Origin of the sequence: Pseudomonas sp. 32_A, from assembly GCF_017490905.1 — a bacterium.
In the GTDB taxonomy this organism is placed as follows: domain Bacteria; phylum Pseudomonadota; class Gammaproteobacteria; order Pseudomonadales; family Pseudomonadaceae; genus Aquipseudomonas; species Aquipseudomonas inefficax.
The window spans coordinates 1-56,179 of record NZ_JAFGYI010000025.1; the positions used below are offsets into that span (position 1 = coordinate 1).

Consider the following 56,179-nt stretch of genomic DNA (forward strand, 5'->3'; position numbering starts at 1 on the left):
CAAGCGTTTATTTTGAAGTTTTTTGCGAGAAACTCGTTTAGCTTCAAACACTTGACTCGCTGCGATCTCTCGTAGCGGGAGGCGAATCATACAGCGTTTAAAAGCGCTGTCAACCATCATCTCAACCACTGCGATCTAGCGACCGAAGCACTTCCAATACTACCTGAACCGCCTAACCAATTGATTTTCAAGAAGTTTTGCGCTTCGACCACGTCGGAAGTGGGGCGCATTATAAGGGGATTCGAAACCGCGTCAACCCTTAATTTCGAGAAACCCCGATATCGCTGAAAAGCAAAACGGGGAGGCCTGACGGCCTCCCCGCTTTTCATCAAGGCCAAACGCCCTTAAAGCACACCAGTACTGCGCAGCCGCTGCACCTCACCTGCATCCAGCCCCAATACGCCCTCCAGCACAGCCTCGGTATGCTCACCCAGCAGCGGTGGCGCGCGACGGTACTCAACCGGCGTCTCCGACAGCCGTATCGGGCTCGCCACCTGCGGCACACTCCCCGCCAACGGATGCGGAATACTTACCGCCAATCCGCGCGCCAGCACCTGCGGGTCCTGGAACATCTGCGCCAGGTCATTGATAGGGCCGCACGGCACCCCTGCTGCCTCCAGTTGGCTCACCCACTCCGCCGTGGTCTTGAAGACCGTGGCCTGGCGAATCAAAGGAATCAGCTCGGCCCGGTTGGCCACCCGCATCTTGTTGGTAACGAAACGCGGGTCGTCCGCCCATTGCGGCTGCCCGGCCACCTCGGCGAACTTGCGAAACTGGCTGTCGTTGCCCACGGTAAGGATGAAGTCGCCATCCGCGGTCGGAAAATCCTGATAAGGCACGATATTGGGGTGCGCATTACCCAGGCGACGAGGAGGGTTGCCCGTGGTCAGATAATTCATCGCCTGGTTCGCAAGGCAGGCCACCTGCACATCCAGCAACGCCATGTCGACATGCTGGCCCACCCCAGTCTGCTCGCGATGGGCGAGGGCAGCGAGGATTGCCACAGTTGAATACAACCCGGTAAGGATATCAGTCAGCGCCACCCCGACCTTGACCGGCCCCGCACCCTCTTCACCCTCCGGGCGGCCGGTCAGGCTCATCAGCCCGCCCAGCCCCTGGATCATGAAGTCATAACCCGCGCGCTTGGCATAAGGCCCGGTCTGGCCAAACCCCGTAATGGAACAATAGATAAGCCGCGGGTTGATCGCCTTCAGGCTCTGGTAGTCCAGGCCATAGGCAGCCAATCCGCCTACCTTGAAGTTCTCGATGACGATATCGGACTTCGCCGCCAGTTCACGCACCAGGCGCTGCCCCTCGGCCTGGGTGAAGTCGATGGTCACCGAGCGCTTGTTGCGGTTGGCCGACAGGTAATAGGCCGCCTCACTGGTGTTCTCACCCTCGGCATCCTTGAGGAAGGGCGGCCCCCACGAACGGGTATCGTCTCCACTGCCAGGGCGCTCGACCTTTATCACATCGGCGCCAAGGTCAGCGAGAATCTGGCCAGACCATGGGCCGGCCAACACGCGAGAAAGGTCCAGCACCCGCAGATGTGATAGCGCGCCCATGGGCTGGCTCCTTATCAATAGAAGGCCTGGATACCAGTCTGCGCACGCCCCAGGATCAGCGCATGCACATCGTGGGTACCTTCATAGGTGTTGACCACTTCCAGGTTGACCAGGTGGCGGGCCACGCCGAACTCATCGGAAATACCATTGCCACCCAGCATGTCACGCGCCATACGGGCAATATCTAGCGCCTTGCCGCAGGAGTTGCGCTTCATGATCGATGTGATCTCCACCGCAGCCGTGCCTTCGTCCTTCATCCGCCCCAGACGCAGGCAGCCCTGCAGCGCCAGGGTAATCTCGGTCTGCATGTCGGCCAGTTTCTTCTGGATCAGCTGGTTGGCAGCCAATGGACGGCCGAACTGCTGACGGTCCAGGGTGTATTGACGCGCGGTGTGCCAGCAGGCTTCCGCGGCGCCCAGCGCCCCCCACGAGATGCCATAGCGGGCGGAGTTCAGGCAGGTGAACGGGCCTTTGAGGCCGCGTACATCCGGGAAGATGTTTTCCTCTGGCACGAAGACGTTGTCCATGACGATTTCGCCAGTGATCGAGGCGCGCAGGCCGACCTTGCCGTGGATCGCCGGCGCACTGAGGCCCTCCCAACCCTTTTCCAGGACAAAGCCGCGGATATCACCCGCATCGTCCTTGGCCCATACCACGAATACATCGGCGATCGGGCTGTTGGTGATCCACATCTTGCTGCCGGTCAGGCGGTAGCCGCCCTCGACCTTCCGGGCACGAGTGATCATCGAACCCGGGTCGGAGCCGTGGTTAGGCTCGGTCAGGCCGAAGCAACCGATCCATTCACCGCTAGCCAGTTTGGGCAGGTACTTCTGCTTTTGTGCCTCGGTACCGAACTCGTTGATTGGCACCATCACCAGCGACGACTGCACGCTCATCATCGAACGGTAGCCGGAGTCGATACGCTCTACCTCGCGAGCAATCAGGCCATAGCACACGTAGTTCAGGCCACTGCCACCGTATTGCTCGGGAATGGTGGCGCCCAGCAACCCGACCTCGCCCATTTCACGGAAGATCGCCGGGTCGGTCTGCTCATGACGGAAGGCCTCGAGCACGCGCGGGGCCAGCTTGTCCTGGGCGAACTGATAAGCGCTGTCACGCACCATGCGCTCTTCTTCAGTGAGCTGCTGATCTAGCAGCAGCGGGTCGATCCAGTTGAAGCTTGCTTTACCGGCCATGAGCGAAATCCTCGAAATAGTGGGCAGTTTCTTGTGCCTTTGAGCCTAGGCCTGATCGTCCGCCGGGACAAACGAGGATTGCGCACCAATTAGTGATAATTTGTCACTTCGTAAATCGGCAAAACGCCATATTGACAGCCTGACGAGTGAGGTTGACGTACATGCGTCGCAAGATACCCAGCACCGCCGCCCTGGTATGCTTCGAGGCAGCGGCGCGCAACGAGAGCTTTACCAAAGCCGCCCAGGAACTTGCCCTGACCCAAGGCGCCGTCTGTCGGCAGATAGGTGGCCTGGAAGCTTTCCTTAATGTGGAACTGTTCCGTCGCTCGCGCCGCGGCGTGAAGCTGACCGAAGCCGGCCTGTCCTATAGCCGGCAGGTGGCCGCCCAACTGGACGCGGTAGAGCGCGATACCTTGTCGGTAATGCGCCAGCAGGGCGCCAACGTGATCGAGCTGGCCGTCGTGCCCACCTTCGGTACCCAATGGCTGCTACCGCGCCTCAAGGACTTCCAGCAGCGCCACCCGGAGGTCACCGTCAACCTCACCAACCGCACCCGGCCATTCCTGTTTGCTGACACCACCTTCGATGCCGCTATCTATTTCGGCGATGCCGACTGGTCCGGCACGCAGTCGCACCGGCTGATGGGGGAAAACCCGGTACCGGTGTGCAGCCCAGCGCTGCTGGCCGGGCAGGGCGAACTCGACGCGCTGCGCATTGCCCAATTGCCACTGCTGCAGCAGAGCACGCGCCCCTATGCCTGGCGGCAATGGTTCGGCAGCGTCGGCATGAATGTGGAACGCGACATGACAGGCCCGCGCTATGAACTATTCTCGATGCTCGCCCAGGCGGCCATGCATGAGATGGGCATCGCCCTGATTCCGCCGTTCCTGATACAGCGCGAGTTGGAGGAGGGTAGGTTGGTGGTCGCTAACAGGCATGCCCTGAGTAGTGACAAGGCCTACTATCTGATGATTCCGGAGCGCAAGGTTGAGTCGGCTTCGCTGCGCGCCTTCCGCGACTGGCTGGTAAGCCAGGCGCAGGCGTACACGGCCAAGACATGACAGAGCACGACAAAGCTGACCTCGTAGTCAATTATTTTTAACACCTACAGATATATGTATTTGTCGCATCCACATAAACTGTTATGCAGATGCAAAAATCCCCTTTAACCCTGCTTACGGCGCGGCTTTGCCGGTTATTTTGCGACATTCACAAAGCCATAAGCGAATTGACCGCAAATTTTTTGTTTTTTTCTCCTAATCTGCCAATAGCCCATGTTTGACGGGCCGCAGCCCGACTGTTGCGACATACGGTCACAGGGTGACTTGTAGTTTTAACTTCGTTTCGCTTCAGAACTGGTTGAAGGCCCCTGGCTTCGTCTGCAAAATGCTTCGCCCGCCCGGGATTCGGCGGGTCGGCGCTCCACAGCCGCCCCAGCGCACCATCCGAAGTGTGCTGGCTTTTACAAAGACAAAAGGTCACCGCAGGAGAAATAGTCGTGCACATTGGTGTTCCTCTCGAGACGCAGACCGGTGAGACAAGGGTCGCTGCGACCCCGGAAACCATCAAGAAACTGATTGGCCAGGGCCATCAGGTCACCGTCCAACGGGGGGCAGGGCTCAACGCCAGCATTCCGGACAGTGCCTATGAGGCCGTGGGCGCTTCCCTGGGGAGTGCAGCCGATGCCTACGGTGCCCAATTGGTGCTTAAAGTGGTCGCCCCCAGCGACCAGGAACTGGCCCTGATCAACAGTGGCAGCCTCCTGGTGGGCATGCTCAACCCCTTTAACAGTGAGCTGATCGGCAAGATGGCCGAGCGCGGCATTACCGCATTCGCCCTGGAAGCCGCGCCGCGCACCTCGCGGGCGCAGAGCCTGGACGTGCTGTCGTCGCAGGCCAATATCGCCGGCTACAAGGCGGTGTTGCTGGCTGCTCATCACTACCCACGATTCATGCCCATGCTGATGACCGCCGCCGGCACCGTAAAAGCCGCGCGCGTGCTGATCCTGGGCGCGGGCGTTGCCGGCCTGCAGGCCATTGCCACGGCCAAGCGCCTGGGCGCGGTGATCGAGGCGTCCGACGTACGCCCGGCCGTGAAGGAGCAGATCGAATCGCTGGGTGCCAAGTTCATCGACGTACCCTACGAAACCGATGAAGAGCGCGAGTGCGCCGAAGGTGTCGGCGGTTACGCCCGGCCGATGCCGGCAAGCTGGATGCAGCGCCAGGCCCAGGCCGTGCACGAGCGCGCCAAGCAGGCGGATATCGTCATTACCACTGCTCTGATCCCGGGGCGCAAGGCACCGACCTTGCTCAGCGCCGAAACCGTAGCGCAGATGAAGCCTGGCTCGGTGGTCATCGACCTCGCAGCAGCCCAAGGCGGCAACTGTCCACTGACTGTCGCCGACCAGGTGGTACAGGAGAACGGCGTGATCATCGTCGGCCCGACCAACCTGCCGGCCCAGGTGGGCGCCGATGCCTCGGCGCTGTATGCACGCAACCTGCTGGACTTCATGAAGCTGCTGTTCGACAAGGACGGCGCGCTGGTCATCAACCTCGAAGACGATATCGTCGCGGCCTGCCTGATGTGCCGTGATGGTCAGGTCGTCCGTAAGAACGGCTAAGGAGCACGACAATGGAAGACATGCTGATATCCCATGGCATCTACAACCTGATCATCTTCGTGCTGGCCATTTATGTGGGCTACCACGTGGTGTGGAACGTTACCCCGGCGCTGCACACGCCGCTCATGGCCGTGACCAACGCCATCTCCGCGATCGTCATCGTCGGCGCCATGCTGGCCGCCGCCCTGACGGTGACACCGGCCGGCAAGCTCATGGGCACCCTCGCAGTGGCGCTGGCCGCGGTCAACGTGTTCGGTGGCTTCCTGGTCACCCGTCGCATGCTCGAGATGTTCAAGAAGAAAACCAAGAACGAGGCGCAGAAGTAAGCATGAGCATGAATCTGGTAACGCTCCTCTACCTCGTCGCCTCGGTGTGCTTCATCCAGGCGCTCAAGGGCCTGTCGCACCCGACTACCTCGCGGCGCGGCAACCTGTTCGGCATGATCGGCATGGGTATTGCCATCGTCACTACGGTCGGCCTCATTTACAAGCTTGGGGCCGAGCTTGCTACCGCCGGTATCGGCTACGTTCTCGTGGGCCTGCTGGTCGGCGGCACCGCCGGATCGATCATGGCCAAGCGGGTCGAGATGACCAAGATGCCGGAACTGGTCGCCTTCATGCACAGCATGATCGGCCTGGCTGCGGTGTTCATCGCCATAGCCGCGGTGCTGGAGCCGCAATCGATGGGCATCGTTGCCGCCATGAGCGACCCGATCCCCACCGGCAACCGCCTGGAACTGTTCCTCGGCGCAGCCATCGGTGCCATTACCTTCTCCGGCTCGGTCATCGCCTTCGGCAAGCTGTCGGGCAAGTACAAGTTCCGACTGTTCCAGGGCGCACCGGTACAGTTCGCCGGCCAGCACAAGCTGAACCTGATCCTCGGCCTTACCACTATCGCCCTGGGCCTGCTGTTCACCTTTACCGGCCACTACAGCGCCTTCACCCTGATGCTGGTTTTGGCCTTCATCATGGGCGTGCTGATCATTATTCCGATCGGGGGCGCCGACATGCCGGTGGTGGTGTCAATGCTCAACAGCTATTCGGGCTGGGCAGCAGCCGGTATCGGCTTCTCGCTGAACAACTCGATGCTGATCATCGCAGGCTCCCTGGTCGGATCGTCCGGTGCCATCCTTTCGTACATCATGTGCAAGGCGATGAACCGTTCGTTCTTCAACGTCATCCTCGGTGGCTTCGGTGGTGATACCGATGCTGGCGCGGCGCAGGGCTCCAAAGAACAGCGCCCGGTGAAGTCCGGCTCGGCCGACGATGCCACCTTCCTGCTCAGCAACGCCGACAGCGTGATCATCGTCCCAGGCTATGGCCTGGCGGTGGCTCGCGCCCAGCATGCGCTCAAGGAACTGACCGAGAAGCTGAGCCACAACGGCGTGACCGTGAAGTACGCGATCCACCCGGTGGCGGGCCGCATGCCCGGGCACATGAACGTGCTGCTGGCGGAGGCAGAAGTGCCATACGACCAGGTGTTCGAGATGGAAGACATCAACGCCGAGTTCGGCCAGGCCGATGTGGTGCTGGTACTGGGCGCCAACGACGTGGTCAACCCGGCGGCAAAGAACGATCCGAAGTCGCCGATCGCAGGCATGCCGATCCTCGAAGCGTTCAAGGCCAAGACCATCATCGTCAACAAACGCTCGATGGCCAGCGGCTATGCCGGCCTGGACAACGAACTGTTCTACCTCGACAAGACCATGATGGTGTTCGGCGACGCCAAGAAGGTCATCGAAGACATGGTGAAGGCGGTGGAGTGACAACGGCCGCTGCAAACCAGCAGATATGAAGGAAGCCCCGGTCAGAATCTGCCGGGGCTTTTCTTTTATTGATCCGGATCAACGGCTCTATTCCAAGGCTCCTCATACGACCATGGTCGTGGGACGGCAGGGGGCGAAGTCTCTAGACTGCGCTGCAGTAGTTTCAGTAGCCCGAGATAACAATCCATGTACCGTGATCGTATCCGCTTGTCCTCCCTGCACAGCAAGGTAATGAGTGCGGCTGATGCCGCTGGTCTGATCGAGGACGGCATGACCGTCGGCATGAGCGGTTTCACCCGCGCCGGCGAAGCCAAGGCCGTACCACATGCACTGGCCGAACGTGCCAAGCAGTCGCCACTGAAAATCAGCCTGATGACCGGCGCCAGCCTGGGCAACGACCTGGACAAGCAACTGACCGAGGCTGGCGTACTGGCTCGCCGCATGCCGTTCCAGGTCGACAGCACCCTGCGCAAGGCCATCAACGACGGCCAGGTGATGTTCATCGACCAGCACCTGTCGGAAACCGTCGAGCAGCTGCGCAACCAGCAGCTGAAGCTGCCGGACATCGCGGTCATCGAAGCCGTGGCCATCACCGAGCAGGGCCACATCGTGCCAACCACCTCGGTGGGCAACTCGGCCAGCTTCGCGATCTTCGCCAAGCAGGTAATTGTCGAGATCAACCTCTCGCACAACACCAACCTCGAAGGCCTGCACGACATCTATATCCCGACTTACCGCCCGACCCGCACGCCAATCCCGCTGGTCAAGGTCGACGACCGTATCGGCAGCACCGCCATCCCGATCGACCCGGCCAAGATCGTCGGCATCGTCATCAGCGACCAGCCAGATTCGCCGTCCACCGTATTGCCGCCGGATGACGAAACCCAGGGCATTGCCGACCACCTGATCAACTTCCTCAAGAAAGAAGTCGAAGCTGGCCGCATGACCAACAAGCTTGGCCCGCTGCAGGCCGGTATCGGCAGCATCGCCAACGCAGTGATGTGCGGCCTGATCGAGTCGCCGTTCGAAGACCTGACCATGTACTCCGAAGTACTGCAGGACTCCACCTTCGACCTGATCGATGCCGGCAAACTGAGCTTCGCCTCGGGCAGCTCGATCACCTTGTCGACCCGCCGCAACGCCGACGTGTTCGGCAACCTGGAACGTTACAAGGACAAGCTGGTACTGCGCCCGCAAGAAATTTCCAACCATCCGGAAGTGGTCCGTCGCCTGGGCATCATCGGTATCAACACCGCGCTGGAGTTCGATATCTACGGCAACGTCAACTCCACCCATGTCTGCGGCACCAGGATGATGAACGGCATCGGCGGCTCGGGTGACTTCGCCCGTAACGCACACCTGGCTGTGTTCGTCACCAAGTCGATTGCCAAGGGTGGCGCGATTTCCAGCGTGGTGCCGATGGTCAGCCATGTCGACCATACCGAGCACGACGTTGACATCCTGGTCACCGAGCAAGGCCTGGCCGACCTGCGTGGCCTGGCGCCACGTGAGCGCGCCCGGGCGATCATCGACAACTGTGTGCACCCGGACTATCGCGCAGCGCTGAATGACTACTTCGATCGCGCCTGCCAGCGTGGCGGCCATACCCCGCACATCCTGCGTGAAGCCCTGAGCTGGCACGAGAATCTGGAAGAAACCGGGCGCATGCTGGCTAGCTGATCCAGTTGTGGTACGGAACGGCGGCCCTGCTTCCGCTGTTCCGGTCTTTATCCTTGTGATCCTGGGGCCGCTTTGCGGCCCTTTCGCGACGCAAGGCCGCTCCTACAGGCCAGCATTACAGTGTTTTGTAAAAAACTGTACTACTGTACTGGTTGCTTTTAGCTCTTCCGCCCGAAAAATCTCTTCACCGAAGCCATAACGCACCAAACAAGTGCGGACCAGTACAGTTGCGCCTATTTCGAGTGCAACAGTAGGGTTACACAGTTAACTGGACCATCGTCTTTCAACCGAACTGTATCTACTGTTATGGACGACAGAGGAGGATCATTGGCATCAGTTAAATCACTACCTAATCCCGCCATAAGCGGAAGGATGAAGCATCATGGAACGTACCCTCAGTTCCGGTCTGGTTTTCGAAAGCAACGCCCAGCAGTCCAACACTTCGCTGCCGCTGCGCGCCCTGTCTACCCTGCTGCTGTGGCAGCGCCGTATGGCCAGCCGCCGTCAACTGGCTCGCCTGGACGCCCGCCTGCTGGCTGACGCTGGTATCAGCGAGTCGCAGCGTTACGAAGAGCTGAGCAAGCCTTTCTGGCGCTAAGCTCCGGCTTGCCGGCTTCGGCCGGCACCGCGAATTCCCAAAACCCGTTGCAGGTGACTGCGACGGGTTTTTTGTTTGCAGACGGCACGCCAGAGCCTTTCGCAGGTACACGTGTACAGTTTCTAAAATCTAAAAAACGGCCAGAACAGTTTATTAGCGCGCTGTTCATTAACATCCAGAAACACCGGCGCGTGATACGCTTGGCGTAACAGTCTGGTAGAACGCACTGTTGAAAAGTACCGCGACGAGCTGTGCGAGCGTCCGATAAAGCAGAACCACCCGACCCTAGTCCAGGAGTCCACGATCATGTCCCGTAAATACCTGATTGGCGCCGCCCTGTTGCTGAGCCTGGCCGGCACCGCAAACGCCACCAGCTTCGTTGTCACCACCGACGCCGTCGTTGGCGCGGTAGCCGCGTCCACCGATGCAACATCCGATATTTCCTCCTCGTTCCGTGACGACAAGATCGTCCAGGCCGCCCGTGACGACGCCGCCAGCTTCGTTGGCAGCCAGGGCGACATCCGTGGTGCCAAGCTGGAAAGTGCTTTCCTGCACATCCGCTCGCAGATGCCAGCCCTGCAGGCCAGCGACGCACAACTGGCCCAGGCCATCCTGGCGCTTTGACACTGGCTGAGCAGTTCGGCTGTGCTGGCCACCAGCACAGCCTTATCCACCTTTGCCACTCACGCTTACAGCTGTTGTAGAGCCCATGCGTTATCTGTTGCCGTTGCTGTTCTCCGTTGTTGGCATGGCCAGCGCCCATGCCATGGATACCACTACGCAAAGCCTGGTCATCACAGGCTATGTCACCAGCCAGGTCACCACCGCACCGTTCGACCGCAAACTGGTCCGCCAGGCCCAGGACGATGCCGCGGCCTTCGTCGCCAGCGACGGCCAGATCCGCGGTGCGCGGCTGGAGGCGGCGCTGGAATCATTACGCCACAATTACGCTCGGCATACCGTCGGCGATCTGGAACTGGCGCAGGCAATTCTCGTCCAATAACTACATCTGACTCCCTGTATTTTTTCGGAGATGCTCCATGCGTAAACCGCTGATTGCCGCTACCCTCGGCATGTTGCTGCTGGCCGACCTGGCCCAGGCACAGACCCTGGTGGCCACCAGCAATATCATCGTGCGGGCCTTTGGCCGTTCGATCGATTTCACCTCTGACACCACCACCTCGATCCGCGATTCCAAAGTGGTGCGCGAGGCCCATGACGACGCCGCCAGCTTCGTCGCCAGCAACGGCGATATCCGCGGCGCTCAGCTCGAGGCCGCCTTCAACACCCTGCGCGAGCGCGTGCCGCAAGCGCGCGATGCCAGCGACCAGGTACTGGCCGAAGCCATCCTCGCGCTGTGAACCGCGTGCGCGCCTGGCTGCTCGGCTGCGCCCTGACGCTGCTCGGCACGCCCGCCTTGGCCGACCTGCAGCTCGAGCTGCAGGCGTCCGGCCTTGACTCGCAGCAGGCCCAAGCCACTCAGGCTCTGCTCGACGAAGCCATGGGCAAGCTGCCCCCTGGCTTCAAGCAACAGCTGAATCGCCGCGTGCGGGTCAGCTGGAACGACAACATGCCGGCCGACGCCTATGGCCAGGCATCGCTGGTATCTACCCTCGAACTCAATCGCCGCCTGCTGCCCAGCCTCACCGATGGCAGTGCTGCCACCAAGCGCACCAACCGCCCACATGGCACGGTTCGAGAAGAACTGCTGGCCACCGTGCTGCACGAACTCACCCATATCTACGACCGTGCCCGGCTGTGGCCCAGCGCCGAGAACGCGCTGATCGCCCGCTGCAAGCGCCAGCAAGGTACGTTGGGCAAAGTCGGCCTGCCAGAAGCCTGCCGTGGCCAGGCCGAACGCCGCTTCACCCTCAGCGACGACCCGCGGCTGCTCGACCTGGCCGGCTGGCAGCAGTACGTGGGCCGACGCGGCGAGCGCGAGCAGCACAACGGCCAGTTCGTGCGCAGCCCCGACAGCTATGAACTGAGCAGCCCCAAGGAGTACATCGCGGTCAACATGGAGTACTTCCTCCTCGACCCGAGCTACGGCTGCCGCCGTCCGGCGCTGAACCAGTACCTGCGCGAACACTTCGGCTGGGCACCGCAACAGGACACTTGCGCCAAGGGCCTGCCGTTCATCAATGCCGGCAGCGACTTCGCCCGCCAGCCTCTGGGCGAAATCGACCCCGAGCGGGTCTATGAGGTGGACTACCTGCTGGCCGAAGCCAACCAGAACCTGGTCAGCCGCTGGGGCCACAGCATGCTGCGCCTGGTGATCTGCAAGCCGGGCCGCCCACGCGGGCCGGACTGCCGTCTGGACCTCGACCAGAGCCTGGTGCTGTCGTACCGAGCCTTTGTCAACGATGTGCAGCTTTCCAGCTGGGACGGCCTGGTCGGCGCCTATCCCTCGCGCCTGTTCGTGCTGCCGCTGGGCCAGGTGATCGACGAATACACCAAGACCGAATTGCGCAGCCTGGCGTCGGTGCCCTTGCGGCTCAACCGCGAGGAGATCGAGAACCTGGTGCGGCAGGCCGCCGAAATGCACTGGAGCTACGACGGCAACTACTGGTTCCTGTCCAACAACTGCGCAGTAGAGTCGTTGAAGCTGCTGCGCAGCGGCACCGCCAACCCACGCCTGAACGACCTCGACAGCATCATGCCCAATGGCCTGCTGGCCGTGCTCAAGGGCAGGGGCCTGGCCGACACCAGCGTGCTCGACGACCCCCGCGAGGCGCTGCGCCTGGGTTATCGCTTCGATTCTTACCGCGACCGTTACCAGGCCATGTTCGAGGTATTGAAGAAGCAGTTGCCAATCAAGCAGGCCAAGGTCGAAGACTGGCTGGCCCTGGATGCCGAACAACGGCGGGGCTGGTTCGCCCGGGCCGACCTGCGCACCAGCGCCGCCTTGCTGCTGCTTGAGCAGGCCAGCTTGCGCCGGCAACTGCTGCTGGCCCAGGACGAGGTCAAGCAGCGCTACCTGAACGCCGCTGCGCTGAACGATGGCAGCGTCAGCAAGGCCGATGCGACCCTCAGGCAGATGCTTGCCAACAGTGGCTTCCTCAGCCGCCCGGCAGAGTTGCTCGACAGCAAGGGCTACGGGCTGCCTCAGCCGCAGGAGCGCAAGCACCTGGAGCAGGTCAGCAGCGAGCGGCAAGCGCAGTTGCTGCGCTTGAGCACCAGCCTGGACAAAGAGGTGAGGGCACTGCTGGAGCCGTCGCGGGCCAGGGAGATTGCAGCGGTGGAAGCCAATGTGAAGCAGGTGGGCGAGCATCTGCGGGCATTGCACAAGGCTGCAGGAGGCCTGCAGTTGTAAGTACGGCTGTACCGGCCCTATCGCCGGCAAGCCAGCTCCCACAAGACCACCACAGGTCTGAAGGTGGTGGGACACCTGTGGGAGCTGGCTTGCCGGCGATAGGGCCAGCAGCACCAACACAATCTCTTACAGGTTCTCCTCCGCCTCCGAAGGCAAATCCTCGTCCAGATGCAACCAAGGCAACCGGCTACCCACCCAGATATGCCGGTTGGCCCTGACCCGTTCCGGGTGGTCCAGGGTCGCCACCGTCACATCCACTGTCTCCGGGCTATGTGTAGTCACCAACGCCACATGCGCCCCGCAATGCCCACAGAAGTACCGGCTGCAACTGGCCGGTGCCACATAGCAGTTCGGCTCGCCCGCCAGCCACTGGAACCCCGAGCGGGGCAGGGTGAGCCAGGTCACCACCAGCCCGCCGCTGACCCGCCGGCAGATCGAACAATGGCAATGGGCAATGTCCGTCAGGTCGCCCTCCAACCGATAACGCAAGGCGCCACAATGGCAGCCACCCTCGGTCACATCCTGCATCACCTACCTCTCGTCGCCTTTGCTTCGGCGAAAGCTGGCTGAAAGCTTGCCCTCATAGGATAGCCCCCACTACCGGCACAAGACCGGTCAGCCAGGGCACCCGGTAACCACCGCGCCCGGCCCAATCAACAACAACAATGGTGATTCTGATGTATTCCTGTGCCCGATTTTCCGTAGCCTCCCTCCGCATGCTCCACGCACAGCGCCAAACGCGCTGATCCGCCCGAATCGACTTTCCTTTCGCCGCGCCACGCCTGGAGTATTGCCATGCTGACCTTCCTCGGCTTTGCCATGGTCATCACCTTCATGTACCTGATCATGACCAAGCGCCTGTCGGCCTTGATCGCGCTGATCCTGGTACCGATCCTGTTCGCCCTGTTCGGCGGTTTTTCCGCCAAGATCGGCCCGATGATGCTCGAGGGCATCAGCAAGCTCGCACCTACCGGCGTGATGCTGATGTTCGCCATCCTCTACTTCGCCCTGATGATCGACTCCGGCCTGTTCGACCCGGCCGTGCGCAAGATCCTCAAGCTGGTCAAGGGTGACCCGCTGAAAGTCTCGGTCGGTACCGCAGTACTGGCCCTGGTGGTCTCGCTCGACGGTGACGGCGCCACCACCTACATGATCTGCTGCGCCGCCATGCTGCCGATGTACAGCCGCCTGGGCATGAGCCCGCGGATCATGGCCGGCCTGATCATTCTCGCCGGCGGGGTGATGAACATGACCCCCTGGGGTGGCCCGACCGCCCGCGCCGCCAGCGCACTGCACGTGGACCCGTCGGACATCTTCGTGCCGATGATCCCGGCCATGCTGTTCGGCGTGCTGGCGATCCTGGCCATCGCCTACATGTACGGAAAGCGCGAACGTGCCCGCCTGGGCGAACTGCACCTGCCCACCGACGACATCGACCACAGCGAAATCACCGTTTCGCAGTACCCGGACGCACGCCGGCCAAAGCTGCTGTACTTCAACGGTGCCCTGACCGCAGCCCTGATGGTCGCGCTGATCGCCGGCGTGCTGCCGTTGCCGGTGCTGTTCATGATCGCCTTCAGCATCGCCATGATCGTCAACTACCCGTGCCTGCAGCAGCAGAAAGACCGCATCGCCGCCCACGCAGGCAGCGTGCTGGCGGTCACCGGGCTGATCTTCGCCGCTGGCATCTTCACCGGCATCCTGTCGGGCACCGGCATGGTCGACGCCATGTCCAAGAGCCTGCTGTCGGTCATCCCCGAGGCGCTGGGCCCATACCTGGCGGTGATCACCGCGATCGTGAGCATGCCGTTCACCTTCTTCATGTCCAACGACGCCTTCTACTACGGCGTGCTGCCGGTGCTGGCCGAAGCTGCCAGCCACTACGGCATCAGCCCGGTGGAAATGGCCCGTGCGTCGATCGTCGGGCAGCCGGTACACCTGCTCAGCCCCCTGGTACCCTCCACCTACCTGCTGGTGGCCCTGGCCGGCATCGAGTTCGGCGATCATCAGCGCTTCACCTTGAAGTGGGCAGTGCTGGTGTGCCTGTGCATAATGCTCGCCGCGCTGCTGATGGGCATTTTTCCGCTGTTCAGTAGTCTTTAATAAACGCGTATTTCCCTAACGCAACGCGCCCTGATACGGGCGCGTCGCCTTTACCGTTCGAAGGAAAACAAATGGAATGGCTGACCAGCCCGGAAATCTGGGTTGCCTTTTTTACCCTTACCGCGCTTGAGATCGTCCTCGGTATCGACAACATCATCATGATCTCGATTCTGGTCAGCCGCATGCCCAAGCACATGCAGCCGCGCACCCGGATCTTCGGCCTGGCCCTGGCCATGGTCACCCGTATCATGCTGCTGCTCTCGATCACCTGGGTCATGCGCCTTACCGCCGACCTGTTCGTGGTCCTTGGCCAGGGCATCTCCGGGCGTGACCTGATCCTGTTCTTTGGTGGCCTTTTCCTGCTGTGGAAAAGCTCGCAAGAGATCTACCACGGCCTGGAAGGCGAGGACGAGAACGCGGAAGAACCCAAAGGCGCAGGTGGCAAGTTCTTCTATACCATCATCCAGATCGCCATCATCGACATCGTGTTCTCGCTGGACTCGGTGATCACTGCAGTGGGCATGGTGTCCCACGTACCGGTAATGATCGCCGCGATCATCGTCGCCGTGCTGGTGATGATGCTGTGCGCAGGCGCCATCAGTGACTTCATCGACAAGCACCCGTCGCTGAAGATGCTCGCACTTTCTTTCCTGATCGTGGTCGGTACCGTGCTGATCGCCGAAGCTTTCGACGTGCATGTGCCGAAAGGCTACGTCTACTTCGCCATGGCGTTCTCGCTGGCAGTGGAAGCCATCAACATTCGCATGCGCACTGCCTTGGCCCGCAAGAACGGCAAAGAGCATGACCCAGTGAAACTGCGCAAGGACATTCCGGGTCAATAAGATCAGGAAGTGCAGGATATAAAGGGCCCTTCGCAGGGCCCTTTTCATTTTTGGATGACTGGAATGCAGCTTTTCTGTGCCGACCTCTTCGCGGGTAAACCCGCTCCCACAGGCCGCACAGAAATCATTCATTTCCCGTGTGTTTCAAATAAATGGCAGCCATGCGAAGCTGGCGACAGCTGCGCAAAACAACTAAAGCTTTGAGTGAGCACTGAAAATTCTTCAAACGCTCACGCTTCGTCTCTTGGCCCTCTGGGCCAATGCATCAGGGGGCCGTCGCCATGCTGACCCTGCTCAACCTGCTCTCGGCCGTTACGCTTCTGGTCTGGGGCACCCACATCGTGCGTACCGGCATCCTTCGGGTATTCGGCTCGAGTCTGCGGCGCATCATCAGCCAGAACATGAGCAAACGCCCGCTGGCGTTCATCGCCGGCATTCTGGTCACTGCCATGGTGCAAAGCAGCAATGCCACAGCCATGTTGGTCACCTCATTCGTCGGCCAGGGGCTGATGGCCATGACTCCGGCCTTGGCGATCATGCTCGGCGCCGATGTGGGTACCGCCCTGATGGCCCGGGTGCTGACCTTGGACCTGTCCTGGCTGTCGCCTCTGCTGATCTTCCTGGGTGTGATCTTCTTCCTCTCGCGCAAACAGACGCGGGCCGGCCAGCTGGGCAGGGTAGGCATCGGGCTTGGCCTGATCATCCTGGCGTTGGAGCTGATCGTGCAAGCAGCTACGCCGATTACCCACGCCCAGGGCGTGAAGGTGCTGTTCGCTTCGCTGACCGGCGACATCATGCTCGACGCCCTGGTCGGCGCACTGTTCGCCATGATTTCCTATTCCAGCCTGGCCGCCGTGCTGCTCACCGCGACGTTGGCCGGTGCCGAAGTGATCAGCCTGCCGGTGGCCATCGGCCTGGTGGTTGGCGCCAACATCGGCAGCGGGCTGCTGGCCTTCATCAGCACCAGCATGCAAAACGCCGCCGGGCGCCGCGTGGCACTGGGCAGCTTGCTGTACAAGCTGATCGGCCTGCTGCTGATCATCCCCGTGCTGCACCCGCTGGTGGGCTGGATGGACTCACTGAGCTTCAGCGCACAGGAGCTGGTCATCGGCTTCCATCTGCTCTACAACACGCTGCGTTGCCTGATCATGCTGCCCACGGTCAAACCCATGGGCCGGCTGTGCAACAGCCTGCTGCCCGAACGGGAAAACGGCAACGGCCAGATCCGCCCGCGCCATCTCGACACCTCGGCGCTGGAAACCCCCAGCCTGGCCTTGGCCAACGCCTCCCGCGAAACCCTGCGCCTTGGAGATATCGTCGACAGCCTGCTCGAAGCCATGCTCGCGGCCCTGCGCGGCACCCAGGCCGCCCTGCCGCAACAGGTGCGCGCCTTGGGCGAGGATGCCGAAGCCCTGTATAGCGCGATCAAGCTTTACCTGGCGCAGATGACGCGTGAAGACCTTAGCGAGCAGGACAACCGCCGCTGGGCAGAAATTATCGAACTGGCGATCAACCTCAAGCTGGCCTGCGACCTGATCGAGCGCATGCTGCGCAAGGTGCAGCAGCAGAAAACCAGCCAGCGCCGGGAGTTTTCCCAGGTGGGCCTGGAAGAGCTGACCGGCTTGCAGGAACAGCTGCTGGCCAACCTGCGCCTGGGCTTGTCGGTGTTCCTCAGTGCCGACCCGGAAAGCGCCCGCCTGCTGCTGCGGGAAAAACGCCGTTTTCGCGCCCAGGAACGGCGCCTTGCCCACGCCCATGTCAGCCGCCTGCAGCGCAAGGTAGTGCAAAGTATCGAGACCAGTTCGCTACACTTGGAGCTGATCGCCGACATGAAACGGTTGAACTCTTTGTTCTGTAGCAGTGCCTATGTGGTACTGGGCGGCTCGGACACGGGCGGGCTGATGCTCGACAGCGTGCCGGACGAAGCCCGTTTGCCGTGATTTCGCCTACCTGAGGACCCAAGCTCGCCCATGCGTTGCCTGATGTTCGTTTGCCTGCTGATCTGCAGCCTGCCCTCGTTCGCCCTCGACCGCTCGCGGGTTGAAGGCTACCTGTTGCCCAATGGCCTTCAGGTCATCCTGAAAAACGGCTATGAACGTGACCATGTGGCGATTCGCCTGGTGGTCGGCGTCGGCCTGGATGACTTCAATTGCGAGCAGAAAGAGCTGCCGCACCTGCTCGAACACCTGCTGTTCAGCGGCATCGACGCAACCGGCGAGGGGGGCCTGGAAGAGCGCCTGCAATCGTTGGGCGGCGAGTGGAACGCCTATACCAGCAGCGCCGACACCACCTTCGTCATCGAAGCCCCGGCGCGCAACCAGCGCAAGGTTCTCGACCTGCTGCTGGCAGTGATCCATGACACCCGCATCGATGCCAAGGCCCTGGCCACTGCCAAGCGCATCATCGAGCGTGAGGATGGCGGCCACTATGGCCATCTGCAGCGCTGGCTCGACCGCCAGGACATCGGCCACCCCGCCAGTGACCAGCTGGCCACCGAACTGGGCCTGAAATGCCCGGAGCGCTCCAACCTCGACGACATGACCCTGGAGCAGGTGAACACCTTGCGTGACCGCTGGTACGCGGCCAACAACATGACCCTGATCGTAGTCGGCGGACTCGACCGCCTGCTGCCGGCCTATCTGGAACGCACCTTTGGCGAACTGCCCGCCACCGAGCCGGAGGAACGCCGCACCCTGGAAAGCATCGGCCAGCAAGCTGAACAGCGCCGCGACCTGACCCGCGGCTGGTTAGGTGACAGCGTCAAGCTGCACTGGTTGTTCGTCGAGCCAGTGCTGGACAACGACCACCAGGCCACCCTCGACCTGCTGTCGCACTACCTGGACTGGGCGCTATACGACCAACTGCGCCTGCGCAACGGGTTGTCCTACGGCCCCTCGGCAAAACGCGAGAGCTTTGGCGACACCGGCCTGCTGAGCCTCAATGCCGACCTGGAGCGCGAGGACATCGACCAGGCGGTCGAGGTGATGCAGAAGTTGTTCGACCACCTGCGCAAGGAAGGACTCGACCCGGACATCTTCGAGCGCATCAAGTACGCCAGCGTCGCCAAGGAAAGCTGGAGCACCCAGGGCAACAGTGCCTTGGCCGACTACTACTGGGGCGCGTTGAACGACTATAGCGACGGGCGCTTCGCCAACCCGGTGCGCAAGTTGCGCCAGGTAAGCCTGGCGCAGGCCAACGAGGCGCTCAAGGAACTGCTCAAGGAAGATGGCTATGTGCGTATCGAAAAACCGTTCCTTGGCTATGATGAGCTCTACGGGCTGGTTGCCTTGCTGTTGGGGCTGATTCTGGCGGCGGGGCTGTTGCGCTGGCGGCGGCATGGTCCGGAAAAGCCGGGCGGTGCTACACGCTAGCGGTGAATCGGCGGTATCCTTTTGCCAGTACCGGCCCCTTCGCGGGTAAACCCGCTCCCACAGGGTTAGTGCAATTCCTGAAAGCTGCACTAACCCTGTGGGAGCGGGTTTACCCGCGAAGAGGCCGGCACAGCCACCCATCCTTTCTGTTGTAGCCCCCAATGCCCCAAATCCCCCACATCGTCCAGCGCATCATCGAACTGCTCAAACGCTACCCCGGCATCATCGCGCTCGGCGGTTTCCTATCCGGCATCGGCAGCTTCATCCTGGTCGACCGCCAGGCTGGCCTGGCCAGCTGGATAGCCGTGCTCATGCTGGTCAGCTGGCTCTGGCTGATGCTGGAAAACACCCTCACCGGCCTGTTCGCGCGCACCTTCAACCGCGAAATACCACAGCCATTGCTGCGCTACGCGACGCAGATGATCCACCAGGAATCACTGTTCTTCGTACTGCCGTTTTTCTTCATCACCACCACCTGGAACAGCGGCCAGCTGGTGTTCACCGGCCTGCTCGGTGCCGCCGGGCTGATTTCGATCATCGACCCGCTGTACTACAAATGGCTGGCACCGAGGCGCTGGCTGTTCCTGGCGCTGCATACCCTGACCCTGTTCGCCGCCCTGCTGACTGCACTGCCAATCATCCTGCACCTGACCACTGCGCAAAGCTTCAAGCTGGCCCTTATCGCAGCCATGGCCCTGTCGTTCCCCAGCCTTGTCAGCAGTTTCCCGATCAACAACTGGCGCCGCGCCGTGGCCCTGGTGGTGGTCACCCTGTCGGTCGGCGGCGGGGGCTGGCTGCTGCGCTCCTGGGTGCCACCAGCGACCTTGTGGATGACCGAAGTGGCGGTCAGCACCGAAGTACTGAACCGCCAGCCGGGCGACTCGCTGGACGAGATTGCCGCCAGCCGCATCCGTAGCAGCGGCCTGTACGCCTACACCGCGATCAACGCACCACGCGGCCTGAATGAGCGGATCTATCACGTGTGGCAAAAGGACGGCCAGGAAGTCGACCGTATTGCCCTGGACATCCACGGCGGGCGCAAGGAAGGCTACCGGGCCTGGACCCACAAGCAGAACTTCCCGCCGAACCCGGTGGGCAAGTGGCAGGTGAGGGTGCTGACCGAGGATGGCCAGGTCATCGGCGTGCTGCGCTTCAAGGTGGTCGACGAAGCGCCCGCGGGGTGAGTGAAAGGGGGCCGCTTTGCGGCCCCCAAGGTCCGTGAAGACAGCACATAATCACCAAACAGCCCATGCCCGCTGCGCTATGATCAGCCCCTAAGCCTTAGCGCCGAGTCAGTAGCATGGAGCCGATGACCACCCCCAGCGCCACCCTGGACACCAGTAGCCAACCGGCCTGCCTGCGCATTACCGGTGACTGGACCTTGGCGCATTACACCAGCCTCAAGCGTGAGAGCGAGCGCCTGCGCGCGCAATACGCTGCCGATACCGTCGCCGACCTCAGCCAACTGGGCCGCCTGGATACCGCCGGCGCCTCGCTGCTGGCCGAACTGCTCGGCTCCGAGCGCCTGTCTCGCTGCACCCACGAACTGCCCGAAGCCAGCCGCGCGCTACTAAAGAACGTCTACTGCTCTGTGCAGGACTACTGCATCCCGGTCAAGGAACCCGAGCGCAACGTGCTGCTGTTGCTGCTGGAACGCATCGGCTGCGCCGTCGGTACCCTGTGGCAAGACACCATGCAGGTACTCGGCTTCGTTGGCCTGATCCTCGAAACCCTGCTGCGCCGGGCCCTGCAACCCCATCGCTGGCGCTTCACCCCGGTCGTGGCGCACATCGAACAGACCGGCCTGGACGCCGCGCCAATCGTCGCCCTGCTGACCTTTCTGGTGGGCGCAGTGGTGGCCTTCCTCGGCGCCACGGTACTGGCCGATTTCGGCGCGACCATTTTCACCGTCGACCTGGTGGCATTCTCGTTCCTGCGCGAGTTCGCCGTGCTGCTGACCGCCATTCTCATGGCCGGCCGCACTGCCAGCGCGTTCACCGCGCAGATCGGCTCGATGAAAGCCAACGAGGAAATCGACGCCATACGCACCCTGGGCCTGAACCCCATGGAGCTGCTGGTGGTGCCGCGAGTACTGGCGCTGTTGATTTCGCTACCCTTGCTGACCTTCATCGCGATGATCTGCGGCATCGTTGGCGGCGCGGTGGTATGCGCGCTGACACTGGACATCTCGCCAGCCATGTTCCTGTCGCTGCTGCAAAGCGACATCGGCGTGCAGCATTTCCTGGTCGGCCTGGCCAAGGCACCGTTCTTCGCCTTCCTGATCGCCGCCATTGGCTGCCTGGAGGGCTTCAAGGTCAGCGGCAGCGCCGAATCGGTGGGCGCGCACACCACCTCGGCGGTGGTGCAGTCGATATTCGTGGTCATCGTGCTGGATGCGGTGGCTGCACTGTTCTTCATGGAGATGGGCTGGTGAATGGCCAGGAACGCGTGATCGAGGCCCGCGGCATCTGCAACCGCTTCGGCCGCCAGAGCGTGCACGAAAACCTCGACCTCGACCTGTATCGCGGCGAGATCCTCGCCGTGGTCGGTGGCTCGGGCAGCGGCAAGTCGGTGCTGCTGCGCAGCATCATTGGCCTGCGGCGGCCCGACGAAGGGCAGATCAAGGTGTTCGGCCAGGACTTGGCCGGCCTGCGCGAAGAGCAGCGTTCGCTGGTCGAACGGCGCTTCGGCGTACTGTTCCAGAAAGGCGCGCTGTTCTCTTCGCTTACCGTCACCGAAAACGTGGCATTGCCGCTGATCGAGCACGCCGGTCTGTCCCGTGCCGATGCCGAGCACCTGGCCGGAGTGAAGCTGGCCCTGGCCGGGCTGCCGATCTCGGCCGCCGACAAGTACCCGGCTTCGCTGTCTGGGGGCATGATCAAGCGCGCCGCGCTGGCCCGTGCCCTGGCGCTGGACCCGGACATCCTGTTCCTCGACGAACCCACCGCCGGCCTGGACCCGATCGGCGCCGCCGCCTTCGACCAGTTGATCCTGACCCTGCGTGACGCCTTGGGCCTGTCGGTGTTCCTCATCACCCACGACCTCGACACGCTGTACACCATTACCGACCGCATCGCCGTGCTGTCGCAGAAGAAGGTCCTGGTGGCCGGTCCGCTGGCAGAGGTCGAGCAGACCAACGACGCCTGGATTCAAGAATACTTTCATGGCCCACGCGGGCGCGCAGCCGAGCAGGCCGCCACCCGTGCCGGGCAGGAGCGCTGAGCAATGGAAACCCGAGCCCATCACGTTCTTATCGGCCTGGTCACCGTCCTGGTGGTGGCCGGCGCCATGCTGTTCGGCCTGTGGCTGGCCAAGTCGAGTGTCGACGACGCCTTCAAGGACTACGAAGTGGTGTTCAACGAAGCCGTCTCCGGTCTGTCCCGCGGCAGCCCGGTGCAGTACAACGGCATCAAGGTGGGTGATGTGTCCACCCTGCGCCTGGACCCGAAAGACCCGCGCCGGGTATTGGCCCGGGTGCGCCTGAGCGCCGACACCCCGGTGAAGGAAGACACCCAGGCCAAGTTGACCCTGGCCGGCGTGACCGGCAACTCGTTCATCCAGCTCAGCGGCGGCACCCCGCAAAGCCCTGAGCTGAAAGGCAAGGATGGCAAGCTGCCGGTGATCATCGCCTCGCCCTCGCCAATTTCGCGTCTGCTCAATGACAGCAGCGACCTGGTGACCAACATCAACCTGCTGCTGCACAACGCCAACCAGATGTTTTCCGAAGACAACATCGGCCACCTCAGCAACACCCTGTCCAACCTCGACAAGACCACTGGCGCCTTCGCTGGCCAGCACCGCAGCATCACCCAGGCCATCGAGCAACTGGTGCAGGTGGGCAAGCAGGCCAGCGCCACCCTGGCCGAAACCCAGGCACTGATGCGCAATGCCAACGGCCTGCTCGGCAGCGAAGGCAAGCAGGCAATCGGCAGCGCCGAGCAAGCCATGCAGTCACTTGCCGAGAGCACCGCCACCATCAACCGCCTGCTCGAGGACAACCGCGAAGCCATCGGCGACGGCGCACAGGGCCTGAACCAGCTGACCCCGGCGATTCGCGAGCTGCGCGAAACCCTCAACGCACTCAAAGGTATTTCCCGGCAACTGGAGGCCGACCCTAGCGGCTACCTGCTCGGCCGCGACAACAACAAGGAGTTCCAACCATGAAACCGTCGCTGCGCCTGCTGGCCCTGGCGGCCGCATTGAGCCTGGCCAGTGCCTGCTCGATCCTGCCACAGAGCGAGCCCGTCGACCTGTACCGCCTGCCGGTGAACCAGCCCGGCCGGACGGCGCCGGCGCTGGATTGGTCATTGCGCCTGAACAAGCCGCTGGCCAGCGAAGTGCTGGCCGGGCCACGGATTGCCGTGATTCCCCAGGGCGATGTGGTCAGCAGTTACAAAGGCGCGCGCTGGAGCGACGCAGTGCCGGTGCTGCTGCGCAACCGACTGCTTGACGGTTTCCAGCGTGACGGCCAGGTGCAGCGCCTGAGCGCCGATGACAGCAACCTGCAGGCCGACTACGAGCTGGCTGGCGAGCTGCAGGCATTCCAGACCGAGTACCGCACGGACGGGGCGGCGGAGGTGGTGATCCGCTATGACGCACGCCTGGTGCAGGGCCGCACTCAACGGATCCTGGCCAGCAAGCGCTTCGAAATCCGCCAGCCATTGGCCGATAAGCAGGTGTCAGCGGTGGTTGCCGGCTTTGGCAAGGCCTGTGACCAACTGACCGGGCAGGTGGTCAGTTGGACCATTGCGCAAGCAGCCAGCGTTCCTGCTCACTGAGGCCTGCCTGCTTTTTGTGGGGGCGTCAGGCAAAGAACCAGTAGCAGACGAAGATCGCTGCGACGACACCGGAGAATTCGGCCAGCAGCGCACACCCCACCGCATGCCGTACGCGCTGGATCCCCACCGCACCGAAGTAAACCGCCAGCACGTAGAAGGTAGTTTCGGTACTCCCCTGAATCGTCGCAGCGACCAGCGCCGGGAAGCTGTCCACGCCTTGGCTCTGCATGGTCTCGATCAGCATCGCCCGCGCCGCGCTGCCGGAGAACGGCTTGACCAGCGCAGTGGGCAGGCCCTCCACGAAGCGGGTGTCCAGGCCCATCCAGTTCACCGCATGGCGAATACCGTCCAGGGCCAGCTCCAGCGCGCCTGAAGCACGCAGCACTCCCACTGCCACCAGCATCGCCACCAGATAGGGCAACAGGTTCTTGGCCACATCGAAGCCTTCCTTGGCGCCTTCGACAAAGGCTTCATAAACCTTCACCCGCTTCAAGGCACCAATCACCAGGAAAAGGATGATCACGCCAAACAGCGTGAGGTTACCCAGAATCGACGACAGGCTGGCCAGCGCCGCTGCCGACAAGGTGCCAAGAAAAGCCATGAAGCCACCCAGCAGCAAGGCGCCGGGGATGAAGTAGGCGAGCACAACCGGGTCCCACAGGCGCAGGCGCTGCATCACCGCCACCGACAGCAGGCCGACCAGGGTCGAGACACTGGTGGCCAGCAGGATGGGCAGAAACACCATGGTCGGGTCCGCCGCGCCTTGCTGGGCCCGGTACATGAAGATGGTTACAGGCAGCAGCGTCAGCGACGAGGCGTTGAGCACCAGGAACAGGATCTGCGCGTTGCTCGCCGTGGTGCTGCTGGGGTTAAGCTCCTGCAGCGCGCGCATGGCCTTCAGGCCGATCGGCGTGGCGGCGTTGTCCAGGCCCAGCCCGTTGGCGGCAAAGTTCATGGTGATAAGGCCCAGCGCCGGGTGACCGGGTGGAACTTCCGGCATCAACCGGGCGAACAACGGGCCGAGCACCTTGGCCAGCCACTCGACGATGCCAGCCTTCTCGGCGATCTTGAGAAAGCCCAGCCACAGGGTCAGCGTGCCGAACAGCAGCACCATCACCTCGACCGACAGCTTGGCCATGGCGAATATGCTCTCGACCATCGCCGCGAAGATGCCGGCGTTGCCGCCTACCAGCCATTGGGCCAGGGCGGACACTGCCGCCACCAGGAAAAAGCCAAGCCAAAGGCCGTTGAGCATCCGAGTGTTCCCCCTGAAAAATGCCCGAATGATAGCGTATCGGGGCTCAAGGCTGGAGACCGCAGCCCGTACACAGGCCCCTGTGGGAGCGGGTTCACCCGCGAACACCGGCAAAGCCGGTGCCATACACCGTGTTGCCTGATTCGCGGGTGAACCCGCTCCCACAATGGCCACTGCTCGGCCCCAGGATCTCACAGGCAACAAAAAGCCCCGACAGGTCGGGGCTTCTTGTTCAGCTCATCAGGCTCAGCGCTTGGCAGCTTCGCCAACCATGGCCGCTTCCTGCTTGCCGGCCATCAGCGAGGCGTAGTACTTCTCGCCCTTGGCGGCGTCGTACATGCCTTCCCAGCGCGCGATGACCAAGGCTGCCAGAGCGTTGCCCACAACGTTCAAGGCAGTACGGGCCATGTCCATGATGCGGTCGACACCGGCGATGAAGGCCAGGCCTTCCAGCGGGATGCCAACGCTGCCCAGAGTGGCCAGCAGCACCACGAAGGAAACACCCGGTACGCCAGCGATACCCTTGGAAGTGACCATCAGGGTCAGCACCAGCAGCAGCTGCTGGCTCCAGGACAGGTCGATACCGTACAGCTGGGCAATGAAGATTGCCGCGATGCTCTGGTACAGGGTCGAACCGTCGAGGTTGAACGAGTAGCCGGTCGGTACCACGAACGAACAGATCGACTTCGGTGCACCGTACTTCTCCATCTTCTCGATCACGCGCGGCAGCACGGTTTCGGAGCTGGAGGTGGAGTAGGCGAGAATCAGCTCATCTTTCATGATGCGCATGATCTTGATCACCGAGAAGCCGAACAGGCGGGCGACCAGGCCCAGCACCATGAAGGCGAAGAAGGCGATGGCGAAGTACACCAGCAGCACCAGCTTGGCCAGCGGCAGCAGCGAGCTGAAACCGAAGTTGGCGACGGTCACGGCGATCAGGGCGAACACGCCGATAGGGGCGTAGTTCATGATCATGTGGGTGACCTTGAACATGGTCTCGGAAACCGCCTGGAAGGTACGTACCAGCGGGTCGCGCAGCTCTGCCTGCAGGCTCGACAGGCCCAGGCCGAACATTACCGAGAAGAAGATGATCGGCAACATTTCGCCACGCATCAGCGCTGCGAAGATGTTCGACGGGATCAGGTTCAGCAGGGTTTCGATGAACGCGTGCTCATGCTGCACTTCGGCCGCGGTGGCTTGGTACTTGGAGATGTCCACGGTCCCCAGGGTGCTCATGTCGATGCCGGCGCCCGGGTGGAACAGGTTGGCCAACACCAGGCCGACGACGATGGCGATGGTGGTCACCACCTCGAAGTAGATGATGGTCTTCAGGCCGATGCTGCCCAGTTTCTTCGCGTCGCCAACCCCGGCGATACCCACGATCAGCGACGAAATCACGATCGGGACGACGATCATCTTGATCAGGCGAATGAAGATGTCACCAGCAGGCTGGAGAACATTGCTGATCCACCATGCCTTTTCTGCACTGAAATGATTCAGTAGCGCGCCGATTGCAACACCCAGGACCAGACCGATGACGATCTGCCAGGCGAGGCTCAGTTTTGCCTTCTTCATGTCTTTACCCTTTGTTCTAGTGGTCATGGGCACCCAACGGAAAGGCCCGTAACAGAGCCGTTGGCTAGGTCACGAGCAATAGCTGCTTCCGTCCGGCGACTTCATGTAAGGACACCGCAGGCGAGCGACAGGGCGCCCGGCCGGCGAAAAAGGCGGCAACTATTGCGATGGCAAAGGGGGAAATCTAATGCCGGAAGCGCATGACCCATGCCGTTTACGCATAACGTTTCTGACCGAAACTGGGGGTTCGCAAGTGCTTGATTTACAACGTTCGGAATCCCGAACAAGACCAAACCGCCATATTTAGGCAGATTTGGCAGGATAGAAAGGACGGGGAAGATGGCCTGTTCGACAATCCGAATGGCTGAAATGCCGCTTGAACAAGCGTCGGGGTGATCGAAAAAAAATGATGTGCGGTCGAGACAAAATGTGTCTCGAAGAGAAAATCGTGCAGGGAAGAGACGTTTCCTACATGGCTCCTCGGAAGCCAGGTCTGGTCAAGTGCCCCTATGACACCGCCGACCTGAAACTTCCGATTCCGCCTTTCCTGACCCGGCCCATTGCTGGAGGTACTCCCTGTACCCCTAGGCCACTCCGATCCTGCAACAATCAGAACGGCCCGGCCCCTTGGTCATGTGCAGCCCCTCCTCGGGGCGGCGCATCATAGAAGGCTGAAATATAGAAAGGTTCAGCTTCTATTATGTGACAGTGCATGACCTTTCATCCGTACCGGGTACAAACGCTCAGTACCAGTTCGGGTCACGCTTGAGCTGCTCCTGCAGCATCGCCTTCATGCCGTCGTCCGGTTCACCCAGCCAGCGGTACTGCGCATGGCGGGTGGGCGACTTGTCGTTCGGCAAACCTTCGGGTACCTCCACGAGCATCCCGTAGGCATCGTCCTTGTCCCAGCTGAACGCCACGATCAGGCGTTTGTAGGTGCAGTTGTCCGGGCCTTCGCATAATGGGCCGACCAGATACTTGTCGCCGTCTTCGGTAACGGCAGACATCTGCTGCTGGGCATTGCCGGTCAGATTGACCACCCAATCAGGCAGGCGTTCCTCGCCTTTGATCGTGTCCTGCCAGGTTTCCCGGTACTCAGGGTCCGAGCCGAGCAACTGGTCGACCCGGATCTGGCCGTCATTGGCCGCCATCGCCGCCGCACTGCCGCCCAGTAACAGGGCGGCAGCCAGGGATGTCCAACGCTTCCTGCCCATCTTCAACCTCGTCCACGTCCAAAGAAGAAGGAGGCTACGAACAGCACCAGGAAGACAATGAACAGAATCTTCGCGATACCGGTGGCAGCGCCCGCGATACCACCGAAGCCCAGTACGGCGGCGACAATGGCGATGATGAGGAAAGTGATAGCCCAACTCAGCATGGTGGTTCTCCTTTCTTTTTCAGAATCGGTCTGGTCGGCGGTCAGAACACCCAGCGGTCCTGGGGTACGACATTTTCCAGCGTGGCCGGTGAAGTAGTGGCCTGGCCGGTTGGCAGCGGGTCGACGGCCTTGACCAGGGTGTTGGCACGGGTTGCCTGAATCTGCGTCAACAGGGCGGTCTGCGCCGCCACTTGCTCGGCCAGGCGCGCGGTCTGCCAGCTGTAATAGAAGAGGCCAGCGGCCAAGGTCAGCAGCAACGCCAAGCCGAGTGACAGCATCTGGCGCAGGGGCAGTGCGGCGCTCTGCAAACGGTTGACGGATTGGCGGTTCATGCCGGCTCCTCCTGCTGTAATTCTTGTTCAAACCTGAACAGGTAATTGCAGCCTGCATGCCAGCCTTTTGATTCAGATAAAATTCAATTAAATCAATTAGTTATCCTAATCTACCGAAAACGGCAAGGACGTATCCTGCACGATGCGGTCCGTGCGGCCGTGCGAATTGCACGATCAGCCCTCGACCTTGGTCGCCACCTTGAGCAGGTCGGCATCCACCCCGCGCACGCCGATGATCTGCCGGGCGATCTCCACGGCGATGGTTTTCTGCTCGCTGCTGACCACTTCGCCCGAAAGCCGAACCAGCCCCTCTTCGCTGGCCACCTTCAGGTTCAGACCATCAAGGTTGCGGCTGAAGCGGTAGCTGTTCTGGATCTTGTCGATGATCCAGCTGTCGCTCGGCTGCGGGCCGGTCGGCACCCCCACCGGAGTTTCCCGGGCCTTGGCCATGGCGGCACTATCGAGGCTGACCAGGTTGTTGACCAGGTGCACGCCCTCGGTGGTACGCGCCACCACGCCAGCCAGCTCCTTGGCCTCGGCACTGTCGACCTTGCCGCGCAGGGTCACCACGCCTTCGCTGCTCTGCACATCTATAGGCGCCTTCTCGGTGGTACGGCTCCATAACAGCCGCGCACGGATCACCGCAGCCAGGGTGGCATCCTCCAGGCGCTGGGCGTAGGCACGCAACTCCAGCGGGCGCTCCACGAGCTGGGCATTGACCTGCAGCTGGTTGTCTACTTGCTCGATGCCACGGGTAGCCAGGGCCACATGCTCGGCCAGCTGGCGCTCGACGTCGTTCTCCACCTCCCCGGAAAGCCGCGCCTGCTTGCCGTCCACCTCGACCTGGATACGGAACGGGTCGAGCATGCGGTTCAGCGACAGGGCGGTTTGCAGCGCCCCCTCCAGGCGGGCGTCCTGTACCGGATCGGCGAATACCGGCGTGAACCCTGGTAGCAGGGTGGCTGCCAACATGGCGGCGCGGATGGAAAAGCGCATGACAGTGCCTCCTCTTGTAGGCAAAAACTGAAAATCCTCGCAACCAATGTGCCACCGTGACCCTCTAAGAAAATCATCTGAAAAGCGCGGCCTCCAAGCGCTGATTGGCCAGTGGCTAGCATGCAAAGGACAGGTTCCTTCACAATGGACCATGCAACTTGCCCGATTTTTCCCACACTAAATGAAGATCTTTCCTAAAGGAGCGCAGCACATGGAGTCAGCCCAGGACAACCAAGGCCGCATTCTGCTGGTGGATGACGAGTCCGCGATCCTGCGCACCTTCCGCTATTGCCTGGAAGACGAGGGCTACAATGTGGCAACGGCCAACAGCGCCGCCCAGGCCGAAGCCTTGTTGCAGCGCCAGGTCTTCGACCTTTGCTTCCTCGATTTGCGCCTGGGCGAGGACAACGGCCTCGATGTGCTGGCGCAGATGCGTATCCAGGCCCCTTGGATGCGGGTGGTGATCGTCACCGCGCACTCGGCGATCGATACGGCGGTAGACGCGATCCAGGCCGGTGCCGCCGATTACCTGGTCAAACCGTGCAGCCCCGACCAGCTGCGCCTGGCTACGTCCAAGCAGTTGGAGGTGCGTCAGCTTTCCGCTCGGCTGGAGGCCCTGGAAGGTGAAATACGCAAACCCAAGGACGGCCTCGACTCGCACAGTCCAGCGATGATGGCAGTGCTGGAAACCGCCCGCCAGGTCGCTACCACCGATGCCAACATCCTCATCCTTGGCGAGTCGGGCACAGGTAAAGGTGAGCTGGCCCGGGCCATCCATGGCTGGAGCAAGCGCGCGCGCAAATCCTGCGTGACCATCAACTGCCCGTCACTGAACGCCGAGTTGATGGAAAGCGAGTTGTTCGGCCATACCCGCGGCGCCTTCACCGGCGCCAGCGAAAGCACCCTGGGGCGTGTCAGCCAGGCAGATGGGGGCACGCTGTTTCTCGACGAGATCGGCGATTTCCCACTGACCTTGCAGCCCAAACTGCTGCGTTTCATCCAGGACAAGGAATACGAGCGCGTCGGCGACCCAGTCACCCGTCGCGCCGATGTGCGTATCCTCGCCGCCACCAACCTCAACCTCGAAGAGATGGTGCGAGAGAGCCGCTTCCGCGAAGACCTGCTGTATCGCCTGAACGTCATCACCCTGCACCTGCCGCCGCTGCGCGAGCGCAGTGAAGACATCCTGACCTTGGCCGACCGCTTTCTCGCCCGCTTCGTCAAGGAATACTCCCGGCCTGCCCGCGGTTTCAGTGACGAAGCCCGCACAGCCCTGCTCAATTACCGCTGGCCCGGCAACATTCGCGAACTGCGCAACGTGGTAGAGCGGGCCAGCATCATCTGCCCGCAGGAACGTGTGGAAATCAGCCACCTGGGCATGGGCGAGCAGCCTGCAGGCAATGCTCCGCGCGTCGGCGCCGCACTGAGCCTCGATGAGCTGGAACGCGCCCATATCGGCGCGGTGCTGGCCGCCAGCGACACCCTTGACCAGGCGGCCAAGACCTTGGGGATCGATGCCTCCACCCTGTACCGCAAGCGCAAGCAGTACAACCTGTGAGGTGGCGTCCCATGAAGCTGCGCACGCGGCTTTTCCTCAGCATTTCGGCATTGGTCACCGTGGCCCTGCTCGGGCTGCTGCTGGGCCTGGTCAGCGTGCTGCAGATGGCCACGGTGCAGCAGAGACTGGTGCGCGATACCACCCACACCCTGGAAACAGGACTGAAGTTGCGCCAGAACCTTGGCGAACAGTTGACCCTGATCCTTGATGAAGACACCGCCCCGGAGAACCTGCGGCTGCTGCAGGAAAACTTCCAGAAACTGCTCGAGCAAGGGCTGGACCAAGGCGGCGAGCGCACCGGCTTCAGCAAGGCCAGCAGCAATTACCAGGCCTTCCTCCAGGCCTACCGCGATAGCCCGGCGCCCTCCCGCAGCATGGGGGTTGAGCAACCACTGGGGGCCGCGTTCAACCAGGTCCGCACCGACCTGATCGATTCCCACAAGCAGGCCCTGGAGTACATCACCCGCAGCGAGGAGCACACCCGCGACCACGCCCTGCTGGTCAGCGGTGTACTTGGCCTGATGGGCCTGGTGGTACTGGTACTGGGCTTCATCACCGCCCACAATATTGCCCGGCGCTTCGGCCAGCCGATCGAAGCCTTGGCCAAAGCAGCCGACCAACTCGGCAAGGGCGATTTCGACGTTACCCTGCCGGTCACACAAGCCACGGAACTGAACCAACTGACCCGACGCTTCGGCCTGATGGCCGATGCCTTGCGCAAGCACCAGGCCACCAACGTCGATGAACTGCTGGCCGGCCAGCAACGCTTGCAGGCCGTACTGGATAGCATTGACGATGGCCTGCTGATCATCGACCGCCAAGGCCGCCTGGAGCACCTCAACCCGGTGGCGCAGCGCCAGCTGGGCTGGACCGATAGCCGCGCTGGCAGCAGCCTGGCCGAAGCCCTGCAGCGCCCGGAGCTGGAACAGCAGCTACGCCAGGTACTGCGCGGCGGCAACCTCGACCGTCAGCCGGACGACCTGAACATGGACGTCGATGACGAAACGCGCCTGCTCGCCTACAGCCTGACCCCGGTCAGCCACCCGCAAGGACCGATACTTGGCGCAGTGATGGTGTTGCACGATGTAACCGAGCAGCGAGCCTTCGAACGCGTGCGCAGCGAATTCGTGCTGCGCGCTTCCCATGAGCTGCGTACGCCGGTAACCGGCATGCACATGGCCTTCGGCCTGTTGCGCGAGCGGCTCAAGTTCCCGCCCGAGTCGCGCGAGCATGACCTGCTGGAGACCATCGGCGAGGAAATGCAGCGCCTGACCCAGTTGATCAACGACCTGCTCAACTTCAGCCGCTACCAGAGTGGGATGCAGAAGCTCGATCTGGCTCCCTGCGCCATCGACGAACTGCTGGAGCGTGCACAACAGCGCTTTGCCGAACCGGCGGCGCACAAGCAGATCGAGCTGATCACGGAACTGGAGCCGCCGCTACCGCGTATCCAGGCAGACGTCACCCAACTTGACCGGGTGCTGGACAACCTGTTGCACAATGCCATCCGCCATACCGCCAGCGGCGGGCGTATCCGCCTGCACGCACGACGGCATGCGGAGCGGGTGATCATCAGTGTCGAAGATAACGGCGAAGGCATTGCCTATGGGCAACAAGGGCGCATCTTCGAGCCCTTCGTACAGGTAGGGCGCAAGAAAGGCGGCGCGGGGCTGGGGCTGGCGTTGTGCAAAGAGATCGTGCAGCTGCATGGCGGGCGCATGGGCGTGTTTTCCCGACCGGGGCAGGGGACCCAGTTCTACATGGCGCTGCCGGTCTGAATGTTGCCTGTCACGGCCCCATCGCCGGTGCAGGATCACTCAATGCTCAACCCGCCGCGGCAACCGTCCGCGGGTCACCAGTTCGGCAAACTGCTGGGCATTCAGTGGCCGGGCAAAAAGCCAGCCCTGGCCATAATTGACCCCTTCGCTGTTCAGCAGTACCGCTTGGTCTTCACACTCGATGCCTTCGGCAATCACCCGCAGGTGCAGGTCGTGGGCCATGCGGATGATATGCGGCGCAACACCGCTGCTGGCGGCGTCGTGCCCCAGGGCATCGATAAAAGCCTTGTCGATCTTCAAGCAGTCCACCGGCAGGGTTTGCAGGTAGGCCAGGCTGCAATAACCCGTACCAAAATCGTCGATCAGCACCTGATGCCCCACCGCGCGCAGCGCCTGCAGGTTGTCGCGCGCTACCACCACATCGATCAGGCCGCGCTCGGTCACCTCGAAGGCAATCTGGCTGGCCGCTACCCGGTGCATGGCCAGCAAGCGTGCCGCCACCCGTCCAATGCGCGGCACCATCACATCGCAAGCCGCCAGGTTCACCGATATGTACAAGTTGGGGTGCGAGCGCAGCAGTTGCCCTAACTGTTCCAGCACACGCTGCAGGACAAAGTCGGTGATCTGGCGGATCTGCCCGGTGTTTTCCGCCAACGGGATGAACAGGTCCGGGCTGGTCAGGGTGCCGTCCGGGCGACGCCAGCGCACCAGGGCCTCCGCCCCGACACAGCGCCGGCTGTCGAGCTCGAAGATCGGCTGGTAGAGCACCTGCAGTTCGCCGCGACGCAGGGCATTCTGCAATTCCGAGCTCATCGACCGCCGCTGCAGGATCAGTTGCAACACCAGCCAGCCGATGCAGCAGGCCGCCAGCACACTGCCGGGGAACAGAAGCCAGAGCATGCCGTTCATTCTCAACGGCAGGCTCGCCCTCGGGGCAATCAACACCAACTGGTAGTCCGGTGACTTGGTCGGCATTCGGTAGATCAGGCGATCGCTGAGTTCGAGCAGCGACTTGTGGCTGGTCGACCAGGCCGAGGGTGGCGGCCATACCTGCGGGGGGCCCAGCACGGGGATAGCCCGGGTGCCGTTGTCCAGCACCACGACCAGGCTACCGCCCGGGGGCAGGTCGACCACATCGGTCAGGTGCCCACGAGAGGTGGACACCACGAACTTGCCCCTCCCCAGCATCAATGCGGCCAGGTTCTCGTTCGGCTCGGTCGTGGTGTTCAGCCAGTAGCTGTAAGTCGGCCCCTGGATGTCGGGGATGCGCAAGGGTTCGAACGCCCGCTCATCACCGCGGTTCGAACAGGCGATATCACCATCCACGTATGCCGCTTCATATATGAAGCGTGAGCTCAGGCCTACCTGCTGCAATGCCGTCAGCATCGCCGGGCTGCAGCCGCGCAAGGGCTGCGCCTGCAACAGGTCGACCCCTTCGCGCAACTGGCCGAACACCTGCTCAAGGCGCTCGAGAAAGCGTTCGCCTTGGGCGTTCATCTGTGCACTCTCGCTTTGCTTCATCTGTTGCAGGGCAATGCCGATACTGGCAGAAAGCAACAGAGCCGCGCTGGCCAGTGCTGCCAATGTGGCCAGCATCCAGGGACGGTAAAAAATTTGGCGCAGCAAGGCGATGAAGGCTGACATCGAAGGCATCCAGTTGATAACTAAGGTATAGCAACTGGATCAGGAATCACCTTTGCCGTTTGGCGCTTCGTTTGCTTGTTGGGAGATGGCCATCTCCCAAGGTTGCGCTGTCGCGCAGAGAACTCGATTTGCAGGCGCTACGCGGACTCTGTGGGAGCGGGCGTGCCCGCGAAGAAGCAAACGCGGTGGCTGGCACCGCGTTGGATTCTTCGCGGCTAAAGCCGCTCCCACAGGGCACGAGGATCGCTTGCGAATTCAGTTATCTGTGCGACAGCGCAGCCCAAAGGGCTGGGCAATCTCCCACAGAACCTCGCTGGCGGCTCAACGCATCCGGTTAAGCACCTGCAGCATCGCCGCCGTCTGCGCATCCGGCATGCCATCGAAGCGCTGCGGGCGGAAACGCATCTGGAACGCGGCGATCACATGGCGGGTGGCAACATCCAGTACCCCGGTTTGCTCGATCGCATAGCCAAACCGGGCCAGCTCCTGCTGATACCAGCCAACGCTCGGCGGGTTGACGCTGAAATAGGCTTGCTGCCGTGCCACGGCATTGGCATCCGGCCAGACACCCAATCCGGCGTCGGCCAGGCGCTTCCACGGGAATAGCGGCCCCGGGTCAAGCTTGCGCAGCGGTGCGATATCGCTGTGGCCAATGATGTGCCGTGGTTCGATATTGTTACGTTTGACGATGTCCTTGAGCAGCGCGATCAGCGATTGGACCTGCGCTTCGCTGTAAGGATGCCAGACCCGGCCATTCGGCGTGTCGGTAAAACCCGGGTTGACGATTTCGATACCGATGGAGGAGGAGTTCAGCCAGGTCCGGCCCTGCCACTGGCTATCACCAGCATGCCAGGCGCGGCGGCTTTCATCCACCAGCTGGTACACCGTCGCCGGGCCGTCACCAATCAGGTAATGGCTGCTCACTTCGCCATGGGTGAGCAACGCCAGGGAACGCTCCAGCGAAGCATTGGTGTAATGCAGGACAACGAACTGGATGCGGTTGTCCTGGTTGACCGAAGGGTGGCTACGGTCGACGCGCAGGCCGGTCGAGCAACCGGCGACAGCCAACAGCAGGAAGGGAATCAGGGTTTTTTTAAGCGTGGAAAGCACGTCAGTGGCCTCAGCGTATGAGCGCTACAGTATAACGTGCTCCCCAAGGGCCGTGCTTGCCGCGAGTCAGCGGCTGCACATCAGCATGAACTCCAGCGCGTTGTCACCGCTTGCGCTTTCAACATCCACCAACTGGGTCATGACGGTCACATGGCTGGTTAGCGGAGCACCGATGACCTTGGCTTGGCCATGCAGTTGCCGCTCATAGCTACTGGCATCGATAGGTGAAGCCACACAGAAACGAGGGTTACCTGACACGGCGGAAGGCTTGAGCAGAATCTTATACTGGTTGAAGTAGTTGGGCTGTGCCTGCAGTTCGATACTGCTGATCCATTGCGGCGACTGCTGCATCAGCGTGCCATCCGCAGCAATATGCGCTGTCAGGATGGTTTGCTTGGCGTGGGCGCTGGCCTGGAAAGCCAGCCCGATCATGAGCGGCACGTACCATGCTCGAATTTTCATGTTCCGGTTCCTTGTATGGAGCGACGAAGGCCGGCCACCTGCTGGCCAGCCTTGCCAGTTTCGATCCACACGCCACCATTAGCGCGGTAACTATCTACCCCTGCTCGACACGATTGCGCCCCAGTTCCTTGGCCCGGTACAGCGCCGCATCAGCGCGCTTGAGCACCTGGTCGCCGCGCTCGCCGGACCGGAATGCACCCAGGCCGATGGAGGTGGTGATCACCACCCGTTCGCCCTTGAAGTGGAACGGGCACGCCTCGACCGTGGCTCGCAGCACCTCGGCTATCTGGGCAGCGGCGGCCGGCGAGGTCTGCGGCAGTAACAGGACAAACTCCTCGCCGCCAAAACGGGCGATGAAGTCACCGCTGCGCAGGCGCTTGCGCAACTGGTCGGCGACGATCTTCAGTACTTTGTCCCCAGCCAGGTGCCCATAGCTGTCGTTGATACGCTTGAAATGGTCCAGGTCGAGGATCGCCATCGCCAGATGGCCGCCATGTGCCTGCCATTCGAGCATTTCGCGCTCGACCCGCTCGCTCCAGGCCGCTCGGTTGGGCAAGCCGGTGAGGGGATCGAGCAAGGCCTTCTGGCGCTGTTCTTCGAGGTGCTCGCGGTAGCCGAGTGCCTCGTGCTCCATGCTCGCCACCCGCTCCGAAAGCCCTTGCAGGCGCCCAGCCAGCTCCTGCTCGCGGCGATCACGCTCATGCTTGTGCTCGTCCATGGTCACCAACAGGCCTTCCAGGCGGTTTTCCAGGATGTGCTTGAGGCTGTCGACGTCGGCGGCGCCTTGCACACTGCTCTGCAGCCCGTCGACGTGCTCACGCAGCTGGGTATCCAGCTCGCGGGCGGCCGAGCTGTTGTCGGCATGGCCGGCGCTGGCCTCGTGCAGGTGGCTCTGGAAACCTTCCAGGCGTTCGTTGAGCTGCTGCAGATAGGTTTCGAATTCGTGCTGGCCGCTGTCAGTGATTGCCAGCATGAGCACGGCCAGGTCATCTAGCACCGGGATCAGCTCATACCAGTTCAGGCCGCGGGCGACCCGTTCTCGCATCTCGAGCGCCTGGGCCTTGTGTCGCTCCGGCAGGCTGAGGTCATCGAGCAGGCCGATCAGGGTGTGCTCGATGTGCTCGGCAACCTGGCTGTAGGGCGGTTCCACAGCGTAAGGCAGGGCGTAGGTGCCATCTTCGCCGAAGGTTTCTTCGAGTGTTTGTGCCGGTTCTGCTTCAGCCGGAGACTCGCTGGTGACAGCTTCCGGTGCCGGCACATCGTCCGGTAGCGGCTGCGGTAGCGGGGCCGGTGCCAGTTCGGCCGTTTCGATCAGCGCCGGGCCAGGAGCCTCCAGCACGGGCTCCGACGCTACGGGTGCTTCGACAACAGAAGCTGAAGAGGCTGGCAGCGGCTGGAGCGCGTCCACATCGTCGGCCTGCGGGGCATCGACGGCGGCCGGTGCCACCAAGGGCTGCGCCTCGACAACCGGAAGCGCGAGCGGCACAAGCTCTGGCTCGCCTTGCAGATCATCCTCGCGGCTGCCGAACAAGCGCTGCAAGAAGCCGGGCCGGGCGTCCTCAGCCGACTTGCCCAAGGCTGACAGCGCGCGGCCCTGCAAGCCGCTCAACTCGCCCAGCAACGGTGGCAAGTCACGTGACTGGGCCACCCCGCCATCGAGCTTCTTCGCCAGCTTTTTCAACGGCCGCGACACATCGTTTGGCAATGGCAGGCCTTGTAGTTGGCCCACCAGTGCGGCCAGCGCATCGCTGACCTGGTTCATGCGGGCTTCCCGGCGCTGCTCGGAGTCCAGCACCGCCTTCTCAAGACGTGGAATCAACCCTGCAAGGCCGGCGTCCATGTTGTCGCTGCGGATGACCTCGCGCATTTCCTTCATGCACTGGTCCACCACCTTGTCGCTGCCTTCGGCAGCCAGGGTGCTGCGTACCAGGCCGCGACGCAGCAGGTCGAGACGGGCGTCCCAACGGCGCTCGAGCTTTTCCTGCTGCTCGATGCTTTTCAGGTATTTCTCTTTCCAGCGCTCAGCGTCTTCAGTCATGCCCGGGTCCGCAAACGGTGATGGCAATTAGCTCAGGACCGGCAGCGTATCCACAGTCAATGCATCAGGCAATCGAATCTCGACAGCAACGGGAAGGTGGTCGGAAATTGGCTGCGCCAGCACCTCGACACGCTCCAGCGTGAGGCTCGGGCTGAGCAGGATGTGGTCCAGGCACCGCTGTGGGCGCCAACTGGGGAAGGTGGCTTCCACTTGTGGGGCAACCAGGCCGAGGTCGCGCAACGGCGAGTGCTCCAGCAGGTCGGTTGCATGGGTATTCATGTCACCCATCAGCACTTGGTGGCGGTAGCCGCCAATCAGCTCGCGGATGTAGCCCAGCTGCAAGGCGCGGGTCTTGGCTCCCAGGGCCAGGTGCATCATCACCACGATCAGCGCATCTTCACCCTCGCCAAAGCGCACCAGGATCGCACCACGCCCAGACGGGCCGGGCAACGGGTGATCCTCCAGCAGCTGCGGCTTCAGACGGCTGAGCACGCCATTGCTGTGCTGGGCAAAACGCCCGAGGTTGCGGTTGAGTTGCTGGTACCAGTAGGGGAAGGCCCCCAGGTGGGCAAGGTGCTCGACCTGATTGACGTAGCCCGAGCGCAGGCTACCGCCATCGGCCTCCTGCAAGGCCACCAGGTCAAAGTCGCCCAGCAGTTGGCCAATTTTCTGCAGGTTGCCGGCACGCCCGTTGTGCGGCAGCAGGTGCTGCCAGCTGCGGGTCACGTAATGCCGGTAGCGCTCGGTGCTGATGCCCACCTGGATGTTGAAACTGAGCAGCCGCAGGCGACCATCCTCGGGCAGGCCAGGGGCCTGCAGGTGATGCTCGTTGACCTGCGGCTGGTGCAGGCCAATGCCACGCGCGGTTCTGAAGCGGCGCATGGGTTACGCCGCTTACTTAGCGGCGCGCTCCTTGGCGATCAGCTGGTCGGCAACGTTCAGTACGCCTTCCGGCCCGCCGGCAGTACCCAGGTCGAAGCGGTACTTGCCGTTGACCACCATGCTCGGTACGCCGGTGATCTCGTACTTCTTCGCCAGTTCCTTGGCCTGGTTGACCTGACCCTTGATGGCGAACGAGTTGAAGGTGGCGAGGAACTTGTCCTTGTCCACGCCTTGGGTGGCGAGGAAGTCGGCCATGTCCTGCGGGTCGGTCAGGCGCTTGCGCTGGTTTTGAATGGCATCGAACACCGCGGCGTGCACCTTCTGCTCGACGCCCATGGCTTCGAGGGTCAGGAACATCTGGCCGTGCGCGTCCCATGCGCCACCGAACATGGCCGGTACGCGCTTGAAGTTGACGTCCTTCGGCAGTTTTTCGACCCATGGGTTGATGGTCGGCTCGAAGTGGTAGCAGTGTGGGCAGCCGTACCAGAACAGCTCGACCACTTCGATCTTGCCAGGCACGGAAACCGCAACAGGGTTGCTCAGCTCGAGGTATTCCTTGCCGGCGACAGGCTCGGCGGCCTGGACGGCAGTCATACCGAATACGCTGGCAGCGACCAGCGCGGCGCTGAGAATCAGTTTACGCATGCTTTACTCCTGGACAGTCATTGGTCGCCACGACGCGACCTGCACTGAGACAAGCCGCGAAGGGGTCGAGTTCTGTAGTGTAACGGCTGCGGACGGAAAAAAGGGCGGTCCCGCCGCCCTTTAATCATTGGCCTACAACATTAACTGAAAGTTAATACGCCGCCTGTAATGGCCCATCGCCGGCTACCCAAGGCGTCAGTGCAGACCCTGGATGTAGCTGGCCAACGCCTCGATATCGTGGTTGCTCAACTTGCCGGCGATGGTGCGCATGGTCATGGCATCGCCATCGTTGGTGCGGTTGCCTTCGCGGAAGTCGGTAAGCTGCTTGGTCACATACTGCGCGTGCTGCCCGCCCAGGTGCGGGAAGCCGGCCAAGGCGATACCCGCGCCGTTAGGCGAGTGGCAACCGGTGCAGGCAGGCATGCCTTTTTCCAGGTCGCCGCCGTTGAACAGCGCCCGGCCACGTTCGACCAGCTTGGGATCGGCGGCACCCACGCTGCCTTTCTGGCTGGAGAAGTAGGCGGCGATATCGGCCAGGTCCTGGTCGCTGAACGCGGCCAGCATGCCGGTCATCTCCAGCACGGTACGCTTGCCCGACTTGATGTCGTGCAATTGTTTTTCGAGGTAGCGCTGGCCTTGGCCGGCCAGTTTCGGGAAGTTCGGTGCCAGGCTGTTGCCGTCGGGGTTGTGGCAGGCGCCACAGACGGCCGTCTTGGCCTGGCCGGCGGCGGCATCGCCTTTGACGGGTTGCGCAGCAGTGGCCGCACCTGCGACACCCAGGGTCAACAGCAGACTCACGACTAGTTTGTTCATCAGCTAATCCAACACGGCTAAGGGTGAAATGTTATGTATCGGGACTGCCGCTCATCCAAAGGATGACCAAACGGTAGTCCTCGGCACTGCAGTCCATGCACAATCCACGCGGCGGCATAGCCTTGAAACCCTGGGTAACGTGCTTCACCAGTACATCCATGCCTTGCGCCAGCCTTGGCTCCCATGCTGCCCGGTCACCCTGCCTGGGTGCCTGTGGCAACTGCCCGGTGTGACAGGCCGCACACGTGCGGTTGTACAACACCTCGGGATCCTGTGTAGCCTGTGCGCTGAAAAACGGCAGGAACATACCGACAGCAAGCAGCCATTTCGCCATGCGGAACGACCTTCAGGGTTGGGGGCCGCGCTGCGTTCTGTTGCGCGAGCTATTGTTCGACACCCCATGCCCGTTCTCCTTCGCTGGGAGAATGAGCACACAAAAACTGGGGCATTATATACTTCCGCCATCCAAACGGAAACGACACCGCTTGCCAGGCTCGGACCTGAAGAGTCAGGCAACACCCACATCGGATATCCCATGCAAGTCAAGAACCCCATCCTCGGCCTCTGCCAGAAAGCCAAATTCGCCCTCAGCGCTGCCAAGGTCGAACAATGCCCGGACGACCAGGGTTACGAGGTGGCTTTCGCCGGCCGCTCCAACGCCGGCAAATCCAGCGCCCTCAATACCCTGACTCATGCCAGCCTGGCACGCACCTCGAAAACCCCCGGGCGCACCCAGCTGTTGAATTTCTTCAGTCTGGACGATGAACGGCGTTTGGTCGACCTGCCGGGCTACGGTTATGCAAAAGTCCCGATTCCGCTCAAGCAACATTGGCAGAAACACCTGGAAGCCTATTTGGGCAGCCGGGAGTGCCTGCGTGGCGTGATCCTGATGATGGACGTTCGCCACCCGATGACCGACTTCGACAAGATGATGCTCGACTGGGCCAAGGCCAGCAGCATGCCGATGCACATCTTGCTGACCAAGGCCGACAAGCTGACCCACGGCGCGGGCAAGAACACCCTGCTCAAGGTGCAGTCGGAAATCCGCAAGGGCTGGGGCGACGGCGTGACCATCCAGCTGTTCTCGGCGCCCAAGCGCCTGGGCGTGGAAGATGCTTATCGCGTGTTGGCGGACTGGATGGAGCTGGAAGACAAGCCAGTCATTTGAAGGCTTGCTCGTAACCTGTGGGAGCGGGTTTACCCGCGAATGCGGCGGTGCATCCGACATCGCATTCGCGGGTAAACCCGCTCCCACAGGGTTCTCCACTAGCCATAAGTCAAATTCCGGGCAAAAAAAACCCCGGACTTCGTATGGGGAGGGGGAAGTTCGGGGTCCAAGTCCGGACCGCTAGGGCGGGGTCCAGATATCTGCCAACACTTAACACAACATAGGAGCATCGAAAGGCTTCACCAGCCATTCAGTTACTCTGAGTTCCGCTTCACCGGTTTAGTTCCAAAGCCCTGAAAACTATTTGCGATAGTTTCATGAAACCTCAGCACCACTGGCACTGAGCAGTGCCAGGATCCGCATCCCTACGTCACGGATCCTACACAGCTTTGCGCGTCGGATCAGTGAGCTTCGTCCCAATTCGCACCAATTCCTGCCTCGACCAGCAGCGGCACATCCAGTTGCGCGGCCTTGCTCATGTGCAGGCGAATTTCATCTTTAACCTGCTCAACCAAGTCCTCGCGCACTTCAAGTACCAGTTCGTCGTGTACCTGCAGGATCACCCGGGCATCCAGCCCGCTCTCGCTCAGCCAGTTATCCACATTGACCATGGCCCGCTTGATGATGTCGGCCGCAGTGCCCTGCATGGGGGCGTTGATCGCCGTGCGTTCGGCGCCTTTGCGCAGAGCCGGGTTCTTGGCATTGATGTCAGGCAGGTACAAGCGGCGGCCGAACAAGGTTTCAACAAAGCCTTGCTCCGCAGCCTGGGCACGGGTGCGCTCCATATAGGCCAGCACGCCCGGGTAACGGGCGAAGTAGCGGTCGATGTAATCCTGCGACTGTTTGCGGTCGACACCGATCTGCTTGGCCAGGCCAAAGGCGCTCATGCCATAGATCAGGCCGAAGTTGATGGCCTTGGCACTGCGACGCTGGTCGGTGGTGACGTCTTCCAGAGCTACGCCGAATACCTCCGCGGCCGTGGCGCGGTGCACATCCAGGTCGTTACGGAAGGCATGCAGCAAGCCTTCGTCCTTGGCCAGGTGGGCCATGATGCGCAACTCGATCTGCGAGTAGTCCGCCGCCAGCAGCTTGTAGCCCGGGCTGGCGACGAAGGCCTGGCGGATGCGCCGGCCTTCGGCAGTACGGATAGGGATGTTCTGCAGGTTAGGGTCGCTGGACGAAAGCCGGCCGGTGGCCGCAACCGCCTGCTGGTAGGAGGTGTGGATACGCCCGGTGCGCGGGTTGATCTGCCCCGGCAGCTTGTCGGTGTAGGTGCTCTTGAGCTTGCTCAGGCTGCGGTACTGCATCAGTACCTCAGGCAGCGGGTAGCCTTGCTCGGCCAGCTCATCGAGCACTGCTTCTGCCGTGGATGGCTGGCCCTTGGTGGTCTTGCTCAGCACCGGCATGCCCAGTTTGTCGTAGAGAATCGCACCCAGCTGCTTGGGCGAGCCGAGGTTGAACTCCTCACCGGCCAGCTCATAGGCGCGCTGCTCCAGCTCAGCCATCTTCACCCCCAGCTCACCGCTCTGCACCTTCAGCAGCGCGGCATCGACCAGCGCACCCTGGCGCTCGATCCTGGCCAGCACCGGCACCAGCGGCATCTCGATGTCCATCAGTACCGGCTGCACGCTCGGTGTCTGCGCCAGGCGTGCCTGCAGCGCGTGATGCAGGCGCAGGGTGATGTCGGCGTCTTCGGCGGCGTAGGGGCCGGCCTTGTCCAGGTGGATCTGGTTGAAGGTCAGTTGCTTGGCGCCCTTGCCGGCGATGTCCTCGAAGGCGATGGTGGTGTGGTCGAGGTACTTCTGCGCCAGGCTGTCCATGTCGTGACGGGTGGCGGTAGAGTTCAGCACGTACGACTCGAGCATGGTGTCATAGGCCACGCCGCGCATTTCGATGGCGGGTGAGCCGTTGGCGAGGATGTTGATATCGTACTTGGCGTTCTGCCCGACCTTGGCCTTGGCCGGGTCTTCCAGCAGCGGCTTCAGCGCCAGTAGTACGGCTGCGCGGTCCAGCTGAACCGGCGCCCCCTCATAGTCATGGGCCAGCGGCACATAGGCCGCTTCATGCGGCTCGACAGCGAACGACACACCAACCAGTTGCGCCTGCTGGGCGTCCAGGCTGGTGGTTTCGGTGTCGAAGGCGAACAGTGGCGCCTGGCGCAGCTTCTCCAGCCAGAAGTCGAGACGGTCCTGGTCGAGGATGGTTTCATACCTGGGCTCGGCCTTGGCCGCTTGCTCCACGATCGGCGCGATGTCGTCACCGGCCTTGGCCGCGTCACGCTGCACCTCGGCGACCCAGCTCTTGAACTCCATCTCGGTGTACAGCGCCAGCAACGCTTCACGGTCCGGCTCGCCGCACACCAGGGCATCTACTTCGATATCCAGGGGCACATCGACCTTGATGGTAGCCAGCTCATAAGACAGGAACGCGGCGTCGCGGTGCTCTTCCAGCTTGGCCGGCAGGGTCTTGGCGCCGCGAATGGCCAGCGCCGGGACCTTGTCCAGGTTGGCGTACAAGTCGCTGAGGCCACCGCCGATGCCGGTCAGCAAGCCCACTGCGGTTTTTTCGCCCACACCTGGCACGCCGGGAATGTTGTCGACCTTGTCGCCCATCAGGGCCAGGAAATCGATGATGTGTTCCGGGCCGACGCCAAATTTCTCGTGCACGCCAGCTACGTCCAGCACGCTTCCGGTCATGGTGTTGACCAAGGTAATGTGCCCGTCCACCAACTGCGCCATGTCCTTGTCACCGGTCGAGATGATTACCGGCCGGCCCAGGGCTGCACTGCTGCGCGCCAGGGTGCCGATCACGTCATCAGCCTCGACCCCTTCCACGCACAGCAGCGGGTAGCCCAGCGCCTTGACGCTGGCATGCAGCGGCTCGATCTGTACCCGCAGGTCGTCCGGCATGCTCGGGCGGTTGGCCTTGTATTCGGCGAACATGGCATCGCGGAAGGTACCGCCCTTGGCGTCGAACACCACCGCGAACAGGCTGTCGGGGTATTGCTTGCGCAGGCTCTTGAGCATGTTCAGCACCCCCTTCACCGCGCCGGTCGGCATGCCCTTGGAGGTGGTCAGCGGCGGCAGCGCGTGAAAGGCGCGGTACAGGTAGGAGGAACCGTCCACCAGGACGAGGGGCGCTTGGCTCATGAGCAGAATCAACCTTTTCGACGGGTCCGGCGCTAGAATAGCCAGAATCATTGACGACAAAGGGACAAGGTTATCATGCGTACACTCAATCGCCTGTTACTGCTCGGTCTGTTGGCAACCATGCCTGTCGTCACCCTGGCGGCGGACGACGCCCCCTCGGCCGATCCCGAGGTGACCATTCGCACGGAAGGCGACAAAACCATCCAGGAGTACCGGCAGAACGGGTTCCTGTATGCAATCAAGATCACGCCGAAAAACGGCAAGCCTTATTTCCTGGTACGCGCCGATGGCTCTGATGGCAATTTCATTCGATCCGACCAGCCGGACATGCTGATTCCGTCCTGGAAGATCTTCGAGTGGTAATCTGACGCGCACCGTTCACATCAACCCGGCACTTCCCGGCGGAAGTGCCCGTATGGGCAATTCTTCATCATGTCAGTCTTCACCCCCGTGACCCGGCCTGAGCTGGAAACCTTTCTGGCACCGTACGCGCTGGGCCGTCTGCTCGACTTCCAGGGCATCGCCGCCGGCACCGAAAACAGCAATTTCTTCGTCAGCCTCGAACAGGGGGAGTTCGTCCTGACGCTTATCGAGCGCGGGCCCAGCGAGGACATGCCGTTCTTCATCGAGCTGCTGGACACCCTGCACGCGGCCGACATGCCGGTGCCCTATGCGATTCGTGACCGCGACGGCAACGGCCTGCGCGAGCTGTGCGGCAAGCCGGCGCTGCTGCAGCCACGGCTGTCGGGCAAGCACATCAAGGCACCGAACGCCCAGCACTGCGCCCAGGTCGGCGAGCTGCTGGCCCATATTCACCTGGCCACCCGCGAGCACATCATCGAGCGCCGCACCGACCGCGGCCTGGACTGGATGCTGGCCTCGGGTGCCGAGTTGCTGCCGCGCCTCAGCGCCGAGCAAGCCGCGCTGCTGCAGCCGGCGCTGGACGAAATCAGCGCGCACAAGGCTCAGATCCTGGCGCTGCCACGGGCCAACCTGCACGCCGACCTGTTCCGCGACAACGTGATGTTCGAAGGCACACACCTGACCGGTGTGATCGACTTCTACAACGCCTGTTCCGGGCCGATGCTGTATGACATCGCCATCACCGTGAATGACTGGTGCCTGGATGAACACGGCGCGATCGATGTGCCACGCGCCCAGGCGTTGCTGGCAGCCTATGCGGCGCTGCGGCCGTTCACCGCAGCCGAAGCCGAGCTGTGGCCGGAGATGTTGCGGGTAGGCTGCGTGCGCTTCTGGCTGTCGCGCCTGATTGCAGCAGAATCGTTTGCCGGGATGGATGTGATGATCCATGACCCGAGCGAGTTCGAAGTGCGTTTGGCGCAGCGTCAGCAGGTGGCCTTGCACCTGCCGTTTGCCCTCTAGACCGCATTTGCTTCTTCGCGGGTAAACCCGCTCCCACAGGTATGGTGACAGGCTTGAGATTTGTGCTGTCCCTGTGGGAGCGGGCGTGCCCGCGAAGAGGCCGGCACAGGCTTACAGCTGCTCCAGGCACCCAACCAGGTCGCCACCCAGTTTCTCCAGCAAGCGCTCATAGCCCTTGCCATCCACCGGGTCATTGCCGCCCAGCGCATCCAGCTCGGCCAGACGCACCGGCAAGCCGGCAGTCAAGGTCTCGGCCAGGCGCGGCCGCAACGGCGGCTCGCTGAACACACAGGTCTTGCCCACTTCCTGCAGGCGCTTGCGCATGGCTGCCACGTGCTGCGCGCCGGGCTGCACTTCTGCTGCCACGGTGAACACCCCGGTGTGCTTCAGGCCATACTCGGCCTCGAAATAGTCGAACGCTTCGTGGAACACGAAGTACGGCTTGCCGGCAATCCCGGCCACCCGCGCCTTGATCCGTCCATCCAGCGCGTCCAGGCGTGCGTCGAAGGCCTTGAGATTGCTTTGGTAGCGTGCCGCATTCACCGGATCGACCTGCGCCAGGTCAGCGGCCATTTTCGCTGCAATCACCCGCGCGTTGACCGACGATAGCCACAAATGAGCATCAAGGCTGCCTGGGCGGTGGTCGTGGTCATGGTCGTCGTGGTCTTCCTCTTCATGGGACTGGCTGTCCTCGCCAAAATGGCGCAGCTTCATGCCCGGCAGCGACTGCACGGCCACCGTGGGCTTGCTGCGATTGCTCAGCAACCGTGGCAGAAAGTTCTCCATGTCCGGGCCGATCCAGTACAGCAGGTCGGCGTCCGCCACCCGCCGCACGTCGGACGGGCGCAGCGCATAGTGGTGCGGCGAAGCACCCGGCGGCAGCAATACCTCTGGATTGCCGACACCATCCTGGACGGCGGCGGCGATCTGCTGCAGGGGTTTGATACTGGTCAGCACACGCACGTCAGCCTGGGCGGAAAATGCGATGAAAGCGACAAAAAGGACTAGGAATCGGGACACGGTGAATACTCGAGTCGTCAGAAACAGGTAACATAATAACGTCTCCATCCAGAACCGTCGCTGCCCATGTCCATCACGCCGCTGGCAAACCGTCCTCACGACCATTCCCATTGCGTACACAGCGCACTGGCTGAAGCCGATGCCTTGTGCACCCGCCAGGGCCTGCGCCTGACCGCACTGCGCCGCCGTGTGCTGGAACTGGTGTGGCAAAGCCACAAGCCGCTGGGTGCCTACGACATCCTCGCCGTACTCAGCGAGCAGGACGGCCGCCGCGCTGCACCACCGACGGTGTACCGGGCACTGGACTTCCTGCTGGAAAACGGCCTGGTGCACCGCATCGCCTCGCTCAACGCCTTCATCGGCTGTAGCCACCCCGAGCACGTGCATCAAGGGCAGTTCCTGATCTGCCGGGCCTGCCATGTGGCCATCGAGCTGGAACAGGACAGCATCAGCGAGGCCATCATCAGCAGCGCCAAGGGCGTGGGCTTCACGGTCGAGACCCAGACCGTGGAGGTGGTCGGCCTGTGCAGCAACTGCCGGAGCGCGGCATGAGCGACGCACTGATCCGCCTGGAGCAGGTCGGCGTCACCTTCGGTGGCGAGGCGGTGCTCGACAGCATCGACCTATCGGTCGCACCCGGCCAGATCGTTACCCTGATTGGCCCGAACGGCGCGGGCAAGACTACCCTGGTGCGCGCCGTGCTCGGTCTGCTCAAGCCGCACCGCGGCAGGGTATGGCGCAAGCCGAAACTGCGCATTGGCTACATGCCGCAAAAAATCCAGGTAGATGCCACGCTGCCGCTGTCGGTGCTGCGCTTCTTGCGCCTGGTGCCCGGTGTAGACCGCGCGGCAGCCTTGTCGGCGTTGCAGGAAGTGGGCGCCGAGCAGGTCATCGACAGCCCGATACAGACCATTTCCGGCGGCGAGATGCAGCGCGTGCTGCTGGCCCGCGCCCTGCTGCGCGAACCCCAGTTGCTGGTGCTCGACGAGCCGGTGCAAGGCGTAGACGTGGTCGGCCAGACCGAGCTGTACAACCTCATTACCCGCCTGCGCGACCGCCACGGTTGCGGCGTGCTGATGGTTTCCCACGACCTGCACCTGGTGATGAGTGCAACCGACCAGGTGGTGTGCCTGAACCGCCACGTGTGCTGTTCGGGCCACCCAGAGCAGGTCAGCGGTGACCCGGCATTCGTGGAGCTGTTCGGCCAGACCGCCGCCCCCAGCCTGGCCATCTACCACCACCATCACGACCACAGTCACGACCTGCACGGTTCGGTGGTCGCCCCTGGCACCCATGTTCACGGAGCGCACTGCAAGCATGGCTGATTTTCTTCTCTACGCCTTGCTTGCCGGCTTGTCCCTGGCGCTGGTGGCCGGCCCACTGGGCTCCTTCGTGGTGTGGCGGCGCATGGCCTATTTTGGCGACACCCTGTCCCACGCCGCCCTGCTCGGCGTTGCCCTGGGCTTTGCCCTGGACGTCAGCCCGGCACTGGCGGTAACCGTAGGCTGCCTGTTGCTGGCGATCTTGCTGGTGACCTTGCAGCAACGCCAGCCACTGGCCTCCGACACCCTGCTCGGCATCCTCGCACCCAGTACCTTGTCGCTGGGCCTGGTGGTGCTGAGCTTCATGCACGATGTGCGCATCGACCTGATGGCCTATCTGTTCGGCGATCTGTTGGCCATCAGCACCACCGACCTGGCCTGGATAATTGGCGGCAGCGTGCTGGTGTTGCTGCTGCTCGCTGCGTTGTGGCGGCCGTTGCTGGCAGTCACCGTGCACGAAGAGTTGGCAATGGTCGAAGGCCTGCCGGTGGCCGGGCTGCGCATGGCGCTGATGCTGCTGATCGCGGTGGTGATTGCCGTGGCCATGAAGATCGTCGGCGTGCTGCTGATCACCTCGCTGCTGATCATTCCTGCCGCTGCGGCGCAACGTCACGCCCGCTCTCCCGAGCAGATGGCCCTGGGCGCCAGCCTGCTGGGCGTGACCGCGGTATGCGGCGGCCTGGCCATGTCCTGGTTCAAGGACACCCCCGCCGGCCCGTCGATCGTGGTCTGCGCGGCAGTGCTATTCTTGCTGAGCCTGGCCCTGCCGAAACGCTGAAAAACAGGGCGCGTGAAGGCGCGCCCTGCAACCTTTTCGCACGTAAAGGGTCTGTAAGACTTGTTTTCGAGCGTGCGCACCTGGGTGTAGACTTGCTCGCTTTTTGCGCAAATAGAGAGTCGCAGGAATGAAGCCGTTCGCCTCCCGTTATCTGCTTGTTGCCGCGTTTTCCCTGTTCCTGGCTGCGTGTTCCAACGCGCCGGTCGAACAGGCCACCGCACCTGCTCAAGCCGATGCCTGGCAGCAGTTGCAACAAAACATCGCCAGCAACGAGCTGGCCACCGCCGAAGACCAGCTGGCTGCCCTGCAGGGCCAGGCGCCGGATGACGCGCGCCTGGAGCAATACCAGCGCCAGCTTGCCGAAGCCTACCTGCAACGTAGCCAGATCTTCCTGCAGAAGGGTGATGTGAACGCTGCTGCAACCGCCCTGGCCCGTGCCCGCGCGCTGATGCCACAGGCCCCGGCGGTGACTGGTGGCGACGCCGTGACCCAGGCGCGCAAGGCCGAGCTGGAAAAGGCTGAAGCGGCGTTGAAAGCGGCCGAGGCCAAGCCCAAGGCGCGCATCATCGACCCGGCTGCACCGAGCACCGTCGTGGCCTTGAAGACCACCGATAGCCGCGCCATGCGGCGCCAGCTGGATGACATTGCCGCCGATGTAGTGAGCTATCAATGCGATGTTGTGTTCCAGGTGCCGCGCACCGAGGATGCGCCTTGGCTGAAGACCTTGCTGGAGAAGCGCGTGCGCAAGATCGACAGCGGGTTCGAGCTGAAGCAGAAGCATGAAATCCAGCGGTCGCTGCCGGCGCAGGTAGTTCTGGTTCCGCATCAGCGTTAAGAATCTGGGGGCGCTGCGCGCCCCTTTCGCGACACAAGGCCGCTCCTACAAGGGAATGCGATCTCCTGTAGGAGGGGCCTTGTGTCGCGATGGGCTGCAAAGCAGCCCCTTAGGCCGGCACAGCCTCCGCAGCCGCCTCCCGCTCCCACACCCGATGCCCCTCTACCGCTTTGACGAAGGCATCCACGGTCTTCTGCTCATCTCCCAGCAGCAACCCCTTGTCTTCTTTCAGCCCCAGGCTGCCCAAAAGCTCTTTGGTCAACACCATCGCTTTCAGGTGCTTGTAGCCCTCCAGCAGGAAATGCCTGGCCAACCCGCTGGCCGCCAGCGCATCGGTCGACGCCTTGCCACCCGGCACGACAATTCCGTCGAACATGATCGATGGCATCCCCTCCATGGAAGCATCCACCGGCAGTTGCTTGCCGTCCGCAGCCTTCACCGGTGCTGAGGTTGGCCCCAGAACCAATGGCCGGGCACTGTGTGCTTCCAGGGCCTTGACCAACTTGTCCACGCTGGCAGCGTCTACGCCATCTGCCACCAGCACGGCAATCTTGCGCCCCTTGATGCCCACCGAACCAGGGTGGTTCATCTGGCTGAGGGCAGGCGACTGCGCAAGCTGGCTACCCTTCACTTGCACTGTGCCCGCGCTCGGCGCTGGCAAGCCCAGGTTGGCAGCCACCGCAGCCGCCAGCTTCAGGTCGATGTTGGCAAGAATTTCATTCACTTCCCGAGCACGGATCGTCTCCCGCTCCACCTTGCCCAATTCAAAGCTGTAAGCCTTGATGATGTGCTGCTGCTCGGTCGGGCTCATGCTCTGGAAGAACAACCGCGCTTGCGAGAAATGGTCGCCGAACGACTCGCTGCGCTGGCGGATCTTGTGCGCATCGATACGCTCCTGGTAACTCTCGAAGCCGCCATCCTGCGCGGCAGGTGGCGTTTCCTTCGGCCAGCCGCCGTCGATGGAATTGGGCTCGTAGGATGCACGGCCCCTGTGCACCACATGCTGATGCAGGGCGTCGCGCTGGTTGTTGTGGTTGGGCGCGACGGGGCGGTTGATCGGGATCTGGTGGAAGTTTGGCCCGCCCAGGCGGCTAAGCTGCGTGTCGGTGTAGGAGAACAGCCGGCCCTGCAGCAAAGGGTCGTTGGTAAAGTCGATACCAGGCACGATATGACCCGGGCAGAACGCCACCTGTTCTACTTCGGCAAAGAAGTTGTCCGGGTTGCGATTCAGGACCATCTTGCCCAAAGGTGTAACCGGCACCAGCTCTTCCGGGATTATCTTGGTCGGGTCCAGCAGGTCGAAATCGAATTTGTGCTCGTCGGCTTCCGGCACGATCTGCACGCCCAGTTCCCACTCCGGGTAATCGCCGGTCTCGATAGCCTCCCACAAGTCGCGACGCTGGAAGTCAGCGTCCTTGCCTGCCAGTTTCTGCGCTTCGTCCCATAGCAGGGAGTGCACACCCTGGCGTGGTTTCCAGTGGAATTTGACGAAGCTGGCTACGCCCTGGGCGTTGATCAGGCGGAAGGTATGCACCCCGAACCCTTCCATCATCCGCAAGCTGCGCGGGATCGCACGGTCCGACATCGCCCACATCACCATATGAGCCGACTCCGGTACCAGCGAGACGAAATCCCAAAAGGTGTCATGGGCCGAGGCGCCGGTCGGGATCTCGTTGTGCGGCTCCGGCTTTACGGCGTGAACGAAATCCGGGAATTTGATCGCATCCTGAATGAAGAACACCGGCATGTTGTTGCCCACCAGGTCGAAGTTGCCTTCGTCGGTGTAGAACTTGACCGCAAAACCCCTCACGTCACGCACGGTGTCGGCAGAGCCGCGCGGGCCCTGTACCGTGGAAAACCGCACAAAGACGGGCGTGACTTTTTCCGGGTCCTGCAGGAAGCCAGCCTTGGTCAGCTCGGCGTGGTTGCCGTAGCTCTGGAAGAAACCATGCGCCCCGGTCCCTCGCGCATGCACGATGCGCTCAGGGATGCGCTCGTGGTCAAAGTGCGTGATCTTCTCGCGCATGATGAAATCTTCGAGCAGCGAGGGGCCTCGATCACCGGCCTTCAGCGTGTTCTGGTTGTCAGCGATGCGCACCCCCTGGTTGGTACGCAGCGCCCGGCCCGTGGCATCGCTGCGGTCAGCCTCCAGGCTCTGCAACTTGGCGTTGGTATTGGCCCGGTCCGGGGTCTGGGTGCCAGCGGCCTCGCTGTGCTTTGGCGCATCCGTGTTCTTGCTGGGCATGGTCGGCTCTCCTCATCACTCTACAGGCGTGCCCGTTCGGGCTTGTTCAGGTAGTGACCGGAGCGCTTTGCCGAGCGTTCAATCAGAATTACCGGTTGTCGCCATATGCCCGAAGGATTGGAGCATTACGAAATAAATGCTAAGAACAGCTATGGGAAAAGGCTAAAATGCGCGACCCCAGCTAACCGCTGACCCAAATTCCATGCGCCCCACAAGGTTCGCTACGTGATCGAGTTCCAACAGGTACACAAGACCTACCGCGTCGCCGGTAGGGAAATCCCCGCACTGAATCCGACCAGCCTGACCATCGAAGATGGCCAGGTGTTCGGCCTGATCGGCCATTCCGGCGCCGGCAAGAGCACCATGCTGCGCCTGATCAACCGCCTGGAAGAACCTTCCGGCGGCAAGATCATCGTCGATGGCGAAGACGTTACCGCGTTCAATGCCAGCCAGCTGCGCGGTTTCCGCCAGCAGGTCGGGATGATTTTCCAGCACTTCAACCTGCTGGCCTCCAAGACCGTCGCCGACAACGTCGCCCTGCCACTGACCCTGGCCGGCGAGTTGTCGCGCAGCGAAATCGACAAGCGCGTGACCGAGCTCCTGGCCCGCGTCGGCCTTTCCGACCATGCCAAAAAGTACCCGGCGCAGCTGTCCGGTGGCCAGAAGCAGCGCGTCGGCATCGCTCGAGCCCTGTCCACCAACCCGAAGATCCTGCTGTGCGACGAGGCCACCAGCGCCCTCGACCCGCAAACCACCGCCTCGGTCCTGCAATTGCTGGCCGAAATCAACCGTGAGCTGAAGCTGACCATCGTCCTGATCACCCACGAAATGGACGTGATCCGCCGGGTCTGTGACCGCGTGGCAGTGATGGACGCCGGCCAGATCGTCGAGCAAGGCTCGGTGGCCGAGGTGTTCCTGCACCCGCAGCACCCCACCACCAAGCGCTTTGTCCAGGAAGACGAGCAGGTCGACGAAGGCGAGCAGCGTGACGACTTCGCCCATGTGCCAGGCCGTATCGTGCGCCTGACCTTCCAGGGCGACGCCACCTACGCGCCACTGCTGGGCACCGTTGCCCGCGAAACCGGCGTGGACTACAGCATCCTTGCCGGGCGTATCGACCGCATCAAGGATGTCCCCTATGGCCAGCTCACCCTCGCCCTGATCGGCGGTGACATGGAAGCGGCGTTCGCCCGCTTCAAGGCAGCTGACGTACATATGGAGGTACTGCGTTGATGGACGCCCTGAGTTTCTTTGCCAACGTCGACTGGGCCGAAATCTGGCTGGCCAGCGTCGATACCATGATCATGCTGTTCGGCTCGCTGTTCTTCACCGTGCTGCTCGGTTTGCCGCTGGGCGTGCTGCTGTTCCTCTGCGGGCCGAAGCAGATGTTCGAGCAGAAGGGTGTGTATGCGCTGCTGTCGCTGATCGTCAACATCCTGCGCTCGCTGCCGTTCATCATCCTGCTGATCGTGATGATTCCGATCACCGTGCTGATCACCGGCACTTCGCTGGGCGTAGCCGGCGCCATTCCGCCGCTGGTGGTGGGTGCCACGCCGTTCTTCGCGCGCCTGGTGGAAACCGCCCTGCGTGAAGTGGACCGCGGCATCATCGAGGCCACCCAGTCGATGGGCGCCACCACACGTCAGATCATCACCAGCGCACTGCTGCCAGAGGCCCGCCCGGGCATCTTCGCCGCCATTACCGTGACCGCCATCACCCTGGTGTCGTACACCGCCATGGCCGGTGTGGTCGGTGCAGGCGGCCTGGGCGACCTGGCCATTCGCTTCGGCTACCAGCGTTTCCAGACCGATGTGATGGTCGTCACCGTGGTGCTGTTGCTGGTACTGGTTCAAGTCCTGCAAAGCGTGGGCGACAAACTGGTCGTACATTTTTCCCGTAAGTAACCCCAATGGGGTCGGCCCGTCCGACCCGTTCGGGGGCCGTCGCGGCCCTCACAAGGAGTGATCAATGAAGAAGCTGCTTGCTGTTGTCGCCGCTGTCGCGGCCTTCTCGGCCCACGCCGAGTCCCTGACCGTCGCCGCTACCCCGGTGCCGCACGCCGAGATCCTCAACTTCGTCAAACCTGCACTGGCGAAAGAGGGCGTGGAGCTGAAGGTCAAGGAATTCACCGACTACATCCAGCCGAACGTGCAGGTTGCCGAAAAGCGCCTGGACGCCAACTTCTTCCAGCACCAGCCTTACCTGGATGAGTTCAACAAGGCCAAGGGCACCAACCTGGTGAGTGTTGCCGGCGTGCACATCGAACCGCTGGGCGTTTACTCGGCCAAGATCAAGAAGCTGGACGAGCTGTCCTCCGGTGCCACCGTGGTCATCCCCAACGACGCCACCAACGGCGGCCGCGCGCTGCTGCTGCTGGACAAGGCCGGCGTGATCAAGCTGAAGGACAACAAGAACATCCTGTCCACCGTGAAGGATGTTGCCGAGAACCCGAAAAGCCTGAAGTTCCGTGAGCTGGAAGCAGCCACCATCCCGCGCGTGCTGACCCAGGTCGATGCTGCCCTGATCAACACCAACTACGCGCTGGAAGCCAAGCTGAACCCAGAGAAAGACGCCCTGGCCATCGAAGGCAGCGACTCGCCTTACGTGAACATCCTGGTTGCCCGCCCGGACAACAAGGACTCGGATGCCATGAAAAAACTGGCTGCTGCACTGCACTCGCCTGAGGTGAAGCAGTTCATCAACGAGAAGTACAAAGGCGCTGTGGTGCCGGCGTTCTAAGCCGAATAATCGCGCTGGGTTCTTCGCGGGTAAACCCGCTCCCACAGGTACAGCGTAAGCCGTGAGTCTGGCGCTATCCCTGTGGGAGCGGGTTTACCCGCGAAGCTTTTGTGGCTAACTCAATCCCGCTTCACAAGCCCCGGCAACTGCGCCACCAGCTTCTGGTTGTTGAACGGCGCCCGAATGAACCCGCGCTGACGCCCATCCGGCCCCACAACCGCCAGGTTGCCGCTGTGATCCACGGTATACCCCGGCTTGCTGGTATCGGCCGGAATGAACGGAATGCTCAAGGCATTGGCCAGCTTCTGGGTATCCTCGATCGACCCCGCCACCCCGACGAAATCCTTGTCGAAATAACCCAGGTACTGCTTCAGCTGGTTCGGTGTGTCGCGGTTCGGATCCACGCTCACCAGCACCACCTGCAGCCGGTCGACGGCTTCCTTGGGCAGCTCGCTCTTCACCTGGCGCAGCTGGGCCAGGGTGGTCGGGCAGATGTCCGGGCAGTAGGTGTAGCCGAAGAACAGCAGCGACCATTTGCCCTTCAGGTCATCCAGTTGCACCGGTTGGCCGTCCTGGTTGGTCATGGTCACGTCGGCCACCGTACGGCTCTGCGGCAGCAGGATGATGCCGGCATCGATCAGCTCGGCGGGGTTCGGCTGGTCGCGGCCATTGAGCACCTTGTTTACGGTCAGGCCCAGGATCAACGCGACCAGGGCAACGAGGATGAAGACGGTTTTCTGGGTTCGGGTCATAGGTTCAGCAACAGGTAATGGTCGAGAAGTAGCGCGATGAACAGCGCGAACAGGTAGCCGATAGAGTACTTGAAGGTACCGATCGCCGCGTGCGGCCGGCTGCCACGGTACAACACCCAGGCCCATTGCAGGAAGCGCAGGCCCAGTACCAGGGCGCAGGCCAGGTACAGCAGGCCGCTCATGTGGATGGTATAGGGCAGCAGGCTTACCGCCAGCAATACCAAGGTGTACAGCAGGATATGCAGCTTGGTGTAGCGCTCGCCGTGGGTCACCGGCAGCATCGGGATATCGGCCTTGGCGTATTCCTCCTTGCGGTGGATGGCCAAGGCCCAGAAGTGGGGTGGGGTCCAGGCGAAGATGATCAGCACCAGCAGCAGGGGCTCGGCGCTGACATGGCCACTGACCGCCACCCAGCCCAGCAATGGCGGGGCGGCGCCAGCCAAGCCACCGATGACGATGTTCTGCGGTGTGGCACGCTTGAGAAAGCCGGT

The 56,179-nt window shown here is 62.3% G+C and carries 53 protein-coding genes (1 of these 53 cut by a window edge); 31 read left to right on the forward strand and 22 right to left on the reverse strand.

The annotated features are described in order from the left end of the window. Window positions 1–344: 344 nt before the first annotated feature. Complete coding sequence (locus J5M58_RS16135) at window positions 345–1,565, reverse strand: CaiB/BaiF CoA-transferase family protein (RefSeq protein WP_207878727.1); 1,221 nt, start codon at window positions 1,563–1,565, stop codon at window positions 345–347. A gap of 14 nt (window positions 1,566–1,579) precedes the next feature. Further along, window positions 1,580–2,761 (reverse strand): acyl-CoA dehydrogenase, encoded by a 1,182-nt coding sequence (locus tag J5M58_RS16140; protein WP_112251756.1) that lies wholly within the window; start codon window positions 2,759–2,761, stop codon window positions 1,580–1,582. A gap of 161 nt (window positions 2,762–2,922) precedes the next feature. Between J5M58_RS16140 and J5M58_RS16145 the strand changes: the two genes are divergently transcribed. The 10 genes from J5M58_RS16145 (at window position 2,923) to J5M58_RS16190 (ending at window position 12,737) form a co-directional block, all read left to right on the forward strand. Further along, the gene (locus J5M58_RS16145) at window positions 2,923–3,822 is read left to right on the forward strand and encodes a LysR family transcriptional regulator (RefSeq protein WP_112251755.1); all 900 of its coding nucleotides are present in this window, start codon (window positions 2,923–2,925) and stop codon (window positions 3,820–3,822) included. Window positions 3,823–4,259: 437 nt separating this feature from the next. Further along, window positions 4,260–5,381: a Re/Si-specific NAD(P)(+) transhydrogenase subunit alpha gene (locus tag J5M58_RS16150; protein ID WP_112251754.1), complete on the forward strand. Its 1,122-nt coding sequence runs from the start codon at window positions 4,260–4,262 to the stop codon at window positions 5,379–5,381. Between the two features lie 11 nt (window positions 5,382–5,392). Continuing rightward, on the forward strand, window positions 5,393–5,707 hold the full coding sequence (locus J5M58_RS16155; RefSeq protein ID WP_003256966.1) for an NAD(P) transhydrogenase subunit alpha: 315 nt from the start codon (window positions 5,393–5,395) through the stop codon (window positions 5,705–5,707). 2 nt (window positions 5,708–5,709) lie between these two features. After that, window positions 5,710–7,146, forward strand: coding sequence for an NAD(P)(+) transhydrogenase (Re/Si-specific) subunit beta (locus J5M58_RS16160; RefSeq protein WP_015268505.1), 1,437 nt, complete (start codon window positions 5,710–5,712; stop codon window positions 7,144–7,146). 186 nt (window positions 7,147–7,332) lie between these two features. Beyond that, window positions 7,333–8,826, forward strand: a complete 1,494-nt coding sequence (locus J5M58_RS16165) for an acetyl-CoA hydrolase/transferase family protein (RefSeq protein ID WP_112251753.1) — start codon at window positions 7,333–7,335, stop codon at window positions 8,824–8,826. A gap of 382 nt (window positions 8,827–9,208) precedes the next feature. Beyond that, entirely contained in the window at window positions 9,209–9,424 is a 216-nt protein-coding gene (locus tag J5M58_RS16170; RefSeq protein ID WP_112251752.1) for a DUF1127 domain-containing protein, read from the forward strand. A 306-nt stretch (window positions 9,425–9,730) separates the two neighbouring features. Beyond that, window positions 9,731–10,048: a DUF2388 domain-containing protein gene (locus J5M58_RS16175; RefSeq protein ID WP_112251751.1), complete on the forward strand. Its 318-nt coding sequence runs from the start codon at window positions 9,731–9,733 to the stop codon at window positions 10,046–10,048. An 85-nt stretch (window positions 10,049–10,133) separates the two neighbouring features. Next, the gene (locus J5M58_RS16180) at window positions 10,134–10,427 is read left to right on the forward strand and encodes a DUF2388 domain-containing protein (RefSeq protein WP_112251750.1); all 294 of its coding nucleotides are present in this window, start codon (window positions 10,134–10,136) and stop codon (window positions 10,425–10,427) included. Between the two features lie 37 nt (window positions 10,428–10,464). Then, complete coding sequence (locus J5M58_RS16185; protein WP_003256970.1) at window positions 10,465–10,785, forward strand: DUF2388 domain-containing protein; 321 nt, start codon at window positions 10,465–10,467, stop codon at window positions 10,783–10,785. Beyond that, window positions 10,782–12,737: a DUF4105 domain-containing protein gene (locus tag J5M58_RS16190; RefSeq protein ID WP_207878729.1), complete on the forward strand. Its 1,956-nt coding sequence runs from the start codon at window positions 10,782–10,784 to the stop codon at window positions 12,735–12,737. The genes J5M58_RS16185 and J5M58_RS16190 overlap by 4 nt, the downstream gene beginning before the upstream one ends. 126 nt (window positions 12,738–12,863) lie before the next feature. Here the strand turns inward: J5M58_RS16190 and J5M58_RS16195 are convergent, their stop codons facing one another. Further along, window positions 12,864–13,265 (reverse strand): GFA family protein, encoded by a 402-nt coding sequence (locus J5M58_RS16195; RefSeq protein ID WP_207878731.1) that lies wholly within the window; start codon window positions 13,263–13,265, stop codon window positions 12,864–12,866. A gap of 267 nt (window positions 13,266–13,532) precedes the next feature. Here J5M58_RS16195 and J5M58_RS16200 point away from each other — a divergent pair, with 267 nt between their 5' ends. The 9 genes from J5M58_RS16200 to J5M58_RS16240 all read left to right on the forward strand — a co-directional run bounded on the left by J5M58_RS16200 (window position 13,533) and on the right by J5M58_RS16240 (window position 23,831). Then, window positions 13,533–14,840: a CitMHS family transporter gene (locus J5M58_RS16200; protein WP_015268498.1), complete on the forward strand. Its 1,308-nt coding sequence runs from the start codon at window positions 13,533–13,535 to the stop codon at window positions 14,838–14,840. Window positions 14,841–14,911: 71 nt separating this feature from the next. Then, a complete protein-coding gene (locus J5M58_RS16205; RefSeq protein ID WP_112251747.1) occupies window positions 14,912–15,682 on the forward strand; it encodes a TerC family protein in 771 nt (256 codons plus the stop codon). A 281-nt stretch (window positions 15,683–15,963) separates the two neighbouring features. Next, entirely contained in the window at window positions 15,964–17,622 is a 1,659-nt protein-coding gene (locus J5M58_RS16210; protein WP_207878733.1) for a Na/Pi cotransporter family protein, read from the forward strand. A gap of 30 nt (window positions 17,623–17,652) precedes the next feature. After that, window positions 17,653–19,053: a pitrilysin family protein gene (locus tag J5M58_RS16215; RefSeq protein ID WP_112251745.1), complete on the forward strand. Its 1,401-nt coding sequence runs from the start codon at window positions 17,653–17,655 to the stop codon at window positions 19,051–19,053. Between the two features lie 161 nt (window positions 19,054–19,214). Next, the gene (locus J5M58_RS16220) at window positions 19,215–20,237 is read left to right on the forward strand and encodes a DUF5924 family protein (protein ID WP_112251744.1); all 1,023 of its coding nucleotides are present in this window, start codon (window positions 19,215–19,217) and stop codon (window positions 20,235–20,237) included. Between the two features lie 116 nt (window positions 20,238–20,353). After that, a complete protein-coding gene (locus tag J5M58_RS16225; protein WP_112251743.1) occupies window positions 20,354–21,487 on the forward strand; it encodes an ABC transporter permease in 1,134 nt (377 codons plus the stop codon). Beyond that, window positions 21,484–22,275: an ABC transporter ATP-binding protein gene (locus tag J5M58_RS16230; protein ID WP_112251742.1), complete on the forward strand. Its 792-nt coding sequence runs from the start codon at window positions 21,484–21,486 to the stop codon at window positions 22,273–22,275. The genes J5M58_RS16225 and J5M58_RS16230 overlap by 4 nt, the downstream gene beginning before the upstream one ends. 3 nt (window positions 22,276–22,278) lie before the next feature. Further along, a complete protein-coding gene (locus J5M58_RS16235) occupies window positions 22,279–23,217 on the forward strand; it encodes an MlaD family protein (RefSeq protein ID WP_207878735.1) in 939 nt (312 codons plus the stop codon). Continuing rightward, the gene (locus tag J5M58_RS16240) at window positions 23,214–23,831 is read left to right on the forward strand and encodes an ABC-type transport auxiliary lipoprotein family protein (RefSeq protein WP_112251741.1); all 618 of its coding nucleotides are present in this window, start codon (window positions 23,214–23,216) and stop codon (window positions 23,829–23,831) included. The genes J5M58_RS16235 and J5M58_RS16240 overlap by 4 nt, the downstream gene beginning before the upstream one ends. Window positions 23,832–23,856: 25 nt before the next feature. Here J5M58_RS16240 and J5M58_RS16245 read toward each other — a convergent pair whose 3' ends face one another. From J5M58_RS16245 to J5M58_RS16270, 6 genes are all read right to left on the reverse strand, one after another. After that, window positions 23,857–25,086 (reverse strand): nucleoside recognition domain-containing protein, encoded by a 1,230-nt coding sequence (locus J5M58_RS16245; RefSeq protein WP_133969854.1) that lies wholly within the window; start codon window positions 25,084–25,086, stop codon window positions 23,857–23,859. Between the two features lie 246 nt (window positions 25,087–25,332). Further along, on the reverse strand, window positions 25,333–26,661 hold the full coding sequence (gltP, locus tag J5M58_RS16250) for a glutamate/aspartate:proton symporter GltP (RefSeq protein ID WP_025337235.1): 1,329 nt from the start codon (window positions 26,659–26,661) through the stop codon (window positions 25,333–25,335). 743 nt (window positions 26,662–27,404) lie between these two features. Continuing rightward, window positions 27,405–27,875, reverse strand: a complete 471-nt coding sequence (locus tag J5M58_RS16255) for an inhibitor of vertebrate lysozyme family protein (RefSeq protein ID WP_112251739.1) — start codon at window positions 27,873–27,875, stop codon at window positions 27,405–27,407. A 2-nt stretch (window positions 27,876–27,877) separates the two neighbouring features. Continuing rightward, window positions 27,878–28,039 carry a DUF1328 domain-containing protein gene (locus tag J5M58_RS16260; RefSeq protein ID WP_003252966.1) on the reverse strand — a complete coding sequence of 54 codons (162 nt, stop codon included), beginning with the start codon at window positions 28,037–28,039 and terminating at the stop codon, window positions 27,878–27,880. Between the two features lie 41 nt (window positions 28,040–28,080). After that, window positions 28,081–28,371 carry a hypothetical protein gene (locus tag J5M58_RS16265; RefSeq protein ID WP_112251738.1) on the reverse strand — a complete coding sequence of 97 codons (291 nt, stop codon included), beginning with the start codon at window positions 28,369–28,371 and terminating at the stop codon, window positions 28,081–28,083. 174 nt (window positions 28,372–28,545) lie between these two features. After that, window positions 28,546–29,367 carry a BON domain-containing protein gene (locus J5M58_RS16270; RefSeq protein ID WP_207878737.1) on the reverse strand — a complete coding sequence of 274 codons (822 nt, stop codon included), beginning with the start codon at window positions 29,365–29,367 and terminating at the stop codon, window positions 28,546–28,548. Window positions 29,368–29,578: 211 nt separating this feature from the next. Here J5M58_RS16270 and algB point away from each other — a divergent pair, with 211 nt between their 5' ends. Together algB and J5M58_RS16280 are read left to right on the forward strand one after the other, a co-directional pair. Then, entirely contained in the window at window positions 29,579–30,925 is a 1,347-nt protein-coding gene (algB, locus tag J5M58_RS16275; RefSeq protein WP_207878739.1) for a sigma-54-dependent response regulator transcription factor AlgB, read from the forward strand. A gap of 11 nt (window positions 30,926–30,936) precedes the next feature. Next, the gene (locus J5M58_RS16280) at window positions 30,937–32,703 is read left to right on the forward strand and encodes a KinB sensor domain-containing domain (protein ID WP_112251735.1); all 1,767 of its coding nucleotides are present in this window, start codon (window positions 30,937–30,939) and stop codon (window positions 32,701–32,703) included. Window positions 32,704–32,742: 39 nt separating this feature from the next. Here the strand turns inward: J5M58_RS16280 and J5M58_RS16285 are convergent, their stop codons facing one another. From J5M58_RS16285 to J5M58_RS16320, 8 genes are all read right to left on the reverse strand, one after another. Next, entirely contained in the window at window positions 32,743–34,347 is a 1,605-nt protein-coding gene (locus tag J5M58_RS16285; RefSeq protein WP_207878741.1) for an EAL domain-containing protein, read from the reverse strand. A 321-nt stretch (window positions 34,348–34,668) separates the two neighbouring features. Then, complete coding sequence (locus tag J5M58_RS16290) at window positions 34,669–35,457, reverse strand: N-acetylmuramoyl-L-alanine amidase (protein WP_112251733.1); 789 nt, start codon at window positions 35,455–35,457, stop codon at window positions 34,669–34,671. Window positions 35,458–35,523: 66 nt separating this feature from the next. Then, window positions 35,524–35,919, reverse strand: coding sequence for a hypothetical protein (locus J5M58_RS16295; protein WP_112251732.1), 396 nt, complete (start codon window positions 35,917–35,919; stop codon window positions 35,524–35,526). Window positions 35,920–36,013: 94 nt separating this feature from the next. Then, entirely contained in the window at window positions 36,014–37,957 is a 1,944-nt protein-coding gene (locus tag J5M58_RS16300; RefSeq protein WP_112251731.1) for a GGDEF domain-containing protein, read from the reverse strand. Between the two features lie 27 nt (window positions 37,958–37,984). Continuing rightward, on the reverse strand, window positions 37,985–38,839 hold the full coding sequence (locus tag J5M58_RS16305) for an endonuclease/exonuclease/phosphatase family protein (RefSeq protein ID WP_112251730.1): 855 nt from the start codon (window positions 38,837–38,839) through the stop codon (window positions 37,985–37,987). A 12-nt stretch (window positions 38,840–38,851) separates the two neighbouring features. Further along, on the reverse strand, window positions 38,852–39,484 hold the full coding sequence (gene dsbA / locus J5M58_RS16310) for a thiol:disulfide interchange protein DsbA (RefSeq protein ID WP_112251729.1): 633 nt from the start codon (window positions 39,482–39,484) through the stop codon (window positions 38,852–38,854). Window positions 39,485–39,679: 195 nt separating this feature from the next. Next, on the reverse strand, window positions 39,680–40,297 hold the full coding sequence (locus J5M58_RS16315; RefSeq protein WP_003256951.1) for a cytochrome c: 618 nt from the start codon (window positions 40,295–40,297) through the stop codon (window positions 39,680–39,682). A gap of 31 nt (window positions 40,298–40,328) precedes the next feature. Next, entirely contained in the window at window positions 40,329–40,631 is a 303-nt protein-coding gene (locus J5M58_RS16320; RefSeq protein WP_015268479.1) for a cytochrome c5 family protein, read from the reverse strand. Between the two features lie 201 nt (window positions 40,632–40,832). On the opposite strand from J5M58_RS16320, the gene yihA reads away from it, so the two are divergent. Continuing rightward, entirely contained in the window at window positions 40,833–41,465 is a 633-nt protein-coding gene (gene yihA, locus J5M58_RS16325; protein WP_003252993.1) for a ribosome biogenesis GTP-binding protein YihA/YsxC, read from the forward strand. 401 nt (window positions 41,466–41,866) lie between these two features. On the opposite strand, the gene polA is transcribed toward yihA, so the two are convergent. Continuing rightward, window positions 41,867–44,614: a DNA polymerase I gene (polA, locus tag J5M58_RS16330; protein WP_207878743.1), complete on the reverse strand. Its 2,748-nt coding sequence runs from the start codon at window positions 44,612–44,614 to the stop codon at window positions 41,867–41,869. A 75-nt stretch (window positions 44,615–44,689) separates the two neighbouring features. Here polA and J5M58_RS16335 point away from each other — a divergent pair, with 75 nt between their 5' ends. Together J5M58_RS16335 and J5M58_RS16340 are read left to right on the forward strand one after the other, a co-directional pair. Next, entirely contained in the window at window positions 44,690–44,977 is a 288-nt protein-coding gene (locus J5M58_RS16335; protein ID WP_013970316.1) for a DUF2782 domain-containing protein, read from the forward strand. A gap of 69 nt (window positions 44,978–45,046) precedes the next feature. Continuing rightward, the gene (locus J5M58_RS16340; protein WP_112251726.1) at window positions 45,047–45,997 is read left to right on the forward strand and encodes a homoserine kinase; all 951 of its coding nucleotides are present in this window, start codon (window positions 45,047–45,049) and stop codon (window positions 45,995–45,997) included. A gap of 111 nt (window positions 45,998–46,108) precedes the next feature. On the opposite strand, the gene J5M58_RS16345 is transcribed toward J5M58_RS16340, so the two are convergent. Next, the gene (locus tag J5M58_RS16345; protein ID WP_207878744.1) at window positions 46,109–47,065 is read right to left on the reverse strand and encodes a zinc ABC transporter substrate-binding protein; all 957 of its coding nucleotides are present in this window, start codon (window positions 47,063–47,065) and stop codon (window positions 46,109–46,111) included. A gap of 18 nt (window positions 47,066–47,083) precedes the next feature. On the opposite strand from J5M58_RS16345, the gene zur reads away from it, so the two are divergent. The 4 genes from zur (at window position 47,084) to J5M58_RS16365 (ending at window position 49,952) form a co-directional block, all read left to right on the forward strand. After that, window positions 47,084–47,569 (forward strand): zinc uptake transcriptional repressor Zur, encoded by a 486-nt coding sequence (gene zur / locus J5M58_RS16350; RefSeq protein ID WP_112251724.1) that lies wholly within the window; start codon window positions 47,084–47,086, stop codon window positions 47,567–47,569. Further along, window positions 47,566–48,342, forward strand: a complete 777-nt coding sequence (znuC, locus tag J5M58_RS16355) for a zinc ABC transporter ATP-binding protein ZnuC (RefSeq protein ID WP_133969843.1) — start codon at window positions 47,566–47,568, stop codon at window positions 48,340–48,342. The genes zur and znuC overlap by 4 nt, the downstream gene beginning before the upstream one ends. Next, window positions 48,335–49,117 (forward strand): zinc ABC transporter permease subunit ZnuB, encoded by a 783-nt coding sequence (gene znuB / locus J5M58_RS16360; RefSeq protein WP_112251722.1) that lies wholly within the window; start codon window positions 48,335–48,337, stop codon window positions 49,115–49,117. Before znuC ends, znuB begins: the two co-directional genes overlap by 8 nt. 127 nt (window positions 49,118–49,244) lie before the next feature. Beyond that, a complete protein-coding gene (locus tag J5M58_RS16365) occupies window positions 49,245–49,952 on the forward strand; it encodes a PA5502 family lipoprotein (protein WP_112251721.1) in 708 nt (235 codons plus the stop codon). 109 nt (window positions 49,953–50,061) lie between these two features. Here the strand turns inward: J5M58_RS16365 and katE are convergent, their stop codons facing one another. After that, entirely contained in the window at window positions 50,062–52,197 is a 2,136-nt protein-coding gene (gene katE, locus J5M58_RS16370) for a catalase HPII (RefSeq protein WP_207878746.1), read from the reverse strand. Window positions 52,198–52,422: 225 nt separating this feature from the next. On the opposite strand from katE, the gene J5M58_RS16375 reads away from it, so the two are divergent. The 3 genes from J5M58_RS16375 (at window position 52,423) to J5M58_RS16385 (ending at window position 54,936) form a co-directional block, all read left to right on the forward strand. Next, window positions 52,423–53,430 carry a methionine ABC transporter ATP-binding protein gene (locus J5M58_RS16375; protein ID WP_061305075.1) on the forward strand — a complete coding sequence of 336 codons (1,008 nt, stop codon included), beginning with the start codon at window positions 52,423–52,425 and terminating at the stop codon, window positions 53,428–53,430. Further along, the gene (locus tag J5M58_RS16380; RefSeq protein WP_085621373.1) at window positions 53,430–54,101 is read left to right on the forward strand and encodes a methionine ABC transporter permease; all 672 of its coding nucleotides are present in this window, start codon (window positions 53,430–53,432) and stop codon (window positions 54,099–54,101) included. Before J5M58_RS16375 ends, J5M58_RS16380 begins: the two co-directional genes overlap by 1 nt. Before the next feature lie 64 nt (window positions 54,102–54,165). Next, the gene (locus J5M58_RS16385) at window positions 54,166–54,936 is read left to right on the forward strand and encodes a MetQ/NlpA family ABC transporter substrate-binding protein (protein ID WP_112251718.1); all 771 of its coding nucleotides are present in this window, start codon (window positions 54,166–54,168) and stop codon (window positions 54,934–54,936) included. Window positions 54,937–55,055: 119 nt separating this feature from the next. Here J5M58_RS16385 and J5M58_RS16390 read toward each other — a convergent pair whose 3' ends face one another. After that, window positions 55,056–55,688 (reverse strand): SCO family protein, encoded by a 633-nt coding sequence (locus J5M58_RS16390; RefSeq protein ID WP_049275720.1) that lies wholly within the window; start codon window positions 55,686–55,688, stop codon window positions 55,056–55,058. After that, a protein-coding gene (gene cyoE, locus J5M58_RS16395) for a heme o synthase (protein ID WP_112251717.1) crosses the window boundary here: on the reverse strand, window positions 55,685–56,179 show its 3' portion. Its footprint extends 399 nt past the window's final position; only the last 495 of its 894 coding nucleotides appear in the window; its start codon lies off the right edge, out of view; its stop codon occupies window positions 55,685–55,687. The genes J5M58_RS16390 and cyoE overlap by 4 nt, the downstream gene beginning before the upstream one ends.

What these genes read in the sequence shown, in the direction of transcription:
- J5M58_RS16135 (WP_207878727.1), bottom strand. Translation starts at nt 1,565, where the DNA reads ATGGGCGCGCTATCACATCTGCGGGTGCTGGACCTTTCTCGCGTGTTG.
- J5M58_RS16140 (WP_112251756.1), bottom strand. Translation starts at nt 2,761, where the DNA reads ATGGCCGGTAAAGCAAGCTTCAACTGGATCGACCCGCTGCTGCTAGAT.
- J5M58_RS16145 (WP_112251755.1), top strand. Translation starts at nt 2,923, where the DNA reads ATGCGTCGCAAGATACCCAGCACCGCCGCCCTGGTATGCTTCGAGGCA.
- J5M58_RS16155 (WP_003256966.1), top strand. Translation starts at nt 5,393, where the DNA reads ATGGAAGACATGCTGATATCCCATGGCATCTACAACCTGATCATCTTC.
- J5M58_RS16160 (WP_015268505.1), top strand. Translation starts at nt 5,710, where the DNA reads ATGAGCATGAATCTGGTAACGCTCCTCTACCTCGTCGCCTCGGTGTGC.
- J5M58_RS16165 (WP_112251753.1), top strand. Translation starts at nt 7,333, where the DNA reads ATGTACCGTGATCGTATCCGCTTGTCCTCCCTGCACAGCAAGGTAATG.
- J5M58_RS16170 (WP_112251752.1), top strand. Translation starts at nt 9,209, where the DNA reads ATGGAACGTACCCTCAGTTCCGGTCTGGTTTTCGAAAGCAACGCCCAG.
- J5M58_RS16175 (WP_112251751.1), top strand. Translation starts at nt 9,731, where the DNA reads ATGTCCCGTAAATACCTGATTGGCGCCGCCCTGTTGCTGAGCCTGGCC.
- J5M58_RS16180 (WP_112251750.1), top strand. Translation starts at nt 10,134, where the DNA reads ATGCGTTATCTGTTGCCGTTGCTGTTCTCCGTTGTTGGCATGGCCAGC.
- J5M58_RS16185 (WP_003256970.1), top strand. Translation starts at nt 10,465, where the DNA reads ATGCGTAAACCGCTGATTGCCGCTACCCTCGGCATGTTGCTGCTGGCC.
- J5M58_RS16195 (WP_207878731.1), bottom strand. Translation starts at nt 13,265, where the DNA reads ATGCAGGATGTGACCGAGGGTGGCTGCCATTGTGGCGCCTTGCGTTAT.
- J5M58_RS16200 (WP_015268498.1), top strand. Translation starts at nt 13,533, where the DNA reads ATGCTGACCTTCCTCGGCTTTGCCATGGTCATCACCTTCATGTACCTG.
- J5M58_RS16205 (WP_112251747.1), top strand. Translation starts at nt 14,912, where the DNA reads ATGGAATGGCTGACCAGCCCGGAAATCTGGGTTGCCTTTTTTACCCTT.
- J5M58_RS16210 (WP_207878733.1), top strand. Translation starts at nt 15,964, where the DNA reads ATGCTGACCCTGCTCAACCTGCTCTCGGCCGTTACGCTTCTGGTCTGG.
- J5M58_RS16215 (WP_112251745.1), top strand. Translation starts at nt 17,653, where the DNA reads ATGCGTTGCCTGATGTTCGTTTGCCTGCTGATCTGCAGCCTGCCCTCG.
- J5M58_RS16220 (WP_112251744.1), top strand. Translation starts at nt 19,215, where the DNA reads ATGCCCCAAATCCCCCACATCGTCCAGCGCATCATCGAACTGCTCAAA.
- J5M58_RS16225 (WP_112251743.1), top strand. Translation starts at nt 20,354, where the DNA reads ATGGAGCCGATGACCACCCCCAGCGCCACCCTGGACACCAGTAGCCAA.
- J5M58_RS16235 (WP_207878735.1), top strand. Translation starts at nt 22,279, where the DNA reads ATGGAAACCCGAGCCCATCACGTTCTTATCGGCCTGGTCACCGTCCTG.
- J5M58_RS16240 (WP_112251741.1), top strand. Translation starts at nt 23,214, where the DNA reads ATGAAACCGTCGCTGCGCCTGCTGGCCCTGGCGGCCGCATTGAGCCTG.
- J5M58_RS16245 (WP_133969854.1), bottom strand. Translation starts at nt 25,086, where the DNA reads ATGCTCAACGGCCTTTGGCTTGGCTTTTTCCTGGTGGCGGCAGTGTCC.
- gltP (WP_025337235.1), bottom strand. Translation starts at nt 26,661, where the DNA reads ATGAAGAAGGCAAAACTGAGCCTCGCCTGGCAGATCGTCATCGGTCTG.
- J5M58_RS16255 (WP_112251739.1), bottom strand. Translation starts at nt 27,875, where the DNA reads ATGGGCAGGAAGCGTTGGACATCCCTGGCTGCCGCCCTGTTACTGGGC.
- J5M58_RS16260 (WP_003252966.1), bottom strand. Translation starts at nt 28,039, where the DNA reads ATGCTGAGTTGGGCTATCACTTTCCTCATCATCGCCATTGTCGCCGCC.
- J5M58_RS16265 (WP_112251738.1), bottom strand. Translation starts at nt 28,371, where the DNA reads ATGAACCGCCAATCCGTCAACCGTTTGCAGAGCGCCGCACTGCCCCTG.
- J5M58_RS16270 (WP_207878737.1), bottom strand. Translation starts at nt 29,367, where the DNA reads ATGCGCTTTTCCATCCGCGCCGCCATGTTGGCAGCCACCCTGCTACCA.
- algB (WP_207878739.1), top strand. Translation starts at nt 29,579, where the DNA reads ATGGAGTCAGCCCAGGACAACCAAGGCCGCATTCTGCTGGTGGATGAC.
- J5M58_RS16280 (WP_112251735.1), top strand. Translation starts at nt 30,937, where the DNA reads ATGAAGCTGCGCACGCGGCTTTTCCTCAGCATTTCGGCATTGGTCACC.
- J5M58_RS16285 (WP_207878741.1), bottom strand. Translation starts at nt 34,347, where the DNA reads ATGTCAGCCTTCATCGCCTTGCTGCGCCAAATTTTTTACCGTCCCTGG.
- J5M58_RS16295 (WP_112251732.1), bottom strand. Translation starts at nt 35,919, where the DNA reads ATGAAAATTCGAGCATGGTACGTGCCGCTCATGATCGGGCTGGCTTTC.
- J5M58_RS16300 (WP_112251731.1), bottom strand. Translation starts at nt 37,957, where the DNA reads ATGACTGAAGACGCTGAGCGCTGGAAAGAGAAATACCTGAAAAGCATC.
- J5M58_RS16305 (WP_112251730.1), bottom strand. Translation starts at nt 38,839, where the DNA reads ATGCGCCGCTTCAGAACCGCGCGTGGCATTGGCCTGCACCAGCCGCAG.
- dsbA (WP_112251729.1), bottom strand. Translation starts at nt 39,484, where the DNA reads ATGCGTAAACTGATTCTCAGCGCCGCGCTGGTCGCTGCCAGCGTATTC.
- J5M58_RS16315 (WP_003256951.1), bottom strand. Translation starts at nt 40,297, where the DNA reads ATGAACAAACTAGTCGTGAGTCTGCTGTTGACCCTGGGTGTCGCAGGT.
- J5M58_RS16320 (WP_015268479.1), bottom strand. Translation starts at nt 40,631, where the DNA reads ATGGCGAAATGGCTGCTTGCTGTCGGTATGTTCCTGCCGTTTTTCAGC.
- yihA (WP_003252993.1), top strand. Translation starts at nt 40,833, where the DNA reads ATGCAAGTCAAGAACCCCATCCTCGGCCTCTGCCAGAAAGCCAAATTC.
- polA (WP_207878743.1), bottom strand. Translation starts at nt 44,614, where the DNA reads ATGAGCCAAGCGCCCCTCGTCCTGGTGGACGGTTCCTCCTACCTGTAC.
- J5M58_RS16335 (WP_013970316.1), top strand. Translation starts at nt 44,690, where the DNA reads ATGCGTACACTCAATCGCCTGTTACTGCTCGGTCTGTTGGCAACCATG.
- J5M58_RS16340 (WP_112251726.1), top strand. Translation starts at nt 45,047, where the DNA reads ATGTCAGTCTTCACCCCCGTGACCCGGCCTGAGCTGGAAACCTTTCTG.
- J5M58_RS16345 (WP_207878744.1), bottom strand. Translation starts at nt 47,065, where the DNA reads ATGGAGACGTTATTATGTTACCTGTTTCTGACGACTCGAGTATTCACC.
- zur (WP_112251724.1), top strand. Translation starts at nt 47,084, where the DNA reads ATGTCCATCACGCCGCTGGCAAACCGTCCTCACGACCATTCCCATTGC.
- znuC (WP_133969843.1), top strand. Translation starts at nt 47,566, where the DNA reads ATGAGCGACGCACTGATCCGCCTGGAGCAGGTCGGCGTCACCTTCGGT.
- znuB (WP_112251722.1), top strand. Translation starts at nt 48,335, where the DNA reads ATGGCTGATTTTCTTCTCTACGCCTTGCTTGCCGGCTTGTCCCTGGCG.
- J5M58_RS16365 (WP_112251721.1), top strand. Translation starts at nt 49,245, where the DNA reads ATGAAGCCGTTCGCCTCCCGTTATCTGCTTGTTGCCGCGTTTTCCCTG.
- katE (WP_207878746.1), bottom strand. Translation starts at nt 52,197, where the DNA reads ATGCCCAGCAAGAACACGGATGCGCCAAAGCACAGCGAGGCCGCTGGC.
- J5M58_RS16380 (WP_085621373.1), top strand. Translation starts at nt 53,430, where the DNA reads ATGGACGCCCTGAGTTTCTTTGCCAACGTCGACTGGGCCGAAATCTGG.
- J5M58_RS16385 (WP_112251718.1), top strand. Translation starts at nt 54,166, where the DNA reads ATGAAGAAGCTGCTTGCTGTTGTCGCCGCTGTCGCGGCCTTCTCGGCC.
- J5M58_RS16390 (WP_049275720.1), bottom strand. Translation starts at nt 55,688, where the DNA reads ATGACCCGAACCCAGAAAACCGTCTTCATCCTCGTTGCCCTGGTCGCG.